This is a genomic window from Streptomyces sp. HUAS TT11 (genome assembly GCF_051553595.1).
Taxonomy (GTDB): Bacteria; Actinomycetota; Actinomycetes; order Streptomycetales; family Streptomycetaceae; genus Streptomyces.
On sequence record NZ_CP196185.1, the window covers coordinates 403701 to 461371 of the forward strand.

A 57671-nucleotide genomic window follows, 5' to 3' on the forward strand; every position below is an offset into this window, starting at 1 on the left:
ACTGGATCCCCGAGGTCCACCACCCGATCGGGAGCGGCGAGCCGTCATCCCCGACGCGCTCCTGTACTACCGAACCGGCCCCGACGGCGGCGACAACGGGTCGATGCTGCGGGCGTTCGTGGAAGTCGACTGGGCCACCATGGGCCCCGAACGCCTCGCCGCCAAACTGACCGCATACGAACGCCTTCACCGCTACGTGCCCGTGGCCCCGGGGCGCCGGCCGACCGTCCAGGAACCGGCGTTGGAGGAGTGGCAGCGGCGCTACCCGCTCTTCCCCCGCGTCCTGTTCGTCCTGGACGGCACCGGCCCGGCCGGTGTCGAGAACCGGATCCGCGCCCTACGCGCCGGTGCCGGACTGCTGGCGCCGTCCCGCTTCCTGCACGACGTCCCCGTCCTCGCGGCGCCGCTGGCCGACCTGCTCCAGCACAGTCCCTCCGCACCCGTGTGGCGGCCCGCCCACGACCCCGGCCGGCGAGTGCGCTGGACGGAGTCCGGGCATCGGCAGACCTGACGTGCGGCCGCCGCAGACGCGGCACGGGTCTGTCCTTCGCCCGCAGACTCTCCGTAGCGAAGTAGTCGGCCACCCGGCCAGCATGTACCCGCCCCTGAGCATCCAGGGACCGCGTCTGCTCTCCGATTTCTCCGCGCCAGGTGTGGAAGCCAAGGGCACCAAAGTTGCACATAGGGGAACGTGCCGCCTCGTCCGCGTCCAACCGTGCCCTCTGACAGCGCGAAGCGCCGGGCGAGGTGAGGGAGTTGGTCGATGAGAACCGGACGTAGCAGAGGCATCTGGCTGAAGCCGAGATCGCCACCGGTCCGCGTTAATGCGGGGCTGGGGCCTGCCGCAGCCTCCGCCGCCGTCACGCGCCGGTCCGGGCTGGCCGAAAGCGTGTGAACCCGCTGGAGGTGTCGCCCTCGATGTGTCTCCTGCTGAGAACGGCTTCGTTCAGGTCGTTCGGCTGTGCGGGGAAGGTGCTCGCGCCGCGGCGGACAAAGTACTCGGGCTTGTCGCGTGTGTCGGGTGTGGACAGCCCGTAGGGCGGGTGCATGCCCGGTGATACCTCAAGGACCAGGATCAGTTTGTCGTCGATCCTGTAGTCCCGGGCCTCCACATGGGGCATCGGAATCACGGTGCCCCGTACCAGGTCGACCAGGTGGTCGCGCAGCTTGGTGGGCGGATTGTCCTCGGTCACGCCGGTGACCGTGACCTCATCACGGTTGATCCCGAAGACCATGGTTCCGCCGTCCCCGTTGGCGAATGCCACGACGGTCTTCAGGGTCCGCCGGCTCTGCTTGGTCGGGAGGCACTCCTTGAATTCGACACAGGGTCCCTCGCCGGAAGCAATGAGGGCCTCGATGTGGGCCTGCGGCTCGACTGGCATCTCGATCTCCACCCCTGCCCGGTCCAGATCGCCTGTCCAGCCGGACCCGGGATCGATCGAGCGATAGTCGAGCCACGTGGTGTCTCGCTTCAGCCACAGCCACGCGTGTGCAGGCAGGCCGTGCGCGAGCGGGAAGGTGACCTCGCCCGGCGCTTCAAGCCGGCGGCTGCTGCGCTCGGACTCCCCGAACAGTTCGAGTTCCGCACCGTTCGCACTGCTGCCTTCCACGGCGACGACCAGTTGCGTCGGAGTCACGTGCACTCGGCCGAGCCAGGCGCCGCCCTCGGCGAAACGCAGCCGGGCCAGGTCGTCGGGCGGGCCCTGCGCGCCGATGAGCGAGTAGTCGCCCTCGAAGAAGGCGCGCCAAGCGCTGTTGGGTTCCGGGAATGACGGAACGCCCTCGCCCACCAGGATCGTCTGCGTCACGTTACGCGAGCCTCGGTCTGCCGGCGCGATCGTGACGTCCACTGCCGGGACCGGCAGCGGAGCACGTTCATGCCGGGCGTAGCTGGGGTGCCGGTTTTTGTATGCGGGGCCAGTCGCTGCAGGAACCGATACGGTAAGAGGCCCGAGAGCGAGAGCCGAGCCCGCTTCCGGTGAGCACAGGACCGCCAGCACCGCCGCGGGCACACGACACGCAACGAAAGCATGATCCTGGTATTGCCATAGGGTTTCCGACCACTGGGGCGGCTCGGCCCCGATGAGCGCCCAGCAGTGATGGAGCCCCCATCCGGTGTCTGCCCGCACTGCCATCGCCCGGACGTACGCATCCTGCTCACTGGTCCCCAGGTCGCGGCGGAGGGTGTCGAGATCGATGCTTCGAGCGTTCATGCCGCGTGTCCCCTTGCCCACGTGCGAAGGCGAAACCGGCTCGACCTCGCCATTCGTGTGAAGAAATCTAGTGCGCAAGCCGCAGCCGACCAACCGAATACCCTCCGCTCGACAGCCGTCCGGCGCGCCGCGCAACCTGCTGGGCAGTGGCCCACCGACGCGCAACACCGGTGAGCGCATCCCGCCCATTACCCCGGGACGCCGCGCCGCCCAGGGCGCACGTCAAATGCAGCCGGAGGTCGCGGCGTTCATCGCCGCAGCCGGGTCAGAGATCGAACTCCAGGTGCTCGATGTCGGTGAGGCGGACCTCCTCCAGCTGGCCGGCGCGGCGGCCGTTGTCCTGGAAGTAGACGTCCTTGAGTGCTTCGGCGGCGATCTGCTGGAGCTGCTGGTCGCTGGCGCCCTGCTCCTGGGCGTCGAAGAGACGGGCGGCGTAGCGGGGCGGCAGGGCGACGGTCAGGTGCCGGAGGCGGTCCTCGTCCGTCGTGCCGATCGGCGCGGTGTAGCCGATCCGAGCGCGGGTGTCGATGACGATGCCGTCGGTGGTCGCCGCCTTCTGCCGCGCCTCGGCCCGGATCTGTGGCTGCCAACGCTTCTTCACCTCGTTCTCCAGGCGAGCGGCGAGGTCTGGACGAGGTTTTTTGATCTGGTCTTTGACGTACCGCTCGACGGTGCGCTGGGAGATGCGCAGCATCTGGGCGACCGCCTTGGTACCCTTGAGCTGCTTGACCAGGTAGCGCATCTGCGCGGGCGCACTCTTGGGCACCGCGCGGGTGAACGCCTTCTGCACCGCGGCGTCGAGGCCGTTGCCGAACAAGCTCATCGCGCTCTACCTACTCCCCCGTGTCCTGGTCGGTGACGGCGCCGTCCTTGATGTACCGGGCAAGGTTGAGGTCCGGGGCGTTGAACCGCTCGCGTACGCCCTCGCCCCACAGCACGCTCTGGGTGCCCTCCCACTTCACCAGGCCCGGGTTCACCCCGAGCTTGAAGCCGCCCGGCAGCGGCTTGCCGTCCCGGTAGGGCAGGAAGTCCAGCGGCGACGGTCCGTCGGACGCGTAGACGGCGCAGTCCGACAGGACCGCGACCGGGTACTGGCCGGTGAAGGCGGCGTGCTTGACGATCTTGCGGTGCATGTTGATGCGGGTGCGGGAGATGACGGCGGCGCGGATGTCCGGGCGCCAGGTGGGCCGGGCAAGGGCCCGCCAGGGCTGCCCGGGCTTCCAACCCTCCCCGCGCGGGCGCTCGCGCAGCTTGCCGATGCCGCCCTTCACAGTCGCCTTGATCGCGGACACCACGACTGCCAGCTGCGGGTCACGCAGCCGGTAGCCGTCCATCGCCTTCAGGAACACCTCCGGTGGCATGTCTGCGTGCACGCCGAGGTCGGCCATCGTGACGAGGTAGGCATCGCGCAGCCGGTTGTACCAGCCGTCCAGATAGCGGCCGTTGTCGTTGCGGACGTACGCCTCGACCGGGCGGACGTCGTAGCCGAGCTCCACCGCGTACGCCACGGTCGGCGTCGCATACCAGGCCGGCCCTGTCGGGTGCTCGCCCTTCGGTGTGAACGGGCTGGGCAGCAGGGTGCCGTCCAGGTCCACCCACTTGTCCTTGGCGAGCTTCACGCGGGACAGGTCGACGTGACTGAGGTCGACCAGCCAGGAGCCGGGCAGTTTCGGATCGAAGACGGGGTTCTTACGAGTTGGTGCGTGATAGCGGGTGAGGTGTCTGCGCTGGTGGATGGCGTGATCATCGCGTGGCGATCATGGTCAAGCGGACGGTCCTTGCGCATCGGCTGTTTACGGGGCTCTCGCGACGCCATCTGAGCTGCCTCGTTCAGGAGTTGGCCATACCGTGGCAGGCCATGGTCGAAGGTCGCCGGCACGCTGCGCGCGGCGGGGCCAGGAGGGGGGGCGGCGGGTGCCGGTGCCAGGCATGAGCTGGTGTTCGTCGACCGTGTGGTGGCCACGCTGATCCATTTGCGGCACGACCTGCCGCACTCGGTGCTGGGACTGCTGTTCGGCGTCGACCGCTCCACCGTCACCCGCGCGATCGGAGAGGTACGCACGCTCCTGGCCGAACGCGGATGCGCGGTCCCGGACAGTCCTGGCCTGCGTCTTCGGACACTGGCGGATGTGTTCGCCTACGCCCAGGCCGAAGGCGTCGAGCTGCGCCTGGACGCCACCGAGATCCAGGTCCGCAGGCCACCGGCCGGCCGCGGCGGACGGCGGGCGTTCGTCTCCGGAAAGAAGAAGCAGAACACGATGAAGGCCACCGTGATCGCGGACTGGCGTGGCCGCACGTTATGGACCGATGCCCTACGGCCTGGGCGCATGCATGACGCCACAGCCGCCCGCAACGAGGGAATCGCCATCTGCTTCCAGCACTTCCCCGAGGTGGAGGTCCTCCTGGACGACGGCTATCTCGGCCTGAGCCGCGACTACCCCGGCCAGGCCATCACCCCGCCGAGAAAGCCGCGACCCGGAGCACTGCCTGGGCGCCTCGCGCAGTGGGAACGGGACCGTCACGGGCACTCGTCCGACCGCATCACGGTCGAACACGCCCTGGCTGACCACAAACGCTGGAAGCAACTAGCCCGCTGGACCCACCGACGCGACCGCCTGCCCGACACCTACCGCGCCATCGCCGGCCTCGTCTGCGACCGCACCGTCACCGCCTGACAACAGGCAACGACCAGGCCAGACACACCTCACCCGCTATCACGCACCAACTCGTTAGTAATTCACACCATCCGGAGTTGGTGGCACTCTCGGCGTACTCGTTCCGCGGAGTCGGATGAGCAACGCGCCAGAAGGGACATTTCGACCTTGTGACCTTCTGAAGTCCAGTCAGTTGCAGAGGACCATCCGCTTCGACAGGCGGAACGAGACACTGATCTTCGGGGACACGGTGAGGCGGTACCGCGATGGAGGCTTCACCCTCCATGCGTCGGAGCTGCCCTCGATCAGATCCACGGACTTCATGGCCGCCATGGCGAGCTATCTGGACGATTGGGACGACGGGACGACCGAGGTCTACGTCGTGGACGGCGACTACGACGAATTCGATGACGAGTACAGCACACCGGGCCCTGTGACCTTTGTCCAGCATCAGGGCAGGGCTTCGGCGTAGTCGCGTGATGCCCGGTTCGTGGCGAACTGCCGGCTCGGCGGCTCTCGGAACGTGACAGGCACGGCTTCCAAGATCATGGAGTTCTCTACGCCCCGTGATCCAAGTGGAAGACCGTGCCTGCCGACGCATCATCTCTGATCCCGCCTGCCCTTGACCAACTGCGCGAGAATCCGCAGGTCGGAACCGAGGAGGTTCCGGGCCTGCTGGAGCGGCTGGCCGAGGTGCGGACCCGCGTGATCCGCGCGGGGTGCGCCACCGTCTGGCCGTCGTGCTCGCACTCACCGCTTGCGCGGTGCTGGCCGGAGCGACCTCGCCGCTGGCGGTCGGTGAGTGGATCGCCGATGCCCCCGGCCGGTGTGCCCACCGCCGAGCCCCGGGCACCGTTGCGGCGGTGCTTGCACTGGAGCACCCAGCGTCGCCCGCGATCAGGCCCCTGACCCGCTGCGAATTGGGCGAGATCCCGGCCTCGAACGCCGACGGCGGCGGTGCGATGCCGCTCCCCGAACGGAAACCCTTGAACGGGCGCTTTTTCTCACGGAGTTGTCATAGGTATCCCGGCATTCTCATCTGTGTCGGAACAACCCACATCACGAAAGTGAGAGTGTCATGGACAAGAACACCGCTGTCGAGCTGCTCCGCGTCGACGAGGTTGTCGCCACCCTGCAGGAGCTGGACGCCACGGAGTACGGCACCGAGGCCCTCGCCATGGAGCAGGCCACCTTCTCCGACTACGGCATCTGATCTGCCGGTAAGGACCCCCGGTCGGCCGGTTCACGGGCCGTAGTAGGGAAGTCGGCTCCGTTCCTCGCCCCGCGTCGTGGTGATCACGCGATGGGGCGAGGAAGGGGGCCCGTCCCATATCCAGGGCGGCCCGGGCCGGCTCACGCGGCATGGTTTCGCACGACGAGAGCCGGTGCGGGAAACGCCCGACCCCGCGCCGAGCCAAGACTCACCTCTGAGAAGTCGGGCAGGTGCTGACTCACGAAGAGGGAAAAGTCCATGAAGGTGACGGAGATGCACCGCTGGGTGGGTGACGTCGAGGAATTCATGTCCACGCACTGGCGGCGAGAACCCGTGGTGTTCGACACCGCGCCGCCGACGCCCATGACCCTTGCGGACATCGACACCGCGCTGGCGGGCGGAATGCTCAGGTCACCCCATGTCGAGATGTGCCGGGCGGGCAAGGACATCGCGGTCAAGGAATACACGCAGGCGCGCGAGGTGCACTCCAAGTCGGCCTTCGGATTCGCCGACAGTGAGGCGATACTCGGCCTCATGGAGGCGGGAACGACCCTTCTCCTGCGGAACACGGAGCAGTGGCACCGCCCCACGGCCGAGCTTGTGGCTCGGCTCGCGGACGAGGTGGACCGGCGGGTGGAGGCCTTCTTCTTCGTCACACCGCCGGGAAGCCAAGGACTCCCCGTCCACCGGGACGACGCGGACGTGCTCCTCCTGCAGGTGGCCGGCAGCAAGAAGTGGACGGTACGGAGCGGCCCGACCGGCCACCATTGGCGGGCCGGTGGGGTCGCGGGAGATCCGGGCGCCGTGCTGCTGGACGCCACCGTGTCCACGGGGCAGGTGCTCTACATCCCGCGTGGCTACGCCCATTCCGCGGTGGGTGACCAGGGCCTGTCCGCCCATCTGTCCCTGACGATCCGGGAGATAGGCGCGGTCGATCTGGTGCGGTCCGTACCGAAACTGCTTCTCGACAAGGTCCAGCTGCCCGCTCTTCCCCTCGACGAGTCCGCTCTGCTGGACTCCGCGGCCACCCTGCTCGAAGCCGCGAACAAACAGCTGGCGACGCTGGAACCGCATGACGTGGTCCGCCACGCGCGTGCGCTGCAGCGGGATCAGCACCTCAACGACGCCGATCCGGCCGCGTCCCTGGTCGGATTCGGCGAACGGCTGGAGCATCCGAAGCCGTAAGACCGTCCCGCTGACGCCTGGCCGGCGACCCGGCCCCGTGTGTCCCACCCGTAGCCCCGGTCGGCATGTCGCCGCCGGGGCTCGCGGCGTTCCCGCCCGAGGCCGGTCTCGTGACGGCCCCGAGGCCGTCCACGACGAAGAGCAGTGCCACCGGACCGGAATGAAGAACCGCAAATCCTTGAACGGGCGCTTTTTCTCACGGAGTTGTCATAGGTGTCCCGGCATTCTCATCTGTGTCGGAACAACCCACATTACGAAAGTGAGAGTGTCATGGACAAGAACACCGCTGTCGAGCTGCTCCGCGTCGACGAGGTTGTCGCCACCCTGCAGGAGCTGGACGCCACGGAGTACGGCACCGAGGCCCTCGCCATGGAGCAGGCCACCTTCTCCGACTACGGCATCTGATCTCTGAAGCCGGATTCCGGCCGGACCGACCGGCCGGAATCCGGCGTCAGCCATTACTCCCAAGGAGGCAGTCCGGATGGGAAATCTGTCGGACCCGGAACCGGTACTGACCCGCTTTGCGCAGACACGCGAAGCAGTCACCGCGAAATATGGGTCGGATTCACAGGCAGTGACCTTCCTGTACTACGAAGAATTGATCTCCCTCCGGACACTGCTGACCCGTGACCGCGCCTCCACTGTTCTCCGCGGCCGGGTCGGGGAACTGGTCGATATCATCCAGACCCGCTTCCACGCCGGCGGGGCCCGAGAACCGGCCCGGACATTCCACCGCACGGTCGCCACCGACCCGGTGGTCATCGAATACGACCGCGCGCACTTCGAGCGGCAGTACCGACGTGCTCTCGAACTCCGTGCCCGCACTGCCGTACGCATCCGCCACCGTGCTCAGGCGATGTCTGTGATCGAACCCGGCGCTTCCTATCTCTACGCCGTGGACGACGACGGTTCCCTGCTGCTCTGGCCGGAGGCGTGCCGCCTGGCGGACCTGATGTTCGGTTGGGCCCCAGGACGGCCCGTCGATCCGGACCGGGTCGTACATCCCATGCTTGTCCCCGACCGGCTTCGGGTGCGAGCGGCCGGCGAGATGATACTGGTCGGTACGGAGGCCAGTCTGGCCGTCGTCGCCAACCTGCGCTCCGGGCACTTCCGGCCACCCGCGCCGTGCGCGGTGGAACTCCGCCGCGCGGCGGGTTCCGCCTTCGAGCTCGATGACCCCGCCGACGTGGATGTGTTCGTTATGCCGGAATCAGGCCGTCCGCCCTCCCCGAAAGGGAATGATGATGAGTCAGCTCACCGCGAGCCGGCTGGCAGTTCTGTCCACTGACGTCCACATCGGCACCGAGCACGAGTGCAAGTGGCAGATCCCGGCTTCGTGCTTCGCCGATCCGGAGTCCTTCGCCGTCAGGACGTTCGACGGGCTCATCGCACCTGCGGGCGGCACGCAGGACTACCTGGAGTCGGTGCTGTACTTCGACGACGCCGAGGGCAGTCTGGCGGCCGCCGGACACACCCTCAGCGTGGTGGTCAATAGCGGCAGCCCCACCAGCACGGCCGTGCTCTCCTTCAAGCAGTCCCTGCACCAACGGGGCTGGCGCGATGCCCTGGAGATGCGTCAGCGCGTGCCACGCGACGAGGTCGACACCCGGCTCCAGGACACCGCGACCCTGCCCGTCGGACACCTGCACGGACTCGGTCTGCTCGCCGGGCCGCTCCGCCCGTCCGGCGTCGCGGTGCAGAGGCGTTTCAAGCGCCACGGCGTCACACCCGGCGGTACCGAGATCTTCTGCAGCATGGACGACGTCCACTTCGGTGATCCCACCGTGCCGAAGGCCGAGCGGACGCGGTACTCCTGCCTGGAGATTGAGGTCAACGACTCCGGCCCGGACGCGTTGGCCGACCTCGCCCGGATCGCCGGCGAGCTGGACGACCGCCTCGGCGTACCGAGGGACCTCACGTCCAAGTCGCAGCGTGCGAGGACCCCCCTGGCGGAGGCAGCGTCATGACGTTCCGTCTGATCTGGCTGGGACGCTCGCTCTCCCTGCTCGGCGAGTACATCCAGTTCCTCGCGCTCCCGCTCTGGGTCCAGAGCGTCACCGGCTCGCCGGTCGCGGGTCTCGCGACATTCGCCGTCTTCTACCTTCCGCAACTGGTGTGCACTCCGTTCGCCGGAGTGGTCGCCGACCGCTTCGACCGGCGCCGTGTCGTCATCGCCGTCGATCTCGCCGCGTTCGCGGTGGCCGCCTCAATGGCGCTGACGACCGACGCGCACCGGATCGGCTCGGTCTACGCCCACCTGGTGGTGCTGCAGGCGCTCGGCGCGCTCGGCGTGCCGGCCTTCATGAGTCTCCTGCCGGACCTGGTGCCGGACGACCGGCTGCTGGCCGCCAATTCCCTGCTCAACGCTTCCGCCGGCGTCGCGATCACCGTCGGTCCGTTGATCGGGACGACCATGCTGGCGCACGGCTCGATCACCGCGGTGATCTGGGTCAACGCACTGACCTACCTGATCGGTGCCGCCGCCATGTGCTTCCAGCCGTCCGGGCGGAGCCCGCGACCGACGACCGGCCCGCAGCGAGGAGGCGGGCCGGGCCAGATGCGCGCCGGCCTCAAGGCGGTGCTCACCGACACGGTCCTGCGGACGACGATCGCGTCGGAGGCGACCTGGATGCTGTTCTGCGGCGCGGCGACGCAACTCGTCCTGATGCGGATCGGCGCCGGCGGCAGCGGCCGCGCAGGTCTGCTCGGCGTGGGCTCCGGCCTGGGCAGTCTGGTGATGACCACCGTGCTCGCCAGGACCCGGCGCGACGTGTCGCCCGCGGGTCTGTTCCTGCTGTCGGTGGCGACGACCGCGCCGCTCATGCTCGTCGTGGCGCTCCTGACCGGGGGCTCCGGCCCCGCCGTTCTCGCCGTCATCGCCGGACTGATCCTCGGTGTCCAGTCGTACCTGGTCATCATCGGGCCGACGATGCACTGCCAGCGCCGCCCCGAGCCCGGCCTGCGCGGTCGGGTGACCGCGGTCCGGCGCACGTCGAGGGCGCTGTGGCAGGTGACCGGCGTGGCCCTCGCGGCGCTGCTCACGCACTGGGTCTCGCCGCCGGCAATCCTGATTGTCGGCGGTCTACTCGCGACGGTGACCGCGACGCCGTGGGCCTGGCGGGCGTTCCGGGCGAGCGTCGCTCCGGCCCCCGGCTCCGAGGCCGCTGTCCAGGTCGGTGCGCGATGACCGGCCGTCCGGGCGGCGCGGTGATGATCGAGATCCCGGCGGGCCACCGCGACGACCCGCTGGGAAAGGCCGGACTCGCCGCCCTGCTCGCCGCCGTCCTCGGCGAACCGGCCTGCGGCGGGCTGCCGGTTCGCGCCGCGGCCGCCGGCTGGCGCTCACGGCACCGGCTCGACGAGCGGGCCTCGTCCTTCGCGTTCTGGTCGCGGCGCCCGGACGAACTGCGATGCGTCCTGGACGAGGCGCGGCGTACGGCGCTGCCCGAAGGAGCGGCGGGAGACAGGTTGCTGGACAAGCTGCGCCGACGTCAGGCCACCGCGCTCCGCGGCGCCGGAGCGACCCCGCTCACCCTGATCCGTCCGATGCTCGAACACGCCGCCGTGGGCACACCCGTCCATGCGGGGCTCGGGTCGGCCGAGACGATCGCGGCGGTGTCGGCGGCCGATCTGGCCGAGGCCGCCGAAGACCTGCTGCCCAGAGCCACGGTGTACGGGATGGGCGAGGCTCAGGACACGGACAGGGCACGCGTGGTGAGCGACTCGGCACCACCCTGGCGTGGCGGCCTGGACCTCATGACCCGGCCCGCCGCCGACGCCCAGGTCGGCGTCCGGCTCGCGCTGCGGGACACGCCGCCCGCCGTGCTTGAGCTGATGACCGAGGTGCTGGGCAACGGCCCCGACGCCCGTCTGCACCGTGCAGTACGCCACTGTCACCATCTCGCGTACGGGTTCACCGTCCAGCGCTGGCACCGGCCCGGCCCGGTGTCGATCGGTGCCACCGCCACCGTCCCGGCGGAGCACGCGGCCGACGCGGTCCGGGTGCTCACCGCCACCGTCCGGCGACTCGCCGACGGAGTGGATCGGCGGGAGACGGCCGTCGCTCATCTGCGGGCCCGGTCCCTGCTGCTCGGCGCGTGCGACGATCCGTACGCCGAGGTCGACGCGGAACGCGGCCGGGTCCACGGCAGGCCCGGGCCCACCGACCTGCTGTCCTGGATGGCGGACGTCCCGGAGCTGCCCGGTCTGGAGTTCATCCCGGTCCGGCCGGCTGTTGCCGTCGTCGGGCCGCTCGGAGAGGAGCATCGAGCCGACGTGGAACGCGCGTACGAGGAGGTCGCGGGATCATGACGACCGCGACGGCCGACTCGGTCACCCTGGTCGGCGCTTCGGGCCTGCGGGCCGAGGTGGAAGTACTGCCCTGGGCGCGCTCGTTCGCCGCCGTCCTCGTGGTGGGCTACGGCTCGCGTGACGACGCGCCCGGGAACGAGGGCGTCGCCCACTTCGCCGAGCACCTCATGGTCCTGTCCGATCCTGGCTCCCAGGACCCCGGTGTGCCGGTCTTCGCCGTGACGGAGATCGATCGCACCGTCTACCGGGCGGCGGGCGACCCCGCGAATCCCGGGCCTGTGCTGCGCCGCCTGCTCGACATCGCCGAGGGACGGCAGCACCGGTACGGCCCCGAGGTCTTCGAGGGCGAACGTCGAGCCGTCACCATCGAGACCCGGCGCATGGACCACCAGCCGATGCTGCGGCTCGGTCCGATGCTCGCAGCCGCCGCCGCGACCGAGTCCGGCCTCGACGCGATCGGGCGTACGTCCACGGCCTCCGTGGCGCGGATCGGTGCCGAGGACGTGGCCGATGCCGTACGCCGGGGATACACACCCGCGAACGCGCGCCTGTTCGTGGCGGGTCCGCCGGAGATCCTGTCCGCCGTGGCGGCGGACCTCGACCGCTGCCGGGCCGGCCGCGTCACTGGCCCCTCGGCGACCGGCCCCTTGGCGACCGGCCCGGCGGGCGCCGGTCCCGGCGGTCTGCGGCTGCCCGAGCTGGACGGCCTGGTCGCCGTGACCCTGCGCCGTCCCCGGTCGGCGGCGCAGTCGGAGCTCGACGCGCTGCTGGACCCCGGCGGGCCGGTCCTGGCGCTGGGGACGGCAACCGCTCTGCCGCCGGTTGGGCGGGTGCGGATCGCCGGGCGTGCTCAGCAGGTCGACGTCGTGGTCTGGCGGGGAGCGGAGGCCGCCGCCACGCTCGGGCGGCGCCTCGCGGCCCTGGAGCACGAGGACCGCGCGGAGCTGCTGCGGGAGCCGTTGCGGCGGCTGCGGACGAGGGCCGCCGTCGCCCGCGAGCAGCAGTCCGTCACCCCGGCGGGGCGGGCCGACGACTCGGCCGCCCGATTCGTCTTCCCCGGCGGCCCGTCCTGCGCCGAGGAGGTCTCCCTGTGGCAGATCACCGAGGGTGTCCCGGATCGCGTCGGCCGATACGCCCTCGGCGACTCGTGAGACCCGCCCGCGGGTTCGGGCGAGCCCTTCGGCAGGACATCCGCTCCCCGCGTCCCGCGCGGCCGGAGCGACACCCACGGAGAACACAACACACCAGGCCCCTGGGAGACAGCGATGGAATTTCCTCACGAGTTCGAGGCACACGGCGTCCGGCTGCGGCAGTACCGCGACCAGGACGCGGCTGGCATGGCCGCGGGGCTGAACGACCCGGAGACCCGGCGCTTCCAGCAGGGCAGCCCGCAGGAGATCACCGTCGAGCAGTGCCGGGCCTGGATCGAGGCGGTGCCCACCAGGTTCGGGCCCGAGAGCGATCGGGTGGTACACGCCGTCGGTGATCCCACCACGGGCGAACTGGTCGCGGGAACGATCATGATCGTCAACGCGTCGCGCTTGTCCGCCGAGCTGGGATTCTGGGTGTGCCCGGCCTTCCGGGGCCGTGGCACCGCGACGGCGACCGCGCGTGCCCTGACCGAGCTCTGTTTCGCGCAGGGGCTGCGGCGCATCGAGATGGTGATCCAGTGGGAGAACCTCGCCAGCCAGCGGGTCGCCCTGGCGGCGGGCTTTCACGCAGAGGGGGATCTGCGGCAGGTCGTCCCCGGCGCGGGCGCCGAACGGCACGACGCCCTCCTGTGGTCCCGGCTGCCGGACGACGCCGACCTGCCCTTCTCCCGGCCGCTGCCGGCCCTGCCGGACGGCACGCTCACCGACGGTGTGGTGCGCGTGCGCCCGGTCGGGCCCGGCGACCGCGCGCTGCTCCCTGAGCACCACTGCTCGCGAGCACCGGTCTGGTGGCTCCTCGGCGAGCAGGCGTGCGTGCTCGTCCTGGACGCGACGACCGGCGCGCCGCTGGGTGAGGTCCGGCTACGGCTCGGTGCCCCCGGTGCCGTCCTGTCGTGCACACCGCTGTCCGCCGAAACGCCGGCGCATCTCCTCCAGCGTGCCGTCCTGCTCGTGAAGACCTGGGCACGGGGCATCGACGTGGGTCCCGTCGCGACAATCGGCCAGGCTGAGGCGCCATCGGCCGGGGTCGTCCGCTGACCGGACGGCCTGCCGTGTGACGGATTCGGCTCCTCTCCCGCCGCGACGCGAGGCCCGTCCGCGATGCGGCGGGAGAAGCCTTGCCCCCGAGGCCGCCCGGCGCGCAGGACGGACGCCCGACCCCACTCGACGACCGGGAACCGGCCGCGTCGATGGCGGGAACCGTCCCCGGAGCATGATCCCTCGCGTGGCCCGCCCCTCCGGGTGGTGGGGCCGGGCTCTGTCGTCTGAGGGCGTCCAGCAGGCGCCGGACGGGACCCTTCCTTGTCACGCGCTCCCACCCGCCGTTGTCGTGCGCGGTGGGCTGCCTCCGACCGGCCTGCCCGGCGGTTCGCGGGCCGGCCCCCGGAGAGGTCCGGCTCCCGCCGAGCCGTCAGGAAGCGTGCGTGACACCCGCCTTGTGGTTCCAGTCGAGCCGGGCCACGTGGTGCACGGACACGGCGACGTCATGTTCCCGGCACCAGGCCGTCGCCACGGCCAGCGGGACACCGTGCGTGTTGCGCAGCCGCAGCAGGGCGCGGGCCCGATCGGACGGCTGATGAAAGCGTGTTACCGCGCTGGTCAGCAGAGCCGGTGCTCCGGCCAGCACACGTGCGAAACGCTCGTGCTCCTGGTGCACGGCCCCCAGCGTGTCGTCCGTGAGCGCGGGCAGACCCAGTCCGGCCCGCACGGTCCTGTCCGCCGCGACGACCAGCCCTTCGATCCGGTCCAGCGGCACGCCGCTCAGTACCAGTTCCGTCTCCGCCTGGCGCAGCAGACTGCGCACCACGTGCGCGCGTCCCCGGGGCCCCGGCATGAAACCCGATCCGAGCAGCAGAGCCGCGGTGAACGTCCGGTCGACGAGCAGACGGACGCGCTGGGCCTGTGCCGTCCGAGTGCCGTGTGCCCGTAGCACCGCACGGACGGCTTCCACCAGTTCGGCGAAGCGCCGGACCCCGAAGTGCTCCCGGGTGTCCTCAAGAGCGCACTGGAGGCCGCTCTCGAACACCTCGGTCCTCAGCAGGGGGCTTGTCCGGTACGAGGTCATGCAGTGGAACTGGGCGAGGACGAGGTAACGGCCGCAACGGCAGCCCGGCCCGCACAGTGAGCCGCAGGGGAGCCCGACGGGAAACTCCAGGCTCAGGTCCGGGCCGTTCCCCATGGTCGTCCGCCCCGCCGAGGCGAACTGCCGGTCGGACCCGATCCGCTGCGCCTCCACGCCGAGGCGGTCCAGCGCCCCACGGACGTCGTCGGAGACGGCTGGACTCGCCCGGACGACGAAGGCCAGCTCGCTCTCCCGCAGGCCGGTGCCGGCGACGGCCCGGGTGACCCCGCGCAGGGAGACGTGGAGCGGACGGTGCCCCGTCCAGGCGGCGCTCAGTACCCGTTGAGCCGTGGCCCGTACGGTCGGCACGGCGTGCAGTGAACGCGTTCCGATCGACCAGCGCAGGGTGTGGGCGCCGCCGTACGAGTACCGCAACGACGCCGTGAGCGGCTCGCTCCACGCCGGGTCGAGGTGACAGGGGAACAGGCCGACCCGGGCGGGCTCCGAGGGGGTAGGAGGTTGCCTGCGGTACCCCTGGGCAGCCAGGGCGTCTGACACATGCCCAATGTCCATTGGCGATTGTTTCACACCTCACCACCTACCGATTGTCCCGTATTGACTGCAATGTGGCAGTCAGTATTAACGTTGAAGTCTGGAAAATTGAACACTGCATGAGTGGGGATGAAAGGGTGCAAGGACGGGGATATCGAACCGTCATAACGCCTTGCATTGGACATATCGATCCTGTCATCAATTGTTGACTAAGACTGTCAAGTTCTGTCACGATTTCCGTGTCGGATTCGCCGATGAAAAGTAATGACGCGGGAAAGGTTTTGCCATGCGTGCTGCCCTTGCTCTCCTTTTGACGGCCGTCGCCCTGCTGGCCGGAGTGACCACTTCGGCGGGCAGAGTGCCGGTCGCCGGCGACGGGTTCGTGCGGGTCGTTCTCGCGGACGGGGAGCCGAAAAACGGCGACCTGCCGATGTGCTGCTGACCGCGCGCGCCGCCCGTCCGGCCCGACGCTGGAGGTGCCCGCCCAGAACGCTGCGGTTTCCCGGCGGGCACAAGGGTGACGGCGTTCCGGCTGTGCGGTCGGTTCCGCATCGATCGTCTTCAGGCTGAACCGTCAGGGCGGACAGGCCGTCGGCCTGTCCGCCCTGACGGTTGTGAGAGACACGGAGAGGGGTCGTGCCCCCGGTCGATTTCCGTTCATGTCAACGGTATGTGCCGACCGCGTTATCGATTTTCCGCCTCCGGCTTTTCCAGATGGCGGCCGGTGATCGTTATCGCCACCGACGCCGCGACGAACGTGATGGCCAGGGCCGCCAGACCCCATCCGCGATGGCCGATGAGCAGGGCCACCAGGGCCGGACCGACGATGCCGACCCCCGAGCTGCCGAGGCTGAACACCGAGAGGTAATCAGGTCGGCTGGCCTCGGGCGCATGGGTATAGGAGAGTTCCCAGCCGCCGGCCGCCTGCCACAGTTCGGCCGCGGTGATCAGGACCGTCGCGAGGACGAGCAGGGCCACAGCCGTACCGCTTCCGGTCAGGGACGCCGTGTAGAGGACCGGGCACAGTGCCGCGAGCGCCCAGCCGGCGTTGCGCAGCGCCCGGGCGCCGTCCCGGGAACCGGTGACGGTCTTGGCGAAGCGCACCTGGAGCGCGATGGCCAGCGCCGTGTTCAGCATCATGAGGATGCTGAACAGGCTCGGGGGAGCGGAGGTGGCCTCAAGCAACCACAGCGGCAGACCCACCGTGAGGATGACGGTGTGCAGGTAGAACACGCTGTTGATCACGGTCAGCGCCAGGTAACGGCGGTCGCGCCACACCGGGGACGCGTCACCCCGCCACATCGGTCGCTTGGCCACGGGGACGCCGGTCTCCACGTCCAGCAGCCCCAGCAGGAGGGCGGCGAAGAGGAAGGCCGCCGCGTTGACGAGCAGCAGCGAGCGGAACGCCCAGGTGCTGTCTGCCACGAGCAACGGAGCCGCGGCCAGGGCGCCCAGGGAAACGCCCGCGTTGATCGTGGTCCGCATCACGGCGAGCGTACGGACACGGTCGGCGCCCCCGGCGATGGCACTCACGACCAGCTGGGTCATCGGAGTGGTGGGCACCTCCGCCACGGACAGCATCGCCACGCACAGGGTGAACGTGGTCAGGCTGTGCGAGAAACCCAGCGCGGTCAGCCACACCGCTCGCCAGGCGTGCAGCAGGCGCAGGGTGCCCAGAGCACCGAAACGGTGCGCCAGTCGCCCCACCGGCACGGTCATCAGGAAACCTATGAGTCCGGCGATGCTGAGGCCGGTGCCCACCTGCGTGGCGCTGAGACCGACACCCTTCACGAAGAAGACGGTGCCGCTGGTGAGGTACAGCCCTCTGCCGAAGCTGAACACGGCCACGGTCAGGGCGAAGATCCGGCCGTCGCGGGAAGGCAGGGCGTAGGGACTCAGCAGGCGTGCGAGCAGAGAGCGGGACCGGGAGCCGCCCGGCTTGTTGCCGCCGGAGGCCGTGCTCGAAGTCGTGGTCATGCCACCCTGCCTTCTCATGTACATCCCTTGAGTTGTGACTGTGCGGGTGCGGGTGTGGGGATCAGGCTCGCCGACGGCATCAGGCGGCCTTCCCGCCCTTCGGGGCGTGGGCTCCTGTGGCGGTCGCCAACGGTTCCGCCTCGTAGCGGACCAGCGCCTCCGCCCGGTCCAGCGTCTGCCGGCACTCCTCGGGGGTCGCACCGGTCACGACGAGCGCGGCCAGACGCGGCACAGCGCCGTTCGGCGGCAGCAGCAGCCGCCGGCCGGGCTCCGCCAGCCGCACGGCCCGGCTCACTCCCGGCACCTGGGCCGCGGCCGTCAGATCGAGCGAGCGCACGACACTGTCGACCGCCGGGTACAGGAAGCGGACCTCGGCACACCGGCCTCGGGTCGCCCGGGTGTCAGGGCTCCGGCCGAGCGCGACGTCGGCGGCGACGGTGGTCAGCTCGACGCCGGTGGCCAGATGGCCCAGATAGGGGATGAAGTCGCCGCCGAGCCGCCCGTTGAGTTCGATCAGGCGGGGACCGGCCGCGGTGAGACGCACCTCGGCATGGGTGACCCCGGTGGTGACGCCGAGGGCCCGGTGCGCGTCCGAGACGAGGGCGATCACTCCGTCGGCCCACGGCTCGTGCCGCCAGGGAGCCACCAGATGCCCGACCTCCTCGAAGAAGGGCGGGAAGCCCAGCCGTTTGCGCGCCACGCTCAGCGGCTCGACCGCACCGTCCCGGACGACGGAGTCCACGCTGATCTCCGGCCCCTCCAGGTACTCCTCCAGGAGCACGCCCTCCAACTGGTCGAGACCGGGGAAGGCGGCGCCCGCGGCGACGTCGTAGGCGGTTCGCAGTTCCTCCCGGTCGTGGGCGACGACCACGCCGACACTGCCCGCCAGCGAACGGGGTTTGACCACCACGGGGTAACCGATGCCGGTCGCCTCGCGCAGCGCCTCGTCCACGTCGTGCACATGCGCGTGGCGGACGGCGGGCAGACCTGCGGCCCGGAGGAGGCCGCGGGTCGTCAGCTTGTCCCGGCAGGCACGGGCGGCCGCGGGGGACATGTGCGGCAGTCGGAGTCGGTCGGCGGTCCGTGCCGTGGCCTCCAGGAGAACCTCGTTCCAGGTCATGACACCGACCCGGCCGCCGGTGGAGGCGGCCGCCGCGGCGACCGCCGCGCTCAGGGCGTCGGCGTCGCCGGGCTCGACGACGCTGTGGTCCGTGGTGTAGGCCGCCTGCCAGCTCGGCGCGGACTCGCTGACCAGGTGCACGCGTGTGTGCTCGGCGAGCGAGGCGAAGGCGTACTCACGGTAGGCACGGTCACCGTTGCCGACCAGGACCAGCAGGTCGGGGTCGGCCGGGTCCACCGAGGCGCAGCGGTAGTCGAAAGCGGCGGACGTACGACGGACGGCCGCCTCCACCTCGGACGTGCTCGCCCCGCGGAACCGGAAGCGGGCGCCGGAATGCTCGTACCCGGCCAGCACGGGCAGCGTCTCACCCGGCACCGGCACACGAGCGGCGTAGGGCCCGCCCTCCTCGGGCGTGGGGTGTCCGCCCGCCGAGGTCACCCGGCAGGGCCGGGCGGCCGGGGTCGGGACCAGGAGCCAGCCGCCGCGCTCGGCACCGGAGGCCGACGGCGGGGCCACGGCTTCGGGCGGCAGCGGCCTTCCGGTCTGAACGGCGAACGCGGCGGCCATCAGGTCGACGCCGTGCACCTCCTGCCAGACGAACGGCACTTCCGCGCCGCCGGGCCTGGCGCCGACCTCCAGTACCTGCAGCCGGGGGACGCCGTCGGCGCTGGAGAGGAACAGCTCGATGTGGAACACCCACGGCCGCTCGGAGAAGGCGGTCACGACACGGGTGGTGAACTCCTCGATCACCCGCAGGAGTCCGGGGTCGTCCAGTTCCACCGAACCCAGCGCCGTGCCGCTGGTGTAGTCGAGGCAGGTACTGAGGTAACGGGAGGCCCGCCAGGCGCCCAGGCCGCTTCCGGTGGCTATGCCGTCGACGTGCAGTATCTCGTGCGGCAGGTAGGGCTGCACCAGCATGGGCACGTCGGGCTGGAAGTCGTAGGCGGCCAGTTGCTCGGGGGAGTCGATGGGCGTCACCCCGGCACTCGCCGTACCCCGCACCGGTTTGACCAGCACGGGCCAGCCGTATCGGTCGGCGAAGGCATGCACCGCCGCGTGGTCCGGAGCCGGCTCCGTGGCCGGTGTGGGCACGCCCGCCTCGACGAGCCGCCGGCTCATGGCCAGCTTGTCGCGGAACGGGCGGAGCTCGGCGAGGCGTTCGCCGGGAATCCCGAGTTCACCGCGCAACTCCGCGGCGATGTCGAGGTCGACCTCGTGCAGGGCCACGATCCGCGTAGGCCGTCCGAAGCGCCCGACGAGCGCCGAGACGGCCGTCCGGACCTCCTTGCCGTCCTCGGTACTGGACACGAGGGACACCGCGGCGGCCTCCGCGGGCAGGGAAGCGGCGCCCTGACTGGTCGTCACGTACGTGACGTCGTGCACCCGGTGGTCGAGATAGGCGGCGTAGTCGGCATAGCGGTCGGTCCACCGGTGGATGACGAGGTAGTGGTGCGGCATGGTCCCTCCATGGGGCGGGGCGTGGGTGGGAGTCACTGCTGGGCCGAGGCGAGCAGGCCGTGCACGTCGGTGACGATCCGGGCGGCGAGGTCCCGTGGGATCCCTTTGGTGCGCAGGCGCAGCGCGAGCGAGACACCGGCCTCGTCGGCGGCGCGGAGATAGCAGCCGTGGCCGATCGTCGAGAAGGGCTCCTCCCACACGAGCGCGCCGTCGGCGTCCCCCGGTCCGCAAGGGTGGTCGAGACGGAGGAAGTTGAAGGCGCAGGTGGGCTCGTGACCGGGAGAGAGCGCCCGCATCCGTGCGATCCGGTCGACATCGACCATGCCGTGCCGGTAGGCGGACATCGACATACGGTGGGTACGGCGCATGTGCTCGTCGAGGTCGTCCACCACGGGGTGACGGGCCGCGGTCCACTGGTTCATGGACGTGACGACGTCGCGCCAGCGCGGGTGGAAGCGGTTGGCGCTCATCATCTGCACCACCGGGGCGTCCTCGCCGGCGGCCCGTGCGACGGCCAGGGTGTACGCGCCCAGCACCACGGCGGACAGTCCGGTGCCGCTGCGTTCCGCGAGGGCCTGGGCTCCGCGGAGGGCTCGGTGCGAGCGGACGGTGGCCTGCAGGACCGGCCTGCCGGACGGGTCGGTGCCCGGGAAGCCGGAGGAGCCGGAGGCGATTACGTCCTGCCAGTGCGCGACGGCCGCGGCCCGGGACCGCTCCCGTCCGGGGGCGAGCTGCCATTCCGCGAGTTCGGCCGGGCCCACCGCGGGAGGCTCGGCGCGGTCCCCGGCGAGCAGCGCAAGGAAGTCCTCGCGCAGTACGCGGTCGCACCAGCCGTCGGCCGTCATGTGGTGCTTGACGAGCAGCACCTCACGGACCGGTCCGGTCCCGGTCCCCGTGGTCACCAGATGTGCCCGCCAGCCGGGTTCGCCGGTCAGGTTGAACGGACGGGCCAGGAGGCCGGCCAGCACCTCGTCGACCTCGCCGGGGCCGGCCTCGGAAGCGGTGGTCTCCGTGTCGCCGACGAGGTCGGGCCGTACCGACTGCCGGGGCGCGTCCGGGTCGGTCAGGTCGTAGACGGTGTGCAGGGAGGGGTGGCGGGCGCCCAGCGCGCGCAGGGCCCGGCGGACCTCGGGCACGCCGGTGTCGCCGGGAACCTGCCAGCGTGCCCATGTGTTGGCCTCGTGCCGACGCTCCTCGGGCAGTCCCTCGATGTCCCGCCAGACGGAGAGCTGACCGTAGGAGAGGGGAGCGGGGAGCCGGACCGGTGCGGGGCGGACACCCTGTGCGGGGGGCGTCATCAGTACAGCGTCCTTTCGTAGTCCGGCCCGTAGCGCCGCTGGAGTTCCTCCAGTGAGCGGCCCCGCCACTCGGTGGCGCGCGCGATGTGCGCGCGGGAGGGTACGCGCTCGGGCTGCCAGGTGGCCGGTTCCCAGAGGCGCGCGCGCAGGAAGGAGCGGGCGCAGTGGAAGTACGTCTCCTCGACGCTCACTTCGAGCGCGAGTGGCGGGCGTTTGCCCCGGACCGCCATGCGGTCGAAGTAGGGAGCGTCGCGGAGCAGCCGTCCTGTGCCGTTGATCCGCAGTGTGTCGCCACGCCCGGGGACGACGAAGATCAGCGCCACACGCGGGTTGGCGAGGACATTGCGCCAGCTGTCCAGCCGTCGGTTGCCCGGCCGGTCGGGCAGCGCGAGCGTGCGGTCGTCGAGGACGAGGGCGAAACCGGGCGGGTCACCGCGGGGCGACACGTCACAGGTGCCGTCCGCTCCGGCGGTGGCGAGCAGACAGAACGGCGCGTTCTCCAGCCAGCGTCGCTCGAACTCGCCCAGGACCGTGGCGGCCTTGTCGAACACGACGGGGTTGGCCGACCCCATGACGTCACGTAGTTCCGCCTCGCTGGTGATCTCCATCCGGGATCACGCGGCTCGCTTGGCCGACCACATGCGGAACATGTACCGGTTCACGTCCTGCGGCCGGTCGGTCCACATGTCGATCTCCCGCGGAGTGAAGGCGTCGCAGAAGGCGGTGCGGGTGTGCAGGAACCGGTCGTCGGCGGAGACGAGGATCTGCCCGGGCTCCAGCCGGACCCGGTATTGTACCGCCGACTGGTCCAGGACCGCGTCGAAGAGGTCGAGCGCGGCGCGCTGTTCGGCTGTGACCGGTTGGCCGACCTTCTCGTGGGCGACCTCGATGTAGGGGCGGAAGTAGCGCACCAGTGGCTCACCGGCCGCGGTGTAGCGGATGATCGGCGAGCGGAAGAACTCCGGCTCGGTGCCGCTCGACATGCCACGCTTCTCGAACCAGAAGTCCTGGGTCAGTATCCGCAGTACGTCGGGGTGGGCCCGCAGGACGTCGTGCACCGGAGCGGCGTCGACCAGGACGCTCTCGCCGCCGACGAGAGCGTCCTGCCCGCAGGACAGCAGCAGGTAGTCGATCGGGTCGACGTCGTTGACGGCGTCGTTGTGCATGTACGAGCCCTGCTTGGTCTGGTGGTAGCGGGCTCCCTCCTCGATCGTCTTCCGGGCCCCGCGGTCGTAGACCTCGACGAACCGCCAGCCGTCCGTGTTCTGCACCATGGGTGCACCCAGCGCATGTCCGAGGACCCAGGTGCACAGAGCCCGCTCGTACAGCGAGTCGACGCCCTCGATCCGGTCGTAGACCACGAAGTGAGCGGTGGAGTCGATGGTGCGGCGGCCGGCCTCGACCTCCGAGGTGAACCGCGGGACACGAGCGAGATCGATCTCCACGGCGTCGACACGGGTCCGCGGATGCTGCTGTCCGAGCTCGGCGACATAGGCGGCCACCTCCCGCTGCGCCTCTGAGGTGAAGACCTGGAACGCCTCGGGTGGCACCTCCAGGGTGCGGGACTGGGCTGGCGCGGCTGCCGTGCTCATGGGCGGGCTCTCCTCTCTGCCGGTCAGGGCGGGCAGGCGTCATTGGAGCACACGCCCGCCTTTATTGACAAGCAAAGTGACTACCTTGACTACATTCTTGACAGCGTTGGCGGTTGTGCTTAGTGTCCACGGCAAGCGAGAACGGCCCACCTCCCGAACCGCGGCTCCTCGCACCCTTCTCCCACCCACCCAGGAGTTCCGCTATGCAGCGACCCGTGCACTCCTCGTTCAAGTCCGTCCTTGCCGAAAACGAGATCGTCCGCGTGGCTGGGGCGAATCACGCCCTGGGCGGACTGCTCGCCCAGGAGGCGGGATTCCAGGCAGTGTGGTCGTCCAGCCTGGAGGTCTCGGCGTCACGGGGCCTGCCGGACGCGAGCCTCCTGAGCATGACCGAGTACCTGCAGGCCGCTGCCGACCTCCAGAAGGAGCTGACGATCCCGGTCGTGGCGGACTGCGACACCGGCTACGGCGGCAACCTCAACGCGGCGCACATGGTGCACGAGTTCGAGGCGGCGGGAATCACCGCGCTGTGCATCGAGGACAAACTCTTCCCTAAGATGAACAGCTTCGTCGGGGCCGGCCAGGCGCTCCTGGACACGTCCGCGTTCGCCCGCAAGATCCAGATCGCCAAGGAGGCCCAGTCCTCCTCCGACACCTACCTCATCGCCCGCACCGAGGCCCTGATCAGCGGTCTCGAGGTGGACGCCGCCCTGGAACGCTGCCGCGCCTACGCGGACGCCGGAGCCGACGCGGTCCTGGTCCACTCGAAGGCGAAGACCCACGACCAGATCTCCGCGTTCCTCGACGGCTGGGACTTTCGGGTGCCGGTGGTCATCGTGCCCACGACTTATCCCGACTGGAACATCGAGGACATCCGCAAGGCCGGTGTCTCCGTCGTCATCTACGCCAACCACGGCCTGCGCGCCACGGTCAGAGCGCTCCGCGACACCTACCAGGCCATCCTGGTGGACGGCGACACCACCGGTCTTGAGCACTCCATCGCCTCCGTGCAGGACATCTTCACCCTGCAGAAGCTGGATTCCTGGCGGAAGCTCGACGCTTAATGTCCACCGCCTCAGGCTTCAACAGACCGATTCGGACGACGCATCCCGGGTCCGTTATCTCCACAGCTGACGAACTGGTCGACAACGACATCTACATCGACCTCGACGCGACACTCGGCATTCCGCTCTACCTCAAGTGCGAGGGATTCAACTTCGCCGGATCGGTGAAACTCCGAGTGGCCGCCGCGATGGTGTCCGCCGGCATGAGAGACGGCGTGATCACCCAGGAATCCGTCCTGGTCGAGTCCTCCTCGGGAAACCTGGGAGTCGCGCTCAGCGTGGTGGCCGCGGCCAAGGGCCTGCCGTTCATCTGCGTGACCGACCCCAAATGCAACCCCACCACGGTCAAACTGATGCGCGCCTTCGGCAGCGAGGTCCAGGTCGTCGACGCACCGGACCCCGACGGCAGTTACCTGAGCGCCCGCAAGCAGCGTGTCCGCTCACTATGCGCCTCCGATCCCCGGCTCGTCTGGCTCAACCAGTACGAGAACCCCGCCAACTGGATCGCGCACTACGAGCACACCGCTCCGCTCATCGCCAAACGGTTCCCCGCCCTCGACGTCCTCTTCGTCGGGACCGGCACCGGGGGCACACTGGGCGGCTGTGCACGGTACTTCCGTGAGAACCGTGCCGACGTGCGCATCGTGGCCGTCGACAGTGTGGGCTCCGTCAATTTCGGGATGCCCTCCGGGCCGCGTCATCTTCCCGGCCTCGGCGCCAGCGAACCCATGCCGCTGGTGGACGCGCGACTGGTCGACGACATTGTCCGGGTCGAGGAGCGCGACACTCTGACGACATGCCGGCGGCTCGCCCGGCACGGGTTCCTGACCGGCGGCTCGACCGGCACCGTCATCAGCGGCGCCGAGCACTGGCTCCGTCTCCACGACCCGGACGGAAAGCGCACTTCCGTAGCCATCTCGCCTGACCTCGGCGAGCGCTACATCGAGACGGTCTACGACGACTGCTGGGTCGAGGCCCGCTACGGCGCCTTGGACGGAATCTCCCGCGGCGCCGAGGAAACCCAGCCCGGAAAGAGAGCGCAATGACTGATCAGCAGGCACTTCCCCCCGTCTTCACGGTGGTTCCCGGTGCTGCCGTGAGCCGTGCCCTGGCCGGGCAGCGATCCGCTGTCATCGCCCTCGTCGAAGAGACGTACCGGCTGCACGGCAGCGGCCGCACGGTCAACCCGCCCTCCCACTTCCTTCGCTTCCCCGATCGGCCGACCGCCCGCATCATCGCCCTGCCGGCCTCGATCGGCGGCGAGCACGCCGTCGACGGAATCAAGTGGATCTCCAGTTTTCCGGACAATCTCCGCCTCGACGTTCCTCGTGCCTCCGCCGTCCTCCTGCTCAACGACCCACGCACCGGCTATCCGTACGCCTGCCTGGAGAGCTCCCTGATCAGCGCGACGCGGACTGCGGCCTCCGCCGCGGCTGCGGCCCGTCGACTGTCCGCCCAACGCGGCACCACACCCCGCCGGATCGGCTACTTCGGTGCCGGTCTCATCGCCCGCCACGTCCACGACCACCTGACCGAACTCGGCTGGGGCATCGAGGAATACGGCGTCCACGACCTCGACCCCGGCTACGCGACGTCGTTCGCCGAGAAGGTGCTGGCCCCCACGGGCCGACCGGTCCGAATCCACGACAAGGCCGAGGACCTCGTCCGCTCCAGCGACCTGATCGTGTTCGCGACCACCGCGGCCACCCCGCACGTCACCGATACCGCGTGGTTCGGACACCATCCGCTCGTCCTGCACCTGTCGCTGCGCGACCTGGGCACCGAGGTCGTCCTCGACAGCGTCAACGTCGTCGACGACGTCGAACACGTCCTCAAGGCCGACACATCCGTCCACCTGGCCGAACAGGCCACTGGTCACCGTGACTTCCTGCACGCCACCCTGGACGACGCGCTGACCGGCGCGTTCACGGCGCCCTCGGACCGGACCGTCGTCTTCTCACCCTTCGGCCTGGGCGTCCTCGACCTGGCCGTCGGCCGCCATGTCCATGCGCGGGCCGCCGCCGCGGGCGATCTGCTCACCATCGACGGCTTCTTTCACGAAGTGAGCCGGCACGGCGGCGGAGGTGAGGCCGCGTGATCCGCCCGGATCTGCCTCCGCTCGCTCTGGCCCCCGACACGGCACAGAGGGCCGCCGAACTCGCCCTTGCGCGCACCGGCGGCCCGAGGACGGGTCTCGGATCAGCGGTACTCGATCATGTCACCCGCTTCGCGCAGGAGCAGCCGGAGCGGACCGCGGTCGTCGACGCCGACCGTGCACTCGACTACGCCGGGCTGCTCGCCAGGGCCGCCGAGATCGGCGGAGCCCTGCGCGCGGCAGGATGCACCACCGGCTCCGTTGTCGCCGTCGTCGGCGACCGAAGCGCCGACAGCATCGCCGTGTTCCTCGCCCTCGAGGGCCTCGGAGCGGTGTACCTGCCCGTCGATCCCGACTGGCCCGCCGTCCGTGTCGCCGACGTTCTCGGCACCAGCGCCGCCCTTCTCCTGCTTGACTGCGCCGGCGGACGCGGCGGGACAGCGGCGACGGCCGCCACCGCGGCCGGCGTCACGGTGATCGACGTGCCGGAAGGCGCCACGGCCACCGCCGAACCGTTCACCCCCGCGTACGACCGGTCACTCGAACCCCGTTACTGCATCTTCACGTCGGGGACCACGGGTCGGCCCAAGGGCGCCCTCGTCGAGCACCGCGGGATGATGAACCATCTGTGGGCCAAGGTCGAGGACCTGGCGCTGACCGGGGACGACCGGCTGGCGTTCACCGCCCCGCTCGTCTTCGACATCTCCATCTGGCAGATGCTCGCCCCCCTGCTGGTCGGCGGCACCGTCGTGGTCGTACCCCGGCAGGCGCTTGACTTCCCCCGGCGGCTCCTGCGGCTGCTGACGTCCACCGGGGTCACTGTCGTGGAACTCGTCCCCACCGTCCTCGGCTGGCTCGTCGACGAGGCGGCGCGCCACCCCGGAGGAATCCTGCCGGCTCTTCGCTGGCTGATCTCCACCGGCGAGGAGCTCCCCCCGGCCCTGGCCGCCCGCGCCCTGGCGGCCCTGCCCACGGCACGCCTGCTCAACGCCTACGGCCCCACCGAGTGCTCAGACGACGTCACCCACCACGAGGTGACCGCTTCCGACACCGGCCGTCAGCGGCTGCCGGTCGGCGGCCCCGTCACCGGCGCCCGGCTGTACCTGCTGGTGGCACAGGGGAGTGGCTGGCGGGCCGCAGAACCCGGCGAAGTGGGCGAGCTGTTCGTCGGCGGTGTGGTCACCGGCCTCGGGTACCTCAACGACCCCGAACGTACGGCCGCCGCGTTCTTCACCGATCCGCTGGACCCCGCCTCGCCCACCGGCCGGCTCTACGCCACCGGCGACCTGGCCCGCTTCCAGGACGGTGTCGCCCACTACCTCGGCCGCGTCGACCGCCAGGTCAAGGTGGCCGGTGTCCGCATGGAACTCGACGAGATCGAAGCCGTCCTGCGCCGTCACCCGGCCGTCGGCCAGTGCGCGGTCACCGTCGCCGAACCGGCGGGGCGCCAGGAACTCACCGCCCACTACACCGCACTCACCCCCGTCACCACGGACGAACTCCGCGGCCACCTGGCCGCCACCCTGCCCACGGCCCTGGTGCCACGGCACCTCGTCGAACTGGACGAGCTGCCACTGACCCCCAACGGCAAGACGGACCACCGCACGCTACAGCAGCTGGCGCAGACCGCCCGCACTCCCTCCTCGGCAAAGGTGTGACATGGCTCTTCCCTCCGTTCACGACCAGGGCGCCGCACCCGGTGACCACCTGGGCGGTCTCCCTCCCCACGCGCGACTGCTGCTCGCCTTCGCCCGGCTGCGGCTCACCCTCGACGACATCGCCGGCATCCGCGCGCTCGCGGACGACCCCGAGCTGTCCTGGGGTCACTTCCTCGAAGCCGCCGCCTGGCACAAGATGCTGCCGCTGATCGGACGGCACGTCGACCGCCACCGTCTGGACCGCGACACGGACGCAGGCAAGGGCTTCCCCTACCCGTGGGTGTTCATCGGCGCTTACCTCGCCAACCGGTCCCGCAACCAGGCACTGGCCGACGAGTTCGGACGCGTCTTCGCGGAACTGGGCGCGGCCGGCATCCGGTTCGCCGTGCGGAAGGGCTTCTCCCTGGGGGAAGGCACATACCACGACCCGGCACTGCGGCGCATCGCCGACCTCGACGTGCTGCTCGCTCGCGAGGACGCGCCCGCCGCGCACGAGGTGCTCACGCGGCTGGGCTACGTCCAGGGCAAGGTCGCCGACGACGGTGAACGCATCGAGCCGTACAGCCGCGACACCCAGATCTTCTGGCGGATGAACCTCAGCAACCAACTGCCCTACCGCAAGCCCGGCGGACGCCCCGACATCACCGACTTCAACGTCGACATCTGCCACGACATATTCCAGAGGAAGTCCGGCGTCACCGCCGACGCGGCCGAACTGCTGAGCCGGGCGACACCCACCGTGCTGTGCGGTACCCCCGCCTGGGTGCCCGAACCCGTGGACCGTCTCCTCGACCTCTGCTCCCACCTGCACAAGGAGGCGACGAGTCTCCACTTCATCGAGGACCGGCAGGACCTCCAGCTGAGCAAGTTCCTGGACGTCGCCCTGGTCGCCGCGGCGACCGACCCGCAGACCTGGAAGGCGTTCCAGGAGCGCGTTGCAGGGCTGGGTTCGCAGGCGATCGTCTACTACGCCCTGCACTTCACCGACATGCTCTTCCCCGGCGCGGTCCCGGTCACCGTCCTGGACGCACTCCGCCCGGACGACCTGGACTACCTGGACCAGTACGGCTCCCTCGACGGGCAGACCTCCCGCTGGGAGCAGGGCTTCACGGAACGGCTGTTCAACTCCGGCCGGCACACGGCCGGCACCGTCTCGAACGTGCCGCTCCGGTGAGCGCCGTCGACCTGCCGGACGTCCTCGCCGAGGCACCCGGAGACGCGGCGGCGGACACGGCACCGGCCCTGCTCGTCCTCAAGATCGGCGGCAGCCTGCTGTCCGACAAGCGGGACTCCGCGAGGATCGACCACGCGGCGTTCGACGACTATGCCCGACAGGTGGCCGACCTGGTGACGGCCCACCCCGGGCAGGTGGTCCTGGTCACCGGCGGAGGCGCCCTGTGCCACCCGGTCGGACTGCGGATCAACGCGAGCCACGACGACCCCTACGCGGCCGTCGCCCTGACCGAACCCGCGTTCCGGATGCGCTGGGAGTGGACCACCCGGTTGCGCGCACTCGGCGTACCCGCCGTCCCGCTCCAGATGACCCCGATTCTGGCGCCACGACGTGACGGCGTCCTCGACGCCCGCACCGACGTGGTCCGCCGCCTCCTGGACAGCGGCGCACTGCCCGTCCTGTCCAGCGACTGCGCGCTCACCGAAGAGGGCGCCCTGCGGATCGTGAGCAGCGACGAGGTACCCGACAGCCTCCTGGGAATCGTCTCCGGCCCCGTCCGAGTAGTCGCCCTGACCGACGTCGCGGGCATCCACACCGGTACCGGGACGGACAGCCCGGTCCTGCCCTGGCTCGACCCCGACGCCCCCCAGGCCGCCCGGCCCTGGTTCTGGACCGATGCGTGGGATGCCACCGGGGCCATGGAGGGCAAAGTGGCCGCCCTGGCGGCCCAGGCCCGCAGGGGCGCCGAATGCCTGATCACCCGGGGCGACCGCGCCGCCCCGACCCTGCGTCACCTGCTCGCCCCGCTCGCCGAGTGGCCGCGGGACACCCCCCACACCTTGATCGCCCGCCGACCGGCACCGCCCCGGCACACCACCGCCCCCGACCGCCTGGTCCTGCTCAACCCGGGACCCGTCAACGTCCACCCCGACGTCCGGGCGGCCATCGCGAGTCCCGACGAATGCCACCGTGAACCGGAGGCCCGCGACCTGCTCGCCCGGGTCGGCCGCAAGGTCACCGAGATCTGCGGCGGCACCGACGACCACACGACGGCCGTGTTCACCGGGTCGGGCACCGCCGCCCTGGAAGCCGTGATCAGCTCCGTCGTCCCTCCGGACGGCGGCCTGCTCGTGCTGGACAACGGGCACTACGGTGAACGCCTGCTGCGCATCGCCGCCGTCCACGGCATCGCCGCCCAACGCCTGGAGTTCGGCTGGGCCACCCCTCTCGACCCCGGCCGCGTCGAAGACGTCCTGGCCCGCGACACCGCACTCACCCACGTCGCCGTGGTCCACCACGAGACGAGCACGGGAATGCTCAACCCGGTGCGGGAGATCGGCGCGATCACTTCACGGCTCGGCCGGCGGCTGATCGTGGACGCCATCAGCAGCCTGGGCGCCGAGGAACTCGACATCGTCGCCGACCACGTCGACTGGTGCGTGGGCACCGCCAACAAGTGCCTCGAAGGACTGCCCGGCATCAGTTTCGTCTGCGGCCTGCGCGCCCGCTTCGAAGAACTGTCCGAGGTGCCCTCTCGTACCTACTACCTCGACCTGCACGCCACCTACCGGGCCCAGGCGATCAGCGGCTACCCGCAGTTCACCCCCGCCCTGCAGGTGCTGCACGCCCTGGAGACCGCCCTCGACCTGACCCTGGCCGAGACCGTTCCCACACGCGCCGCCCGCTACGCCCGACGGGCCGCCCGCATCCGGGCCGGTCTGGAGGAACGCGGCATCACCCTGCTCCTGCCGCCGCACCAGCGGTCCAACTCCATCACCAACGCCCACCTGTCCGACGGCATCACGTACGACGAGCTGCACGACGGCCTCAAGAAGCACGGCTACGTCATCTACGCCACGCAGGCGGCCTCCGCCGGCACCTTCCGGGTGGCGAACATGGGCCAGCTCACGGAGACCGACATCGAAGGCCTGCTGACCGCGGTCGACGCGGTCCTCGCGGCACACAGCACCTTCGCGGCGGCCCGGCCGTGACCGCGCGCACGACTCCGCGGCAGACTCCCCGACCCGCCCGGAGCAGACCCGGGCAGAGAGGAAACGGTGAACCGGTGACCGCGCACTCGACCGCCACACCCGGTACGCAGCCCGAGCCCATCCGCCTCGCCATCGTCGGCGGCGGCCCCACCTGCACCTACGTACTGGAGCGCCTGGCCGCCCTGGTGCGCGCCCGCACCACGCCCACCCCGCTGGACATCGTCATCTTCGACCTCTCCGGCGAGTTCGGTCCCGGCCAGGTCCACACCCCCGGCCAGACAAAGACCAGCTACCTCAACCGCATCGTCGGCCAAGTCGCCTTCGCCGCCGACGAGTCCGTCGTCGACGCGGGACCGCTGCTGCCCAGCGAGGAACGGCCCACCCTCCTCCAGTGGTGCCGCGCCCAGTTCGAGGAGACCCGCGACCCCGTCTTCGACATGACCGCCGAGGACTGGCCCAAGCGCTGGGTGCACGGCCTCGCGCTGAAGGACCAGTTCACCCGGTACGTGGAGATCCTCCGGGCAGCCGAAGGCACCACCGTGACGCTGCGCCGGGCCGAAGTCGTCGACCTGGAGGAACGCGGTCGCCGATTCGCCGTGCTGACCGCCGACGGCGCCGCACCGTACGAAGCCGACTACGTGCTGATGCTCACCGGCCACTCCTCCAACCGCCCCGAGCTGGACCCCTGCCAGGCCCCGCTCGCCGCGTTTGCCTCCCGGCACCGCACGCACCTGATCCCCTCCGCCTATCCGCTCGAACGCAGCCTGCCGCCGCGGACCACCGGACCCGGGACCGTCGTGGGTTGCCTCGGCATGGGCCTGACCGGCATCGACGTCCTGCTGTATCTGACCGAGGGGCGCGGAGGCACCTTCGAACGCGACGAGGACGGCCGGCTCCACTACCACCGCTCCGGTGCCGAACCGGACGCGATCGTCCCGTTCAGCCGGTCGGGCCTGTTCACCTTCGCCCGTCCCTACAACGAGAAGGAACGCGACATCGCGTCCCTTGAATACAAGGGCCCCTTCCTGACGGTCGCCGCAGTGGACGCCCTGCGCGAGAGCGTGGGCCGTCCCAACACCGTCGGTGGTGTCACCAAGCGCCAGCTCGACTTCGAGGCCCACATCCTCCCCCTCGTGCTGCTGGAGATGGCGCTCATCTACTACAGCACTCTCTACGGACCGGGCTTCCGGGAGAACGCCGTCCAGGCCACTCGCCCGGCATACGAGAAGTTCCTGGCGGATGCCGACGCCTACGACAGCCACGAGGAAGCCGGCGCCCTCCTGATGGCGCCGGTCGAGGAACTGGCGACCCGCACGGCCGCCGCGGTCGACGCCGTTCTCGAGGGCGCCGGGCACGCGGCACAGCCCCTCCACGCCGAGTCCGTGCGCACCTTCCTGACTGTCGTCCACGGCCCCGAGAGGGCAGCGGATCTGCTCCGCCTCGCCGACGATCCGGAAGCGTTCACGGCGGCCGTGGCCGCCGCCGAGTCACCCTGGCGGCACGTCACCCACGCCCGTGACCACCGCTTCTCCTGGGCCCGGACCATCACCCCGGTCCGCCGCGAAGGCTACGCGGACAGGGACGACTATGTCCGCGGCTTCCTCGATTTCCTCGACCGCGACATCCGCTGGGCCCGGCAGGGCAACCTGAGCAATCCAGCCAAGGCTGCGGCCGACGCCGCCTGGCGCGATCTGAGGAGCGTGGTCATCGAGGCGGTCGACTTCGGCGGGCTGTCGGCCTCGTCTCACCGGCAGTTCCTCAGCTTCTACACCCCGCATCACAACCGGCTCTGCCAGGGCGCCTCAGTGGAGGCGATGGAGAAGGTCACGGCCCTCATCGAGTCCGGGATCGTCGACGTCTCGGCCGGGCCCGACGCCCACGTCGAGTGCGACGAGGAAGCCGGCCGGTTCCGTGTCACCGGTCCCGTCACCGGCACCCGGCATCTGGTCGACGCCCTGGTGGACGCGCGCGTCCACGCGTTCGACGCGGAGCGGGACATCATGCCGATCTACCGGAACCTCCTCGACAGAGGCATCGTCCGCAAGTGGGTCAACCCGGGTCTCGGCGAGCCGGACTTCGTGCCCGGCGGGCTGGACCTGACCCCTGAGTTCCACCCGGTACGCGCGGACGGCACGCCCGAACGGCGGATCACCTTCCTCGGCCCGCCCAGCGAGGGTGTCATGTACCACCAGATCGGCGCGCTGCGACCGAACAAGGACCACCACGTGATCCGCGACATCCTCTGCTGGATCAACGGGTTTATGCCGCACGAGACGCCGGCGGCCTGACCCGTCCGGCGGACCCGGCACATCGAAGGGAAGACGCACCATGAACCAGATCGACTACAAGGCCCCGGCCCACGGCGGCATCACCGTGGAGGAACGCCTCAAGGAGATCACCGCCGCACACGTACGGTTGCGCGCGGCCGCCGCCATGCCCGAACGGCAGGCGCGGGAGCCGATCGGGTTGCCGGGCTGGACCCGGGCCCATGTCCTCATCCATCTCGCCGACCTGTCCGGGGCGTTCGCCCGGCAGGCGCGCTACGCGGTCCAGGGGCGCACCATCGAGGTCTACGACGGCGGCCGCCCCACCCGTGACCGGCGCATCGAGGAACTCCACGATCGCCCCGTCGAATGGCTGCGCCACCAGCTCACCGAGGGGCTCGACGCTCTGGAACTGGCCTGGGCCGCTCTCGGTCCGGATGACTGGGCCCTGCCCTGCTCGTACCGCGACTCGCCCCTGTTCGCCACCCAGCTTGCCTGGTGGCGGGAGACCGAACTGCACGGCGTGGATTTGGCCGTGGGCAGCACTGCGGAGGAATGGAGCCTCCCCCTCGCCCGCCACGTGGTGACCTTCCTCCAGCCCCGGCTTCCCGAGAACGTCCGCATCGTCTCCGAGGACACCGGCGAGCAGTGGACGAGCGGACCGGGCACCGACACCACCGTGACGGCCGACCTGCGGACCCTGGCCGCCTGGATCTCGGGCCGCCCAGCGTCACGGCTTCCCGAGGGGGAGCTTCCGCAGCTCAAGTCCTGGCCGTGAGAGATCCCGAACCGCCCTGTCCGCCCTCCCTGAGCCCCGGACCGTCACGAGCGTCCGGGCTCGGCCCTCGTCCAGAAAGCGCCCCTCACAAGATGACCACTCTGCTCGCCGGGCCCAACGAGGCGACGGCCACCACGCCCGCCGGACAACTCGTACGGGCCTTCGCCGACGCCGGTTACCACCACTTCACGGGCGTGCCCTGCTCCCTGCTCAAGGGCGTCTTCCGTGAGCTGGAGTCCGGTGCCGTGGACTCCGTCACCTACTTTCCCGCGCCACGCGAGGACTCCGCTCTCGGCGTCGCGACGGGACTCCTCGCCGCCGGCACCAGAGCCGTGGTCCTGATGCAGAACTCGGGACTCGGCTACTGCCTGAACGTCCTCACCTCGCTCAACCTCATCTACGACCTGCACGTCCCGCTGATCGTCAGCTGGCGCGGGCACGACGGCAACGACGCCGTCGAACACGACGTCATCGGCCGCGAACTGCTCAACCTCCTCAACGTGTTCGGCCTGCGCCACACGGTGTTCGACCCCGACGACGCTCGCGGCTCGGTCCAGCGCGCCCTGGCGGCCTCGGACGACGGGCGCCACACCACCGTGCTGATCGTCAAGGAAGGCATCTGACCATGTTCGGCATCCAGGACGCGATCCTCGCGGTCACCCGGAAGTTCCCTTCCTCCCTCTATGTCTCCACCTGCGGGTTCATCACCCGCGATCTGTACAACACCCTGGACCGCCCGGGGAACCTCTACCTCGTCGGTTCCATGGGTATGGCCGCGCCGGTCGGCCTCGGCGTCGCCCTGGCCCGTCACGCCCGGCACGTCGTCGTGCTGGACGGGGACGGCTCGTTCGCGATGAATCTCAGCGTGCTGCCGATGATCGCCGAGAACGAACCGCACCTCACCCATGTGGTGCTCGACAACGGCGTGCACGAGAGCACCGGAGGCCAGCGCCCCGTCCGGGTCGACGCCCCCGCCGCACTGGCCCTCGCCGCCGGTTACGCCGCCGCCCACCGCGTGGACTCCGCCGAGGAACTGGCCGAGGCGGAAGTCGCGGACCGGGCGCCGACGCTGCTGCACGTGCGCTGCTCGCCGCGCGGCGCACACGCCGGCAAGCGCGTCGAGTGGACCCCGCAGCAACTGGTCGCGCGCTTCGCCGCAGCGGCCGCGGCCTGACACAGCGTCACAGAGAGAAGAGACCATGGACCTCACGCACACCGCGGACACAGGCTCCGCTCCGCGCATCCGGGCCATCGTGCTGTCCGTGCTAGGCCCCGCCGCCGACTTGGAACGCCTCGACACCGACACCGATCTGTGGCAAGCGGGCCTGGACTCGCTGGGCAGCGTGGCTCTGATGGTCGAGCTGGAGGAGGAGTTCGGCATCGAGTTCCCCGACGAACTGCTCACGCGCGAGACCTTCTCCACCCTGAACCGGATCGGCGCGTCGATAGACGGGCTGACCGGCCGATGACCGCGTCCACGACATCACCGCCCCGGAACCTGTCTCCCGGCTCCCTCCCGCTGCGCTCCTCGAAGGTGGTGGACCTGAACCTCCTCAAGGTCCGCGTGGCCACCAACCTGGAGGACTTCGCCGGCTACGGGTACTTCCCCCGGGAGGCGGCGGACACCACCCCCGCCGACTACGAGATCTACTGCATCGATCTCGACCGGGACGACTTCGACACCGACGACCTGGACCGCTGCCGTGACCGCACCCTGCGGGCCAAGCGGTTCCGGTCCGGCTATTACCTGAGCCACATCTTCGGCGATCCGGCCTACCTCGTCACCCGGGGCAACGCCTCGTTCGTCTTCGGGCGACGCCTGGAGCGCACGCTCTGGCCGTACTTCGTCAAGCGCGTCCTGACCGACTTCGCCCTCGACCACGGCTATCTGCACCTCAAGGCCGGAGGCTTCACCACCGCCGAGGGCGGGACGACGCTGCTCTTCGGCCCCAACGGAGGCGGGAAGACGGTCTTTCTCAGCCAGGCGTGCCGGCAGGACGGCGTCGACTTCCTCACCAACACCCACGTTCTGGTCCGCGACGGTGAGGCACACGGTGTCCCATCGGCCGTCCGGGTGCGCGCGGACCCCCGGCTGACGGAGATGACCGGTCAGGGTCGGCTCACCGCGCACCTGGAGGAGGGCGACCTCGTCGCGCCGCCCGAGCTGTTGTTCCCGCACACCACGGACCGGGGGAGGGTGCGCAACCTGGTCGTGTGCGACTACGACCCCGGCGGCCGTCAGTGCTTCGAGCCGATCACCGCGGAGCAGGCGGAGACATTCCTCGACCAGTTCGGCTTCGCTGTCACCACGTACGGCCTCAAGGACGACGTCCTGGCCCACTACGGCCGTGACTTCACGTCCTTCACCGCCGGAATGCGCGCCATGAAGGACCAGTTGGCGCAGCTGGTGCGAGGGGCGCGCTGCTACCGCGCCAACGTCGACATGCTCGATCCCGCCGTCCGGACCGAGGTCCTGCGCACGCTCGCCGCCGGGCCGGACGCATGACGGCGCTGGTGCTGGCGGCCGTACTGGCCGCCGCTGTCACCCACGCTGTGTGGAATGCTCTCACCCATCGCATCGACCATGAGCCGGCCTGCCTCACGCTGCTCGGTGTGGGCCGGGTCGTCTGCGGAGGGACGCTGGCTCTGCTCGCTCCCCTCCCGTCGGCTGCGGCCTGGCCGTATCTGCTGGCGTCGGTGGCTCTGCACGTCGGTTACCAGCTGGCGCTGATCCGGTCCTTCCGTCTGGGCGACTTCGGTCAGGTGTATCCGATCGCTCGCGGTGTCGCGCCGCTCGCCGTGACACTGTTCGCCGTTCTCGCCCTGCACGAGCGGCTCGACGGCTCGACCGCAGCAGGGGTGGCGGTGGCCGCTACGGGCCTGGTCGGCCTCGCCATCTGGGGTGCCCGCGGCCAGGCACGGAAACCGACCCTGCCACCGGTGCTCATGTCGGCGCTCACCGGTCTCGCCATCGCCGCGTACACCGTGACCGACGGTGTGGGGGTACGGAGCGCGGACACCACGGCCGGATACATCGGCTGGCTCATGCTGCTGGACGGCACGGTGATCCCCCTGTGGTCGGCAGCCGTGCTGCGGGGCCGTCTGCTGCCCCGGGTGCGGGAGGCCCTGTGGCCCGGACTGAGCGCCGGCGCGCTGTCGGTGCTGTCCTACGGGCTGGTGCTCTGGGCGCAGGCGCGGGCTCCCCTTGCACCGGTGGCCGTGCTCCGGGAGTCGAGCGTGATCGTCGGCGCCGCGATCGGGGCCTGGTCGCTGCGCGAACGCTTCGGCACACCCCGTCTCGTCGCGGCGGCACTGGTTCTCACCGGCATCGGTCTCATGCTGGCCGGTCCGTGACGAAGCAGGGAGAGGAGAAGACGATGGGTGTCGAGATCGAACGGAAGTTCCTGGTCCGCTCGGACGAGTGGCGCGCGTCGGCGAGGTCGAGCAGGACCCTGGTGCAGGGGTACCTGCACGCGGACGCCGGCCGCCAGGTCCGCGTCCGGCTCGCCGAGGACACGGCGTATCTCACGGTCAAGGGTCCCCGTTCGGGCCTGGCACGCGCGGAGTTCGAGTACCCGATCCCGTACGCGGACGCCTTGGCGATGCTGGAGCTGGCTGGTGGCGCGACCATCGTCAAGCGCCGGTACGACATCGCCGTCGAGGGACCGGGCGACTGGGTGGTCGACGTGTACCAGGGCGCCCACGCCGGCCTGGTCGTGGCGGAGGTCGAATGGCAGGCGGACGCCGCGGAGGAACCGGTGCCGCCTCCGTGGGTGGGCGCCGACGTCACCGGCGACTCGACGTACGCGAACACCTGCCTCGCGCGGGCGCGGGCACGCGCCACGAGCTCACCGGACGGCGCCCGGCCGCCGGTGTCCCCGGTTTGTGCAGGAGATTTTCCCGCCCGCGCGGTCGAAATCCCGGGAATTTCTCATGTCCTGAATATTGACCCGCCGCTACCGGCTCATATGCGATGAGGAAAGAAATGAGAGTCCTGAGTGTCGGAATGAGCGAGATTTTCACCAAGCGTCTCGCGGCAGAGCTGCGATCCTCCGGCGTTTTCCTGGACCGTGCCGCGGACATTTCCGAAGCCGGTCTGAAGCTGTCCCTGTGCCCTTATGACTGCCTCGTGATGAACAGAGCGCTGCCGGACGGTGACGGAGTCGCGCTCGTTCGAAGTCTGCGCGGTGAAGAGAACCCGGTACCGGTTCTGCTGGTGGCCAGGGGCAACAGCGCCGCCGAGCGGATCGAGGGACTCACCGCCGGCGCCGACGACTGCGTGAGCCTCCCGTTGGCAGTGGCGGAGGTCACCGTACGCGTACTGGCACTGTGCCGGCGCAAGGACAGCATCCTGCCCTCCCGGCTGCGACTGGGGGACCTCACCCTGGATCTGTCCGGGCGGCGTGCCACCAGGTCCGGGACGGCCGTCACCCTGTCGCCGCGGGAGTTCGCGGTGCTGGAACTGCTCGCCATCCGCGCGGGGCAGGTCGTCTCCCGCACGGACCTGATCGACTGCTGCTGGGACGAGATGGCCGATCCGCGCTCCAACGTGGTGGACGCCCTGATGGTCCGGCTGCGCAAGCGGCTGGGGACCCCCGCGATCATCGAATCCGTGTGGGGTGTGGGATTCCGGCTCGTTCCGTGCCCCGCCCAGGACGAGGCGGAATCCGTCGGCTCGACCCGTGGTGACTTCTTCTCGAGGTCGAAGAGCGCCTGATGCCGGCAGGCCGTACCCTCCCCGCCACGAACGACGGGTGGACCCTGCCCGGCATCGGGACGCACCCAGGCGGCGGGCGATGCCGGGCGGGGGCAGGAAGCGTTGAAATGCGGGATGATTGGTACCTTTTAAGGCGCTTCGTGCTGTACGGGGTGCGGCAGTATGACTCTGGAATGTTACAAGCATTTTCAGTATGCTTGACTTGGTCGATGAGGGCTCTATTCGTCTACCGGTGTGAAGCGTATTCCAATGCCCTGTCTGGCGGGGTAGAGGGTGATGCGTGCGGGCGGCGGACGAGGGCCGGGCTCGATGATCGGCCCGCGCAGTGCTCCATGACGCCATTTCAGAATCTGGTAGAGGAAGGAGTCGCAGTCATTTCGAACGACGGTCTCGGCTCACGTATCCGCCGGCTCCGCAAAGCGGCCGGCCTTTCGCAGGAGGCATTGGCAGCCCCTGATCTGTCCCCCAGCTACATCTCCCTCCTTGAGGCGGGCAAGCGCGTCCCGTCGGCGGACGTTCTCGCTCAGCTCGCCGAGCGTCTGGGCTGCGACCCGGCCGAGCTGAGCGGTGAGACCGCGGCGCCGGACCCGGCCGACATCGAGATCGAACTCCACTACGCGCAGGTCGCCATGCGGAACGGAGACTCACGGACCGCGCTGGAGACCTTCACCTCCGTGCAGTCCAGGCTGCCGGCCGACGGGCAGCCCGACCTCCATTTCGCGGCCAAGCTGGGTATCGCGCGGTGCCTGGAGCATCACGGGCAGCTGGAGAAGGCCGTCCACCACTTCGAGGCGCTGCTGCAGAATGCTGCGGCGCAGGGCCGCAGCATTCTGGACCGGCTCGACGTGGTGATGTCGCTCTGCCGGTGCTACCGGGAACTCGGTGACCTCTCCCACGCCATCGACGTGGCCGAGGCGGCTCTGTCCGAGGCCGACGCCGCCGGTCTGCCGTCCACCGTCGCCCAGTTGGAACTGCTGTCCACGCTGATCAGCGTGTACGTGGAGCGCGGCGACCTGCACCGAGCGGGCTTTCTGGCCGAGCAGGCGGTCAGCCGTGCCGAGATCATGTCCGACCGCAGGGCGCTCGGCGGTGCCTACTGGAACAGCGGCGTCGTCCTGCATCGGCGCGGCAGTTCGGTCGAGGCACTGGACCTGATCAGGAAGGCGGTCGCCATCTACGCCGAGGGCGACGACGAGCGGGCCCTGGCGCGGGTGCGCAACGCCCAGGCGACCGTGCTGCTGCAGTCCGAGAATCCCAACCCGGAAGCGGCCATGACCCTTCTCGAACAGAGCGCGAGCACTCTGCGGGTCCTGGGCAGCAGCGTGGACCTGGCGTACGTCGAGACGGCGCTCGCGCGTGCCGAGGTGATGCTGGAACGGCCCGAGGACGCGATCCAGCACGCGAGAACCGCCCTCGACCTGCTGGGACCCGAACACCGCCTGGAGGGCGCTCGTGTCCACCTCGTCCTTGCCGCCGCGCACCTCCTGCTGGAGGAGTACGGCGAGGTACAGGCAGCCTACGAGCGCAGCGCTCTGTTGCTCGAAGCCTCCGAGGCCGGGCGACAGGCCGCCTTCGCCTGGTCGGAGCTGGGCGAGATCCTGGAGAAGTGCGGTGAAAGCGAGCGCGCTGTCTGGGCCTACCAGCAGGGCATGAGACTGATGGGATACCGGGGCTCTCTCGTCTCCGGAGCACACCGGCGGGTCAAGCAGGACTGAGAGAGCGGCGACAGGCACCCTGCCGCACGGGGCGGAGTGCTGTCGGTGAATTCGGGCCGCGTCCGGCCACGTGAGGGGCACGCGTGCGCACGCCTGCGGCTACGCACCGAAGCCACTCGAGACGCCGACGCATCGCTGCCCGGCTGAACCACCTTCCAGGGTGCTCTCGTTCGCCACCGACGCCCCTCACCGGGTGCCGCCGAGAGCCGACGGGGACCGGATGGCCGTCCCCTATGGGTCCGTCCGGTTCCCGCCGCATTCATCGACGTCGCCGGCGAACTGTCCACCCGCACCTTCGTCTTCGCGGTCAGCACCGGCCAGCCGGACAGCATGTGCCGAAGCGGCCACCTCCCGCACCGACCTGATCCCCGGAATCAATCCGCTCCTCCACACCTACTACGCGGCCACCCCCGGCTGACCCTCACCAATCACCAGGGCCCGGCGACCTTCGGCCGCCGGGTCCTGACGGCCTAAGCAGGACCGAGCAGGTTGAGGATGGACGCCCAGGCAGCCTTGCCGAGCAAAGCATCGGCGTCCGCTGATCCTCCATATAGAAAGGCCTCCGAAGGCGCGGCCGGGCTCTCGCCGGGGAAACGCGGCTGGTGTCCGGCATCCTCACGACCACAACTCGGACCGGAGGCGGTCCGGGATCATGACGTGTTCGGCAAGCGGCCCCGGTTGTGGCGGAGTCACATCTGGGAGGCCGGCCATGTCCAGGCCCTGTCCACGGACACGGCCGCGTCCTTCTGGGTGGACATCTGATGTCCTTGTGGGCGGACAGCTGATCTCCCTCTGCGGTGTGACTTTTCGTCCCTCAGCCGGGTTAAGGGGACCTGTCCGGCCGATCGTGCGTGTCGTTAGGGTGGCCCGCGTGGAGGGGGCCCGGATGACTGCAGTGGAGATGAGCCGCGCGGAGGCGTCCGCGCTGGTGCAGCGGATCATGGATGCGGACTACGCCTCCGAGGAGGAGGTGGACGGCTGGCTGGGCAGGCTCGACGGAGCCCTGGCGTGTCCGTCCGGCCACGTCAGCGACTTGATCTTCTGGCCGCCGGAGCGAGAGCTCTCGGCCGAAGAGGTCGTCGATTTGGCCCTGTCGTATCGGCCGATCGCCCTGTGAAGCCGACGCTGTCCTAGTGCAGTGGCCTGACTCCCCGGCCTGTGGTTGCCTGGGTGAGCCGGAGGCTGGTGCCTTCGGTGAGGACGATGTGCGCGTGGTGCAGGAGCCGGTCGACCGCGGCCGTGGCGAGCGTCTTCGGCATGATCGTGTCGAAGCCTGACGGGTGAAGGTTCGAGGTCACGATCACCGAGCGGCGTTCGTAGGCAGCGTCGATGACGCGGTAGAAGGCTTCGGCGGCGGCCTGGCCGGACGGCAGCATCCCGATGTCGTCGAGGATGATCAGGTGGCTTCGGGTGATCTTCGCGATCGCCTTGGTGACGGTGTTGTCGACGGTGGCCCGGCCGACGTGGGCCGTGAGCGATTCCAGGCTGAACCAGGAGACTTGCATGCCCTGGTCGATGGCCGTTGTCGGCGTACATGCTGATCTGCAGAGCCGCGTACAGCCGGACGTACAGAGGCGGTCGTACGCCACAGCGGAGGGGCCGCCCGATAACCAGCCGATCCAGGGGTAGGTGGCGCAGTCAAGTGTGGCCCGCAGGGCCATCGCCTAGCGACGCCCGAAGGCGCCCTTGACGGCGGTTCCTACCCCGAACACTTCGAAGTCGGGCGGCCCCGGCCGCACTAACCAGTCCTGCCCTTCAGCTCTGCACATCAGCCCGTACGTGCCGCTGCACTACAGCTCGTACGCCGACAGCTACCAGCGCGTCTGCGCCTATCTGCACGAGAAGCGCGCCTCGCCGCGGCCGGTGGCCGCCCATCCACCCTCGCCCCGGACAGTCGCCGGCTGGATCCTCAGCCGCCCCGAAACCCTCACCGAGCCCGAACAGCTCCAGCTCAAGACCGTCCGCGCTCACTGTCCCGAACTCGATGCCCTCACCCGGCATGTCCGCTCCTTCGCGGTCATGCTCACGGAGCGCCAGGGCGAACGCCTGCCGCACTGGCTCGACGCCGTCCGGAAGGACGGCCTGCCCAGCCTCCACGCCCTCGCCGCAGGCATCGACCGCGACCTCGACGCCGTCATCGCCGGACTCACCCTGCCCTGGAACTCAGGCGCCGTCGAAGGACACGTGAATCGCATCAAGATGCTCAGACGCCAGATGTTCGGCCGCGCCGGATTCCATCTCCTACGAAAGCGCGTCCTGCTCTACACATGACACCCCGCGCCACACTGGCTGATAGACGCTATAGCCTCCGCCTGTGACCAACAGCCGCAGCCGGATCGAGAATCCTCGCTCCCACGAGCTACCCCACTACCAAGCGCTCCTGGACGGTACAGATTGGGCGTCGCTCGCCACCCCACGCGGGACGGGCGACGCCCTGCCGACGGCGCTGGCACGCATCCTCAGCCCCGACCCGGTCGTCAGGTCGGCCGCCACCGATGACGCGCTCAGGGAAGTGACCCACCAGAACACCATCTACGAAGCCACCGTGCCCGTAGCGCTCTACGTCGCGGCCATCCTCCACCACCCGGCCATCGCGGCAGTTGACTCCGGCCACGATGCTGACATGCCGCGGCACCGCCCGACCCTCGTAAGACTGCTTGAGTGGCTCAGCGCAACCGCCTACGACGCCGACGACGAGTGCGTCGCCCACGGCGAACGCCATTACGGCGAGGATTTTCTCAGCGAGTACGAGGCGATGCGCGCGTTCCGCGACCTGCGCCCGGCGATCTTCTCCGCTGTCCATTCTCACCTCGGCCACGACAATGCGGAGGTACGCGACGCGGCTTTCATCGCTGCGATCCCCCTCGCAGAGCACCCCGTGCTCACCGCGCACCGGACCGAGCTGGTCGGCCATGCCCGTCGTTTGCTGGCCACCAGCACCGACCGCTACAACCGAGACCGCGTCCTGGACGCGATGAAGGCATGGGGTCACGACACCAGCGACCTGGAGAACGCGGACGACATCGCAGCCCGCGAGCGTTACGCCCGTCTCAAGGCGGAACGTGATTCCTAGTGGGCGGCCGACGGGACGGGCGGCTACTCCGAAGACCCACCGTTCTGACTCAAGGACACGCAGTGTCCCCAGGCGTCCGCTGATCACCCAGCGTGGCCACACCACACAAGCTGAGCCAGAATCCGTTCTCGTGGACAAAGCCAAGGCTCGTCTGTGCCAGGTCATCGAAACCGGCTCTGGTGCTGGCTGGTCAGTCTCCGGCGCTGCCTCCGTCACCGCCCGCGCCGAAACCGCCCGCCCGAGGCTGTCGTGCGGCCTTCACCCAGTCAGTACGACGGCGTACTCGGATACCGGACAGCAACGACACGGCTGCCCCCAGACTTGGTAGAACCGCCCAGGCCGCAGCGATCCGCATGTCTCGCGGCTCGTGTCGCGGCCGGTAGCGCGCGCCAGGGAATCCGTGCCCCTCTTGCCATCCGAGGCTTGCCCGCCATTCGGCGGCACTCTGCCGTTCGGCGGCCGTCTTCCGGTCCGGGCACGCGTGACGTTTCGCCAGGGACACTCCGGCGTCGTACGGTTCCCCGCACTTACTGCACGTGAAGATGCTCACCGTTCGCCTTCCGCTCTGGCCTGTAAACGTATCGAGCGCTGATGCAGTCTCGAAAGAGGCTCTTCGCCCCGCTGTCGCGCACCCGTTGTCCGGCCGGCGGCCGGGCCGGGATGGAAGCTGCCGGTGTCCCGGCGCTGCCGTTCTGGGACTGCCCACCGGCTCGTGACGGTCCGGGGCGCCGGACTCGTAACCGGGGTCTCGTAGGAGAAAGGCGGGGCGATCGATTCCCCGATCGCCACGGAGGGCTCCGGCATCCGGGCCGGATCCGACGAGCGCCCCGAGGGACTGGACAATCACGCTCGACACCACGGAGGCCACACCAGCATAATTCCAGCCCGTTCCCGGGCTTCTCCGCGCATGCTCCGCGGACATGCGGTGTGGGGGGTATGAGTAGAGGCCCGGGGCCGGGCGGGGCTCGGGCCTCTACGGGGTCGCGGACAGGGCCGACTACGAGGATGCCGACCCGCGGCAGGGGCGCGTGTATGTGGAGTTGGTGGCCGGCCCCCTGGACGGTCTGCTCTTGGACGTCACGGACTGGTCTGCGCATGCCCGAGCCGAAGGTGTCGCCTTGCGCACGGAGGACGCCGCTACGGTCCCGATGGTCGGGCTCTGTACACCCCGAGGCCAGATAGTCGCCGGTTTGACCGGCACGAAGATGCCCCTGATGACCGTTGTCAGGCTGGCGCGGGCGACCTCGACCATAGACCCGACCACGGCGACGGGGCAGCTTGCTCGTGAACAAAGCCAAGGGATCATGCGGGGTGTCTCAGAGTCGGCAGAGCCGAAACAAGCCGAGGAGACGTCGTGATGCGCGGGGCGACCCGGCATAGTGGCACCGGCCCTCTTCTCCGATTGAAGCGGAGGAGGGGGCCGGTCGATGGTAGCGGGGACAGGATTTGAACCTGCGACCTCTGGGTTATGAGCCCAGCGAGCTACCGAGCTGCTCCACCCCGCGTCGGTGCCCCCACTCTACGGCACGCCCAGGGACCAGCATTGTCATTTACCGGCGGCTACGACTACGCCGACGCCATCCCGGATCCTGTTCACCACATCCTCTACGACAACGCCCTGCCGGACGACGGCCGCCACTGTCCCGAGTACCGTGACGATCTTGCGCGGCAGACACCAGGACTCCTCAAAACTCTCTTCAGCGGCTGCTCCCGGGATTTCCGTTGGACCAGGTGTGTGGAATGGGCTCTGACCCATGGGCCGAGAGCCGTTGCGTGGGGCAGCCTTGCCTTGGACACGTACGTTCGCGCGAGGGGGCAGCCTGATGGCCTTCATTGAGGAATCCAGCCGGCTGCCCCAATGCTCCCGCTGCCGCGGGAACCTGCTTATCAGTGCGGTGATGCCCCAGGACGACGACCAGGGATGGCCGATCCATCTGGAACTGTGCACGTCCTGCGACTCCGGTGATACGACGCGGCCCGCGGCCGGCATCCTCGTTCAGTTCTTCGCCGACGGCGGCGGCCATGACGAAAGCCGGTCGCAGGAAGCCGCGCAGCTGCTGACGGAGTGGACCAGGGAAGCCATGGCCGCTCACGGCTGGTACTGGCATGAGAAGCCGCCCGACCAGCTGTGAGCCCGCGGTTGTCGGGTGAGCTGTAGGACGATGCCCGCCGAAGGCGGCAGCCCTTCTGCTCATATGTGCCCCTTATGGGAAAGCTTGGCGGGACTGATGCACGCTGGATCGGCCGGGTACGTCAGGATCCGATCCCATCGGGGCTAGCAGTCGATCAGCCCCGAGGACCGGCGGTTGCGCTGGTATGCCTTCTCGGGGCTGTTGTCAGCTCAGATCGTTGGTGTGTTGTCGATGGTTTCCTTGTGCGGTTCGACGACGAACCTCCAGCCAGCGCTGGGCTCCATGAACCGCACTCGGGTGGGGTAGATGTCCAGCGCACGGCGGTCGCGGATCTGGTTGTTCGTGTTCTTCCGCCCGCGGGTCGGCTCTTCGAAGAGGTCGACCTTGACGTCCGGCACCGCGACGACTTCCTCGTTCCAGCGCTGAACGAGTCCCGCGCCGAATGCCTCTCTTGCGGCGGTGTAGAGCGATTCCAGAGATTCGTTGTCCCCGCCTGGCACGAAGAGGGCGAGGTTCAGGAGGACGCCAGCACTCTGGAGAACCTCGATTTCTTCCCCTGCCTCGTCGGCAACCCAGATCCCGCGCTCCTCGGCATTGTCTGGAAGAACGTGAACTTCCTTACCGAAGATTGTCCTTGCGGTGAAGGATCCTCCATCGAAATATTTACCCGGCTTTGTGAGGGAGGCCGGGGCGTAGCAATCGAGAGGAAGATCGTCCATCTCTGCCGAGACGAAGATGTCCTCTTGGAGGCCCAATTCTGAAACCTCCTCGATCGTAAGACGTCGGGCCGTAACCTTTTTGGTGTTCACGCTATTTCCCTTTCTTCGTAGGGCCACGGGAAGTTCAGAGAGCAGGCCGCTGCTCGTGCTAGGTCAACGGCGCATCAGCGGTCTAGTGGTGGACCCCGAGGCGAGTGCGCCGGCGGCTGGGTTGCGTCTTGAGGTCGCTGCCCCGCACAAGATCGCAGACGCGGGACCCGGGCGGCAAATCTTCGTGGGGAAAGGCGGAAGCGGCAGCATCGCGCCGGGGCGCCGTGGGCTTCCCCGACCCCCCTCTGCTCAGGCACCCGCCCGTGACCCCTTACGGGTACACGGGTTATGCAGGGGCGCTGGTACATGCTCGCTCCTGCCCTGCTCTCTGCGCTTATGTGGCGGGCCTTGGAGGGGGGAATCGGGGTTGAGTCCAGACCTCCTCAAGCTGTCTCTTGACGTATCCTCAGATTGTTTTCAGCAGTGGACGTTGGTGAGTGTGTGCCTCCGTGTTCTGGCATACGTCCACCGGCAGGAATCCGGAGTGCTTGCAGTACTCTTTCAACTGCTTCCATCTGGTGCGGCCGCAAGGTTACAGGGGCATGTGAACTCCTATCTAACTCTCCAGAATTTCTGTTTTCTGAGGGCGTTTTATGGGATATCCAGGCCCTGGGTGGGCCAGGTTTTCCGGGTAGGGCTTGGGCTACACCAAGGCATCTATGAGTGGGTCAGTCTGTCCAGCGGTACCCGATCTCTAGACGCCCGGATGCACGCCGGTACCTGGCAGCGGGCCCTGGGCTGTTCGCGGCCCGCTCCCACACTCGGGCAGCATGACCTCATGACGTCTTCTTCTTCCGCCCGAGAGCACCCGTCGGATGACGCAAGCCTGGAGGATGCTGCGGCGGCCGTGATCGCGGCGCAGGAGGTTCTTCATGCGGCCCGACGTGACCTGGCGGCGGCGATCAACACCGCCCGGCAGGCCGGAGAGCCGATCCAGCGCATCGCTCAGCGCACCGGTTTGGATGCGGTGACGGTGCGAAACATCCTGGGCGTGGCTCCGGCTCCGGCCCCGGCGCCGCACGCTCGTCCTCGCCGCTCACGGTAGGCGCGCCGCCGAGGTAGCGGTGTACGTGGTGGTAGGAGTGGAGGGAGTCGAACCCTCACGCCCGCAAGGGCACCGGGACTTGAATCCGGCGCGTCTGCCCATTCCGCCACACTCCCTGGCGCTTCACGCCCGGCCCAGGTGAACGACGGGGCCCGGGACTGGGACAGGCGAGCAGGGCCCTGCCCTCACGCAGGACGCAGCCCACCGTGCCGTGAAGCGATCATCACTTTAACCCTGGCGGGAGCCCGGTGGGCAATCGCCATACAGCGGCATCAACGCATCAACGCTTGCCGTGGCCTGGATGATGCGTGGGTGGACCAGGTCGTCGGCCTGGGCTCGCCGTCGTGCCCAGTACGAGTACGTCACCCATCAGTATGTCGGTGTCGGCCGTTAACCTGTCGGCATGTCAGAGCGTGTCACCCCGGGCCATAGCGGTGGCCTGATCACTTTGGGCACTGCGGACGCTCTGTGGGCCGGCTTGACGAACGGCAGCGCTGTGCCGACCGTTTCTGCGGCGTGCACCTGCTTCCCCGCCGATGTCCGGGCGGGGTATGTCCTGCTGGGCGGCCGTGTGGTGGCGACGGTGAAGGCAGGCGGCGGCCAGTGGGGTGTTCCGGAGATGGAGGTGCGTCGTGCGGCAGCGGAACTGAACGTGGTGAAGATGGACCACGGGGACCTGGTCCGCATCGGTCCGTTCGGTGGCGCGCCGAAGCAGAAGCAGAACGACACAGCACCGCTGCGATGGCGCCAGCGCATCGCCCGGGAGCTGCAGGAGTTGGGCGACGTCGAGCGGGCAGCGCCATCTGAGGGGCGGCTGCACCATTTGGCGGGGATCGACTGGCGGGTACTCGTGGAAGAAACCCGGGACCGCACGGTGCGGGCGTGGTGGCTGCCGCGTGCCGTGGTCAGGTTGCTGGACGCGGCCGAGCACGCCGAAACGCGGTGGCTGCAAGCCGCACGGACCCGTCAGAACAGCACAGCCGCCGCCGAGCCGCCGTCCCAGCGACGGCAGATCCGAGCTGCCGGCGGTCGGCAGACGACGAGCCCCCACAGCCCGACCACCGCGCCGCGCCCGTACAACGGCGAACTAAAGGAGCTCCTGTACTCGGCACTCAGCAGGAAGCACGGCATTTCCCGCAAGGTGGCTGAGTGGATGTGCGCCGTCTGCCGCACCACACCCGCCACCGTGCTCGACCACTGCCACGAACACGGCTACGTCCGCGCCCCTGTCTGCCAGTCCTGCAACACACAGGAACGGCCCGACCACCTGTACAGCAACGACATTCGCGTGGCCAGCCATTACACGCGCCTGTTCGACACCCACAACGTCGACTGGCTCCGGCATTGGCACCGGTGCCCCGGCTGCCGCACCCGCACCACCCTCCCACTGCCGCACCTCGCCGCATGGACCGCCTACATAGCCTGCCGATCACTGCGCCCGACCCACCGCGCCCCCCGCGGGCGCAAACCCTGCGGTGTGCTGCGCGTGTCCTGGACAGGCAGCCAGAACGCGCCCCGTTCCTGCCTGCTCACCGTCACCGTCGACTTCTGCCCTTCTGGCGAGCACCGCGTCCTGGCACAAATCCCCTACCGCGAAGCCGCCGAGCGGTTCGGCACCTGGCTGGCCGAGACCGCCCCTGCCGTTGCCGCCGCGGCCGGCCCCGACCGCCTGGACGGCCTCCCCACCCAGCCCCGGCCAGTCATCCCAGACACCAACAGTGACGGCCAAGCGCTGTTCTGAACAAACAGCGAGCACCTTCTCAAGCGTCTGGCCGCAGGGGACCACTCCCGCTGGGAGCACCGCCGAACGCCCTCCGCACGTTCATCGTCATGCTGCCCGGTCGGGCTCTCCTTTCCCGTTAGGCGCGGGTAGCGGACGGCTCAACCTGGGACACGCGGGAGCGTCGGTGCCTCTGCCACCTGGTCAGGAGACTCGTTGTGGTCAGCGAGAGAGCCAGCTGCTCCGCATTCTCTACATGCTGCTGCACGGGGCTGGCGGAGTGCGGTGAGTGCTTGTTCCCGATTGAGCATCTGGGCGCTGGGTGTGCAGCCGACGACATGGATGAGGATTGCGCCGGGGCGGTGGGGCAGGTGCTGGACTGTCCAGGCCTGCTGGCCTGTGCACGGCGGAGTACTGCCTATCTGGGACGCACGGCTGGTGGGCACGTGGTCGTAGGAAATGCCAGGGACGGGGCGCGCGTGTGCCGGGCTCACCCAGGCTGCGCACCAACAGCCTCCGACACCGCCACCTGGGACCATCCCCGCAGGTGCGGGGAGCAGGCGTCGACCTTGGCCTCGGTTCGGACCTGCTTGGGACCATCCCCGCAGGTGCGGGGGGCAGACGGTCGGAACGATCGAGAAGCGCGGTGGCAAGGGAACATCCCCGCGGGTGCGGGGATCAGGAGTCGGCGCACAGGTACAGGTCGGCGTCCGGGGGAAGTCCCCACGGGTGCCGGGAGCAGTTGGCCAGATCACCTACGGGCTCGAGAACGCCGAGACCATTCCCGCGGGTGCGGGGAGCAGATGTGTGCGGGATGGGTGGTTGGTGTATGGATCGTTTCCTGACCTGGTGTGTTGCTGATTCGTTGAGAGGCGGGGTGGGGGTGGGCGGGATGGGTGTGGGGTGATTGAGCTGGGGTTTCGTGTCCTGGCGGGGGTGTAGCGGTGTGGTCGGGGTGGGTGTCTGGTTGTAAAGGGCTGGTGTGTGTTTGGGCTGGTTGTCACATGGCTGGGTTTTACGGGTTGTCGGGGGTTTTTGTTGCAGTGGCTTGTGGTGTCTTCTCAGTGGACTGTGTCGTGTCTCAGTTGTTTTGAGGCTTGTGGTGCGTACCGGTGGTGTTGGGGTGACCGGCCACGTGCATCAGTTCTGCGACGAGCTGCTGTTGGCCGGGCTGGAGTGAGGTTCGGGTGTGCTGTTCGCGCAGCCAGGCCAGTGCTCCTCCCGTCCCGGGGACGTCCGGCCACCACCGTGTGCCGGCGGGCAGGCCGTTGAGGTGGTGGTGGGCGGCCCACCACATGGGCTGCCAGGACAGTGGCCAGGGCGGGTTCCACCAGGTATCGAGGGCGCTCAGGCGGGTTCCGAGTCGGGTGGGCCGGCCTGCGGTGCGTTGGCGGCGGCGTGCGTTGCTGAGCCGGGCGTCCAGGGCGATGTGGTCGACGATGGTGGCCCCGGTGACCGCGAGATGCCCATGCCGTGAGGTATAGGTGCGGGCCGCGGTGAGGCCGTCGTTGGGGTGACGGCGCCCGTGCGGGCCAGGCCCGGAACCGTTCGACCTCGCCGGCGGTGAGGCCGAGTTCGGCCAGTAGGTCCCGCTGGGCGGGGTGCAGGTTCTCGTAGAGCTGGATTTGACGGCGCAGCCACTTCTGCAGCCCTCCGGTCAGCCCGTCCAGGTTGTCCCCGCCGTGCAAGGCCCGTGCCCCTCGACATGTTGCCAGACCTGATGCCACAGGCGCTGCCAGCCCACCGGTCACGGCGGCTTCCACCACGGATCCAACTGTTCCAGCTGCGCGGTCAGACAGACGGCCTCCGCACGCCGCCTGGCCAGCCAGCGCCCCAGACCGAACCCGTTCACCACCCCGTTGCCGGTATGCGCCACAGCCAGATGCCCGAACCGCTCCACATGCCGCCGGGCACGCTCCACCCCATCGGCGAAAAGCTCCGCCTCCCGCTGCCGGCGCGTGAGCGCGCATTCCAGCGTGGACTGGCCGCCGCACGAGCCTTCCGTGAAAGAGAAGGTCACCTCCGGGTGCCTCAGCGGCACATAGAGGAGATCGACGGCGAACGGGTGCGCCTGGGGCAGTGGCTGAGCAACCTGAACCGGCGCCGCTCCGGCCTCAGCCCGCAGCGCCAGGCTCTGACTGAGCTGGGTCTTTGACCGGGCAGACCTCCCGGTTGCTTGACCGATTCCCGTCGTTGGCCTGCTGTCGATGGCCAGTTCATGCGCACGGCTCTTCACCGGCAGATGTGTTCGCGTCAACTCGTGCGACCGGGTCGACCCTTCGGCCTTATGCGACCTGGGCGCACGCATCGTAGTCGCATTGAGTGACCATCCGATTCCAGTCGCATTCCTTTCGGTGCGTTATTTCCCGGGCTTCATGGATCAAGGAGCTACCTGTTCAGTCTTCACATCGACTCCACAGGTGGTGCATTGTGCGCTCACAAGCGCGAAGACTTGTCACTGCAGGCCTGGTGCTGGCCTTACTGGTGATCGGGGGTGTGGTCCCAGCTTGGGCCTTACCCATAGAAGGACCCACTTCCTTAGCCACTGCGGGCGTCGAGCAGTCTCGTGCCAGGACGGCTGCCGATCTACCCAAGCCTCCCAGGGCGATGACGCTGACGGAGCGTCGCGCGCAGGTGAAGCGGGAGCGAGACGAGCTGTCTCCCATGCGTGAGTTCGTGGATCCGCCCGCCAAGAAGCCGTCCGGCAAACCGCACGCGCACCCCGAGAAACCCGCCAAGAAGGGACCTGCTGCGGAGACTAACGGTGCCACGAGCACACCGTTGGCGGCTGCCGCGGCCAGTGACCCGGCATGGGTGTCGGCGTACGCCACCGCGTACCCGGCGTACCTGTCCATCGGCGGCCAGTTGCAGTTCTCCTCGGGCACGGCTTCGTCGTACTCGGGCCTGTGGCTGTATGTCCTGGACGAGGCCGGGAACTTCGTCTACGACCAGGAGATCAGCAAGGCCACCGACGACCCTACGGGCAGGTTCCTGGAGAACGGCGCCTGGTGCTACGGCTGGTGGGCGGGCAACGCCTATCCCGCCAACCAGTGCTTCTGGTGGAGCTCCAACCAACTGGGCGGCAATCTCCAGGACGGCAAGAAGTACTACGCCTGGATCTTCCTCAAGGGCTCTGACGGCACCTGGAGCTCGAACGGAACCACCTCGCCTCTGGTCGAGGCTTTCTACACACCCGACATCCCCGGCGCGCAGGCGGGCATCTGCACCTGCTACGCGCAGGCGCACCGCGCCGACCCGGTCAACACGGCGACTGGGATGTTCTTCGAGCAGCTCACCGACGCCTCGCTGGTCGGCCCCGGCATGCCGCTCGAGGTTGAAAGGACCTATCGCTCGGACTCGAGTGCCGTGGGCCTGCTCGGCCGTGGCTGGGCGACCCCGTTCGATGCCCAACTGACGATCGGAACCGGGAAAATCACCTACCGGGCCGACGACGGGGCATCATCCGTCTTCACTCAGGCGAGCAGCGGAACCTTTACCACCCCCGCAGGCTCGTCCGCCAAGCTGGTCAAGGGCACGAGCGACTACGCCCTCACCATGCCGGACCACACCAAGCGGACCTTCAATAGCAGCGGTCAACTCACCTCCCTGGTCGACACCGCCGGCACGGGGCTGAGCCTGACCTATGAGTCCGGCAAGCTCGCTTCCGTCAAGGACGCTGCCGGCCGCACCACCACATTCACCGTGGGCACCGACGGGCTGCTGTCCAAGGTAAACCTGCCCGACGCCACATCCGTGGCCTACGGATACACCGGCGGCCTACTTACCTCGGTGACCGACCCGGCGGGCAGGACATCCTCGTACACCTACGGGACCGACAAGCGGCTCGCCTCCTACACCGACCCCGCAGGCGGTACGGTCTCCAACACCTACGATGCGAACGGCCGCATCAAGTCCCAGACCGACCAGAACAGCAAGACCACGACGTTCACCTGGGACGGCAGCCGCGAATCGCACACGACGGCCCCCGACGGCGGAGTGTGGACCGACGTGTACTCCGGCAACGTCCTGCTGGAGACCATCGACCCCTACGGCAAGAGCATCACCTACGACTACGACCGCAGCCTGCGGCCCGTCGACATCACCGACCAGCGCGGCAACACCACGTCGATGACCTACGACAGCGCCGGGCGGATGCTCACCCGCACCGCGCCATCAGGCCTCGGCTACGCGGAGAGCTGGACCTACGACACCGCCGGGAACATCACCAGCCACACCGACGGCCGCGGCAACAAGACGACGTACGCGTACAACACGTCCAACCAACTGACCACGACAACGGACCCGCAGGGCGGCAAGACCACCTACACCTACACCGCGCTGGGCTCCCTCGCGACCGTGACCACACCGCGCGGCAAGGCCACGACCTACAGCTACGACACGGCCGGCAACCGGACCTCGGTCACCACCCCGCTGGGCGAGAAGACGACATTCACGTACGACAAGGCCGGGCGAATCCTGTCCAAGACCGACCCGCGTGGCAACACCACAGGGGCCGACCCGACCGCGTACACGACGTCGTATGCCTACGACGGTCGCGGGCTGCTCGCTTCGGCAACCGATCCGCTCGGCCGCACCACGACCTACACGTACAACGGTGCCGAGCAGTTGACGTCCGCCAAGAACCCGGCCGGCAACACCGCCGCCTACGCCTACGACGACGCCGGACACCTGACCAAGACGATCGACGCCGCGGGCAAGTCCGTGACCCGCGCCTACGACGCGAGCGGGCGACTGACCTCCGAGACCGACGCCGTCGGCAACAAGACCACCTACACCTACGACAAGACCGGCCTGCTGCTCACCAGCGTCTCGCCCCGCGGCAACGCCACCGGAGCCGACCCGGCCGCCTACACCACCAGCTACACCTACGACGCCGTCGGTAACCGCACCAAGGCCACCGGCCCCACCAGCGCCTCCACCACGACCACCTACGACGCGATCAACCGGCCCCTGGTGGTCACCGACCCGCTGGGCCACACCACCGGTTACACCTACGACGCCAACGACAACGTCACCAAGGTCACCGACGCGGCTGGCAAGACGCTCACCTCCGTCTACGACAAGAACAACCAACTCACCAGCAGCACCAACCAGCTGGGCAAGACCACCACCTACGCCTACGACGCCGACGGCAACCTGCTCAGCCGCACCTCCCCGCTGGGCAACAAGGAGAGCTGGACCTACGACGGCGACGGCCGCCAGGCCACTGCGGTCGACCCGCGCGGCAACGCCACCGGCGCCGACGCCGCCCAGTACACGACCGCCTACGGCTACGACCCGGCCGGCAACCTGACCACCGTCACCGACCCGCTCGGCAGCATCACCCGCACCGCGGTCGACGCGGTCGGCAACGTCACCAAGCGCACCGACGCCGACCAGCGCGCCACCGCCTACGGCTACGACAAACTCGACCAGCTCACCACCGTCACCGCCCCCGGCGGCGCGGCCACCACCTACGCGTTCGACGCGGTCGGCAACGTCACCAAGCGCACCGACGCCAACGACCACACCACCGCCTACGGCTACGACGCGGCCCGCCGCCCGACCTCGGTCACCGACCCCCTGAACCGGACCGCAACGTACGGGTACGACGCCGACGGCAACCTCACCAAGACGACGACGCCCCGCGGCTCCACCAGCTACACCTACGACCCGCGCGGCCTGCTCACCAAGACCGACTACTCGGACGCGACGCCCGACGCGACCTTCGCCTACAACGCCGCCGGGCAGATGACGTCCCGCGCCAACTCCAAAATCTCCGAGGACTTCTTCTACGACACAGTCGGCAACCTCACCAAGACCCGCGGCTTCGCCTACACCTACGACGCCGCCGGCCAGATGCTCACCCGCAAGTACTCCGACGGCAACACCATCACCTACGCATACGACAACGACGGCCGCACGTCGTCCATGACCGCTGACGGCGTCACGACCAACTACACCTGGGACGCCTCCGACCACCTCATCAAGTCGGCACTGCCCAACACCGAAACCGAAGACCGCACCTACGACCGGGCCGGCCGCCTGACAGCGGTCACCTCGGCCAAAGCCGGCACCACCGTCACCAAGACCGACCTCACCCTCTCCGCGACCGGACTGCCCACCCACGTCGACATCACCCGAGCCGGCGTCGGCACCGGCGGCTACGACCAGACCTACGACCCCGCAGGCCGCCTCACGTCCGGCTGCTACCCCCAGCCCTGGGTCACCGGTTGCGCATCCAGCCGCACCACCTCCTACACCTACGACAAAGTCGGCAACCGCCTGACCTCTACCCTCGGCACCGCCAGCACCAGCTACACCTACGACGCCGCCGACCAGCTGACGTCCACCACCACCGGCTCCACGACCACCGCCTACGACTACGACGCCGAGGGCAACCAGACCAAGGCCGGCGCCGACACCTACACCTACGACCTGGCCGGACAGATCTCCGCCGCCACCATCGCAGGCGCCGGCTACACCTACGACCATGACGCCAGCGGCAACCAGGTCGTCGCCGCCAAGGACGGCACGACCACTAACCGCACGGAATGGGACCCCAACGCCCCGCTGCCCATCCTCGCCACCGAATACGACAGCGCCGGGGCGATCAAGCAGTCCTACCGCTATGACCCCCTCGGCCAGCCCACCGCCACCAAGACCGGCGCAGGCGCCCTCTTCTACTACCACCACGACACCCAAGGCTCCCCGGTCGACGTCACCAACAACACCGGCACCCTCTACCAGCGCTGGGCCTACGACCCCTACGGCACCCGCGTCCTGAACACCACCACCAGCGGCGCCCCCGCCAGCACCCCCTCCTACACCGGCGCCCGCTACGAGACCACCACCGGCAACCTCGACCTCCACGCCCGCCAGTACGACACCGCTACAGGCCGCTTCAACCGCCCCGACCCCGCCACCTCCGACAGCACCGCCCCCCACATCTCCACCTACGCCTACGCCGACAACACGCCCACCCTGTACACCGACCCCAGCGGTCTCACCCCGGACGACCCAGACGACCAGCACGTCCACAGCTTCGGAGAGGTCCTCAGCGGCTTCGGTGACGCCTTCGTCCAGGTCTTCAAATCACCCTTCGTGTTCCTCGGTGACACCCACGACGCCTTCACCGGAGAAAACGGCGGCGCGGGCGCCTTCCTGGACAAGTACCTGCCAGTTCGCCCCGCCTACCGGCTCTACCGGGCCGAATACATGCTCCGCCAGCAAGGCTGCGACGAACTCGCGGACCTCTACGGCGACGCTGCGGAAGAACTCGCCCAACAGATCGCCCTCGTGGGGATCGGTGGCCTCACCGGATGGCGGCGGGCAGCCGTGTCTCCTGAGGAAGCTGCGGCCTCGATCGGAAACCTGAGGTTCGGTGCAGGCGGTGGCGGGACGGTGCACTACCTCAGGGGCACACTCTCCTACAAGACGCCGATCACGCCGGAGCTGACGAGGCTGGTCAACCCTCAAAAGGGCGGAACCAACTGCCGTGCCTGCGCCGTCGCTGTCGACCGACTGCTGGCCGACGGTGCTCCGTCTTCTGCGCCGGCGAACCTCGGGCGGGGGTCCGACTCTGCGATCACGCGTCTATACGGCGGAAGGCCGTTCCGGTCCTACAATTCCCTGAGCGGCATCGTGCGTGACGTCCTGGCCGGTGGCGACGGCACCCGCGGTATCGTGTGGGGCTACGGACCCAAGGCGAACGACTCACATGTCTTCAACGTGGTGAACGTGAAGGGAGATGTGATCTTTCTCGACGGTCAGAGTGGGCATGCCACGCCCAAGGTCTATCGGAACTATGCATTCCTCAGGACTGACAAATGATCAGCCTCGATCGCGCAGCAGAGTTGGCCCAGAAATACGTGGACGAGGATCCGCTCAACTCTGAGGTGGACTTGGTACCAGTCGAGGGGTATGTGGCCGTAGTCGGTGAGGCCGCGTACTTCGGCTATCAGAACCGGGGTTACCTGGAGACCGGCGACCCGTCTCAGATGGCCATCGGCATCGGCCCCGTCCGCGTAGATCTGGTGACGGGCGAATGCCGGATGCTCGGCTCTGTCGAAGCCAGCGAAATGGATCTGTTCGACGTCGATGAGCTTTCCCTGCCGGGCCCAGGTGGCTGGAGGCTCGTCCCGCCCGAGCTGATGGACCACTGGCGGGCCGCGTTCGACACGGAGCCGAGCGCTGCCGACCTCTCGGCGGCCTGTCCCCAGTGCGGCGCGACAGACCTCCACCGCTGGTATCGGGTGGATGATCCGCTGGACGAGACGTTCGATGGGGTTCACGCAGTGGCCTACGGCTGGCTGACCGAGTGGTGCGCTTCGTGCCACCTCTGCTACCAGGACGGCGACACCTTCGTTCCTGACTTCTGGCACTCTCCATACGACGTGCCCGAGGCATACGAAGTCAAGTTTGCGCCGCGCTACATCGAGGCCGCTCGCCAGGCAAGGCTCAAAGCTCCCTCGGCTCGGAACGACTGAGACCAGCAATGGCGCCACCGTGCTTCCCGCTCCTCGATGAGCGGGAAGCACGGCGCCACCGACTGCCCCTCTTACCTGAGCAGCGAGTACCACTCGGCTACGACTTGCCCGCGCCGCGCCGCAGTGGCTGAAACCGGTGTCGGTGGCATCGGTTCGACAGG

46 protein-coding genes, 2 tRNA genes and 5 pseudogenes (1 of these 53 only partly in view) are annotated in these 57671 nt (G+C 69.2%); 38 read left to right on the plus strand and 15 right to left on the minus strand.

What is annotated here, in order from left to right; all coding sequences use genetic code 11:
• Positions 1-511 carry the 3' portion of a replication-relaxation family protein gene (locus ACSHXN_RS45600; RefSeq protein WP_438306824.1) on the plus strand. Its footprint begins 14 nt before the window's first position, so 511 of the gene's 525 nt are visible here — the last part of the coding sequence; its start codon lies beyond the left edge, outside the window; its stop codon occupies positions 509-511.
• A 349-nt stretch (positions 512-860) separates the two neighbouring features.
• Here ACSHXN_RS45600 and ACSHXN_RS45605 read toward each other — a convergent pair whose 3' ends face one another.
• From ACSHXN_RS45605 to ACSHXN_RS45615, 3 genes and pseudogenes are all read right to left on the minus strand, one after another.
• On the minus strand, positions 861-2213 hold the full coding sequence (locus ACSHXN_RS45605) for an AlbA family DNA-binding domain-containing protein (protein WP_438306825.1): 1353 nt from the start codon (positions 2211-2213) through the stop codon (positions 861-863).
• 265 nt (positions 2214-2478) lie between these two features.
• Positions 2479-3036 (minus strand): telomere-protecting terminal protein Tpg, encoded by a 558-nt coding sequence (gene tpg / locus ACSHXN_RS45610; protein WP_438306826.1) that lies wholly within the window; start codon positions 3034-3036, stop codon positions 2479-2481.
• A gap of 10 nt (positions 3037-3046) precedes the next feature.
• A pseudogene (locus ACSHXN_RS45615) lies at positions 3047-3916 on the minus strand (telomere-associated protein Tap); the annotation flags it as partial.
• A 56-nt stretch (positions 3917-3972) separates the two neighbouring features.
• On the opposite strand from ACSHXN_RS45615, the pseudogene ACSHXN_RS45620 reads away from it, so the two are divergent.
• The 11 genes and pseudogenes from ACSHXN_RS45620 to ACSHXN_RS45670 all read left to right on the plus strand — a co-directional run bounded on the left by ACSHXN_RS45620 (position 3973) and on the right by ACSHXN_RS45670 (position 13765).
• Positions 3973-4888: pseudogene (locus ACSHXN_RS45620) on the plus strand (transposase family protein).
• 172 nt (positions 4889-5060) lie between these two features.
• Complete coding sequence (locus tag ACSHXN_RS45625; protein ID WP_438306827.1) at positions 5061-5339, plus strand: hypothetical protein; 279 nt, start codon at positions 5061-5063, stop codon at positions 5337-5339.
• Positions 5340-5945: 606 nt separating this feature from the next.
• The gene (locus ACSHXN_RS45630) at positions 5946-6080 is read left to right on the plus strand and encodes a hypothetical protein (RefSeq protein WP_438306829.1); all 135 of its coding nucleotides are present in this window, start codon (positions 5946-5948) and stop codon (positions 6078-6080) included.
• A 258-nt stretch (positions 6081-6338) separates the two neighbouring features.
• On the plus strand, positions 6339-7265 hold the full coding sequence (locus tag ACSHXN_RS45635) for a JmjC domain-containing protein (protein ID WP_438306828.1): 927 nt from the start codon (positions 6339-6341) through the stop codon (positions 7263-7265).
• A gap of 270 nt (positions 7266-7535) precedes the next feature.
• Positions 7536-7670 carry a hypothetical protein gene (locus ACSHXN_RS45640; protein ID WP_438306829.1) on the plus strand — a complete coding sequence of 45 codons (135 nt, stop codon included), beginning with the start codon at positions 7536-7538 and terminating at the stop codon, positions 7668-7670.
• Positions 7671-7746: 76 nt separating this feature from the next.
• Positions 7747-8553, plus strand: coding sequence for a hypothetical protein (locus ACSHXN_RS45645; RefSeq protein ID WP_438306830.1), 807 nt, complete (start codon positions 7747-7749; stop codon positions 8551-8553).
• Complete coding sequence (locus tag ACSHXN_RS45650; protein WP_438306831.1) at positions 8510-9232, plus strand: hypothetical protein; 723 nt, start codon at positions 8510-8512, stop codon at positions 9230-9232. The genes ACSHXN_RS45645 and ACSHXN_RS45650 overlap by 44 nt, the downstream gene beginning before the upstream one ends.
• Positions 9229-10452, plus strand: coding sequence for an MFS transporter (locus ACSHXN_RS45655; RefSeq protein WP_438306832.1), 1224 nt, complete (start codon positions 9229-9231; stop codon positions 10450-10452). The genes ACSHXN_RS45650 and ACSHXN_RS45655 overlap by 4 nt, the downstream gene beginning before the upstream one ends.
• The gene (locus ACSHXN_RS45660; RefSeq protein WP_438306833.1) at positions 10449-11576 is read left to right on the plus strand and encodes an insulinase family protein; all 1128 of its coding nucleotides are present in this window, start codon (positions 10449-10451) and stop codon (positions 11574-11576) included. The genes ACSHXN_RS45655 and ACSHXN_RS45660 overlap by 4 nt, the downstream gene beginning before the upstream one ends.
• Complete coding sequence (locus tag ACSHXN_RS45665; protein ID WP_438306834.1) at positions 11573-12727, plus strand: insulinase family protein; 1155 nt, start codon at positions 11573-11575, stop codon at positions 12725-12727. The genes ACSHXN_RS45660 and ACSHXN_RS45665 overlap by 4 nt, the downstream gene beginning before the upstream one ends.
• Positions 12728-12841: 114 nt before the next feature.
• Entirely contained in the window at positions 12842-13765 is a 924-nt protein-coding gene (locus ACSHXN_RS45670; RefSeq protein ID WP_438306835.1) for a GNAT family N-acetyltransferase, read from the plus strand.
• Positions 13766-14138: 373 nt separating this feature from the next.
• Here ACSHXN_RS45670 and ACSHXN_RS45675 read toward each other — a convergent pair whose 3' ends face one another.
• On the minus strand, positions 14139-15347 hold the full coding sequence (locus ACSHXN_RS45675; protein WP_438306836.1) for an alanine--tRNA ligase-related protein: 1209 nt from the start codon (positions 15345-15347) through the stop codon (positions 14139-14141).
• A 280-nt stretch (positions 15348-15627) separates the two neighbouring features.
• Between ACSHXN_RS45675 and ACSHXN_RS45680 the strand changes: the two genes are divergently transcribed.
• A complete protein-coding gene (locus tag ACSHXN_RS45680) occupies positions 15628-15783 on the plus strand; it encodes a hypothetical protein (RefSeq protein ID WP_438306837.1) in 156 nt (51 codons plus the stop codon).
• Between the two features lie 242 nt (positions 15784-16025).
• Here ACSHXN_RS45680 and ACSHXN_RS45685 read toward each other — a convergent pair whose 3' ends face one another.
• The 5 genes from ACSHXN_RS45685 to ACSHXN_RS45705 form a co-directional block, all read right to left on the minus strand.
• On the minus strand, positions 16026-17318 hold the full coding sequence (locus tag ACSHXN_RS45685; protein WP_438306838.1) for an MFS transporter: 1293 nt from the start codon (positions 17316-17318) through the stop codon (positions 16026-16028).
• A 79-nt stretch (positions 17319-17397) separates the two neighbouring features.
• Entirely contained in the window at positions 17398-19896 is a 2499-nt protein-coding gene (locus ACSHXN_RS45690; RefSeq protein WP_438306839.1) for an ATP-grasp domain-containing protein, read from the minus strand.
• Between the two features lie 32 nt (positions 19897-19928).
• The gene (locus tag ACSHXN_RS45695) at positions 19929-21194 is read right to left on the minus strand and encodes a condensation domain-containing protein (RefSeq protein ID WP_438306840.1); all 1266 of its coding nucleotides are present in this window, start codon (positions 21192-21194) and stop codon (positions 19929-19931) included.
• Complete coding sequence (locus ACSHXN_RS45700; protein ID WP_438306841.1) at positions 21194-21802, minus strand: pyridoxamine 5'-phosphate oxidase family protein; 609 nt, start codon at positions 21800-21802, stop codon at positions 21194-21196. The genes ACSHXN_RS45695 and ACSHXN_RS45700 overlap by 1 nt, the downstream gene beginning before the upstream one ends.
• 6 nt (positions 21803-21808) lie before the next feature.
• Positions 21809-22786, minus strand: a complete 978-nt coding sequence (locus ACSHXN_RS45705) for a TauD/TfdA family dioxygenase (protein ID WP_438306842.1) — start codon at positions 22784-22786, stop codon at positions 21809-21811.
• Between the two features lie 203 nt (positions 22787-22989).
• On the opposite strand from ACSHXN_RS45705, the gene ACSHXN_RS45710 reads away from it, so the two are divergent.
• From ACSHXN_RS45710 to ACSHXN_RS45790, 17 genes are all read left to right on the plus strand, one after another.
• Complete coding sequence (locus ACSHXN_RS45710; RefSeq protein ID WP_438306843.1) at positions 22990-23850, plus strand: isocitrate lyase/phosphoenolpyruvate mutase family protein; 861 nt, start codon at positions 22990-22992, stop codon at positions 23848-23850.
• Complete coding sequence (sbnA, locus tag ACSHXN_RS45715) at positions 23850-24896, plus strand: 2,3-diaminopropionate biosynthesis protein SbnA (RefSeq protein ID WP_438306844.1); 1047 nt, start codon at positions 23850-23852, stop codon at positions 24894-24896. Before ACSHXN_RS45710 ends, sbnA begins: the two co-directional genes overlap by 1 nt.
• The gene (sbnB, locus tag ACSHXN_RS45720) at positions 24893-25948 is read left to right on the plus strand and encodes a 2,3-diaminopropionate biosynthesis protein SbnB (RefSeq protein WP_438306845.1); all 1056 of its coding nucleotides are present in this window, start codon (positions 24893-24895) and stop codon (positions 25946-25948) included. Before sbnA ends, sbnB begins: the two co-directional genes overlap by 4 nt.
• Entirely contained in the window at positions 25945-27603 is a 1659-nt protein-coding gene (locus ACSHXN_RS45725) for an amino acid adenylation domain-containing protein (protein WP_438306846.1), read from the plus strand. Before sbnB ends, ACSHXN_RS45725 begins: the two co-directional genes overlap by 4 nt.
• A gap of 1 nt (position 27604) precedes the next feature.
• The gene (locus tag ACSHXN_RS45730) at positions 27605-28777 is read left to right on the plus strand and encodes a nucleotidyltransferase domain-containing protein (RefSeq protein WP_438306847.1); all 1173 of its coding nucleotides are present in this window, start codon (positions 27605-27607) and stop codon (positions 28775-28777) included.
• Positions 28774-30768, plus strand: a complete 1995-nt coding sequence (locus ACSHXN_RS45735; RefSeq protein ID WP_438306848.1) for an aminotransferase class V-fold PLP-dependent enzyme — start codon at positions 28774-28776, stop codon at positions 30766-30768. Before ACSHXN_RS45730 ends, ACSHXN_RS45735 begins: the two co-directional genes overlap by 4 nt.
• 74 nt (positions 30769-30842) lie before the next feature.
• Positions 30843-33056, plus strand: coding sequence for an FAD/NAD(P)-binding protein (locus ACSHXN_RS45740; protein ID WP_438306849.1), 2214 nt, complete (start codon positions 30843-30845; stop codon positions 33054-33056).
• A 40-nt stretch (positions 33057-33096) separates the two neighbouring features.
• Positions 33097-33810 carry a maleylpyruvate isomerase family mycothiol-dependent enzyme gene (locus ACSHXN_RS45745; RefSeq protein WP_438306850.1) on the plus strand — a complete coding sequence of 238 codons (714 nt, stop codon included), beginning with the start codon at positions 33097-33099 and terminating at the stop codon, positions 33808-33810.
• Positions 33811-33902: 92 nt separating this feature from the next.
• Positions 33903-34433 (plus strand): thiamine pyrophosphate-binding protein, encoded by a 531-nt coding sequence (locus ACSHXN_RS45750; protein WP_438306851.1) that lies wholly within the window; start codon positions 33903-33905, stop codon positions 34431-34433.
• Between the two features lie 2 nt (positions 34434-34435).
• Positions 34436-34984, plus strand: a complete 549-nt coding sequence (locus tag ACSHXN_RS45755; protein WP_438306852.1) for a thiamine pyrophosphate-dependent enzyme — start codon at positions 34436-34438, stop codon at positions 34982-34984.
• A 25-nt stretch (positions 34985-35009) separates the two neighbouring features.
• A complete protein-coding gene (locus tag ACSHXN_RS45760; RefSeq protein ID WP_438306853.1) occupies positions 35010-35279 on the plus strand; it encodes a phosphopantetheine-binding protein in 270 nt (89 codons plus the stop codon).
• A complete protein-coding gene (locus ACSHXN_RS45765) occupies positions 35276-36316 on the plus strand; it encodes a FomB family phosphonate monophosphate kinase (RefSeq protein WP_438306854.1) in 1041 nt (346 codons plus the stop codon). The genes ACSHXN_RS45760 and ACSHXN_RS45765 overlap by 4 nt, the downstream gene beginning before the upstream one ends.
• Positions 36313-37164, plus strand: coding sequence for an EamA family transporter (locus ACSHXN_RS45770; RefSeq protein ID WP_438306855.1), 852 nt, complete (start codon positions 36313-36315; stop codon positions 37162-37164). The genes ACSHXN_RS45765 and ACSHXN_RS45770 overlap by 4 nt, the downstream gene beginning before the upstream one ends.
• Positions 37161-37787, plus strand: a complete 627-nt coding sequence (locus ACSHXN_RS45775) for a CYTH domain-containing protein (RefSeq protein ID WP_438306856.1) — start codon at positions 37161-37163, stop codon at positions 37785-37787. Before ACSHXN_RS45770 ends, ACSHXN_RS45775 begins: the two co-directional genes overlap by 4 nt.
• 29 nt (positions 37788-37816) lie before the next feature.
• Positions 37817-38527 carry a response regulator transcription factor gene (locus ACSHXN_RS45780; protein ID WP_438306857.1) on the plus strand — a complete coding sequence of 237 codons (711 nt, stop codon included), beginning with the start codon at positions 37817-37819 and terminating at the stop codon, positions 38525-38527.
• Between the two features lie 443 nt (positions 38528-38970).
• The gene (locus ACSHXN_RS45785) at positions 38971-40242 is read left to right on the plus strand and encodes a helix-turn-helix domain-containing protein (protein ID WP_438306858.1); all 1272 of its coding nucleotides are present in this window, start codon (positions 38971-38973) and stop codon (positions 40240-40242) included.
• Between the two features lie 886 nt (positions 40243-41128).
• Positions 41129-41359, plus strand: coding sequence for an e9imm peptide (locus ACSHXN_RS45790; RefSeq protein ID WP_438306859.1), 231 nt, complete (start codon positions 41129-41131; stop codon positions 41357-41359).
• A 13-nt stretch (positions 41360-41372) separates the two neighbouring features.
• On the opposite strand, the pseudogene ACSHXN_RS45795 reads toward ACSHXN_RS45790, so the two are convergent.
• Positions 41373-41759 (minus strand): annotated as a pseudogene (locus ACSHXN_RS45795) (ATP-binding protein); the annotation flags it as partial.
• A gap of 289 nt (positions 41760-42048) precedes the next feature.
• Between ACSHXN_RS45795 and ACSHXN_RS45800 the strand changes: the two are divergent.
• From ACSHXN_RS45800 to ACSHXN_RS45810, 3 genes and pseudogenes are all read left to right on the plus strand, one after another.
• Positions 42049-42513, plus strand: a pseudogene (locus tag ACSHXN_RS45800) (ISL3 family transposase); the annotation flags it as partial.
• Positions 42514-42556: 43 nt separating this feature from the next.
• Positions 42557-43315, plus strand: a complete 759-nt coding sequence (locus ACSHXN_RS45805; RefSeq protein WP_438306860.1) for a hypothetical protein — start codon at positions 42557-42559, stop codon at positions 43313-43315.
• A gap of 1028 nt (positions 43316-44343) precedes the next feature.
• Positions 44344-44528, plus strand: a pseudogene (locus ACSHXN_RS45810) (hypothetical protein); the annotation flags it as partial.
• Between the two features lie 215 nt (positions 44529-44743).
• Here the strand turns inward: ACSHXN_RS45810 and ACSHXN_RS45815 are convergent.
• A tRNA-Met gene (locus tag ACSHXN_RS45815) sits at positions 44744-44820 on the minus strand.
• A gap of 318 nt (positions 44821-45138) precedes the next feature.
• Between ACSHXN_RS45815 and ACSHXN_RS45820 the strand changes: the two genes are divergently transcribed.
• On the plus strand, positions 45139-45447 hold the full coding sequence (locus ACSHXN_RS45820) for a DUF6300 family protein (protein ID WP_438306861.1): 309 nt from the start codon (positions 45139-45141) through the stop codon (positions 45445-45447).
• A gap of 209 nt (positions 45448-45656) precedes the next feature.
• Here the strand turns inward: ACSHXN_RS45820 and ACSHXN_RS45825 are convergent, their stop codons facing one another.
• Together ACSHXN_RS45825 and ACSHXN_RS45830 are read right to left on the minus strand one after the other, a co-directional pair.
• The gene (locus tag ACSHXN_RS45825; RefSeq protein WP_355142448.1) at positions 45657-46256 is read right to left on the minus strand and encodes a hypothetical protein; all 600 of its coding nucleotides are present in this window, start codon (positions 46254-46256) and stop codon (positions 45657-45659) included.
• Positions 46257-47330: 1074 nt separating this feature from the next.
• Positions 47331-47417: transfer RNA gene (locus tag ACSHXN_RS45830), tRNA-Leu, on the minus strand.
• A gap of 287 nt (positions 47418-47704) precedes the next feature.
• Between ACSHXN_RS45830 and ACSHXN_RS45835 the strand changes: the two genes are divergently transcribed.
• Complete coding sequence (locus ACSHXN_RS45835) at positions 47705-49042, plus strand: endonuclease domain-containing protein (protein ID WP_438306862.1); 1338 nt, start codon at positions 47705-47707, stop codon at positions 49040-49042.
• A 140-nt stretch (positions 49043-49182) separates the two neighbouring features.
• Here ACSHXN_RS45835 and ACSHXN_RS45840 read toward each other — a convergent pair whose 3' ends face one another.
• Positions 49183-49560, minus strand: a complete 378-nt coding sequence (locus ACSHXN_RS45840; RefSeq protein ID WP_438306863.1) for a DUF6233 domain-containing protein — start codon at positions 49558-49560, stop codon at positions 49183-49185.
• 542 nt (positions 49561-50102) lie between these two features.
• The gene (locus ACSHXN_RS45845; RefSeq protein WP_438306864.1) at positions 50103-50318 is read right to left on the minus strand and encodes a hypothetical protein; all 216 of its coding nucleotides are present in this window, start codon (positions 50316-50318) and stop codon (positions 50103-50105) included.
• Positions 50319-50921: 603 nt separating this feature from the next.
• Between ACSHXN_RS45845 and ACSHXN_RS45850 the strand changes: the two genes are divergently transcribed.
• The 3 genes from ACSHXN_RS45850 to ACSHXN_RS45860 all read left to right on the plus strand — a co-directional run bounded on the left by ACSHXN_RS45850 (position 50922) and on the right by ACSHXN_RS45860 (position 57510).
• A complete protein-coding gene (locus ACSHXN_RS45850; protein WP_438306900.1) occupies positions 50922-51176 on the plus strand; it encodes a helicase associated domain-containing protein in 255 nt (84 codons plus the stop codon).
• Positions 51177-51628: 452 nt separating this feature from the next.
• The gene (locus ACSHXN_RS45855) at positions 51629-56854 is read left to right on the plus strand and encodes a DUF6531 domain-containing protein (RefSeq protein ID WP_438306865.1); all 5226 of its coding nucleotides are present in this window, start codon (positions 51629-51631) and stop codon (positions 56852-56854) included.
• A complete protein-coding gene (locus tag ACSHXN_RS45860; protein ID WP_438306866.1) occupies positions 56851-57510 on the plus strand; it encodes a hypothetical protein in 660 nt (219 codons plus the stop codon). Before ACSHXN_RS45855 ends, ACSHXN_RS45860 begins: the two co-directional genes overlap by 4 nt.
• The last annotated feature ends 161 nt before the right edge of the window (positions 57511-57671 follow it).

Coding starts and splice junctions, on each gene's coding strand:
- ACSHXN_RS45750 (WP_438306851.1), top strand. CDS start 33,903: ATGACCACTCTGCTCGCCGGGCCCAACGAGGCGACGGCCACCACGCCC.
- ACSHXN_RS45630 (WP_438306829.1), top strand. CDS start 5,946: ATGGACAAGAACACCGCTGTCGAGCTGCTCCGCGTCGACGAGGTTGTC.
- ACSHXN_RS45860 (WP_438306866.1), top strand. CDS start 56,851: ATGATCAGCCTCGATCGCGCAGCAGAGTTGGCCCAGAAATACGTGGAC.
- ACSHXN_RS45845 (WP_438306864.1), bottom strand. CDS start 50,318: ATGTGGTGGGCCGCCCACCACCACCTCAACGGCCTGCCCGCCGGCACA.
- ACSHXN_RS45685 (WP_438306838.1), bottom strand. CDS start 17,318: ATGACCACGACTTCGAGCACGGCCTCCGGCGGCAACAAGCCGGGCGGC.
- sbnB (WP_438306845.1), top strand. CDS start 24,893: ATGACTGATCAGCAGGCACTTCCCCCCGTCTTCACGGTGGTTCCCGGT.
- ACSHXN_RS45635 (WP_438306828.1), top strand. CDS start 6,339: ATGAAGGTGACGGAGATGCACCGCTGGGTGGGTGACGTCGAGGAATTC.
- sbnA (WP_438306844.1), top strand. CDS start 23,850: ATGTCCACCGCCTCAGGCTTCAACAGACCGATTCGGACGACGCATCCC.
- ACSHXN_RS45695 (WP_438306840.1), bottom strand. CDS start 21,194: ATGACGCCCCCCGCACAGGGTGTCCGCCCCGCACCGGTCCGGCTCCCC.
- ACSHXN_RS45850 (WP_438306900.1), top strand. CDS start 50,922: ATGCCGCCGGGCACGCTCCACCCCATCGGCGAAAAGCTCCGCCTCCCG.
- ACSHXN_RS45640 (WP_438306829.1), top strand. CDS start 7,536: ATGGACAAGAACACCGCTGTCGAGCTGCTCCGCGTCGACGAGGTTGTC.
- ACSHXN_RS45700 (WP_438306841.1), bottom strand. CDS start 21,802: ATGGAGATCACCAGCGAGGCGGAACTACGTGACGTCATGGGGTCGGCC.
- ACSHXN_RS45820 (WP_438306861.1), top strand. CDS start 45,139: ATGGCCTTCATTGAGGAATCCAGCCGGCTGCCCCAATGCTCCCGCTGC.
- ACSHXN_RS45660 (WP_438306833.1), top strand. CDS start 10,449: ATGACCGGCCGTCCGGGCGGCGCGGTGATGATCGAGATCCCGGCGGGC.
- ACSHXN_RS45755 (WP_438306852.1), top strand. CDS start 34,436: ATGTTCGGCATCCAGGACGCGATCCTCGCGGTCACCCGGAAGTTCCCT.
- ACSHXN_RS45605 (WP_438306825.1), bottom strand. CDS start 2,213: ATGAACGCTCGAAGCATCGATCTCGACACCCTCCGCCGCGACCTGGGG.
- ACSHXN_RS45710 (WP_438306843.1), top strand. CDS start 22,990: ATGCAGCGACCCGTGCACTCCTCGTTCAAGTCCGTCCTTGCCGAAAAC.
- ACSHXN_RS45855 (WP_438306865.1), top strand. CDS start 51,629: ATGACGCTGACGGAGCGTCGCGCGCAGGTGAAGCGGGAGCGAGACGAG.
- ACSHXN_RS45645 (WP_438306830.1), top strand. CDS start 7,747: ATGGGAAATCTGTCGGACCCGGAACCGGTACTGACCCGCTTTGCGCAG.
- ACSHXN_RS45770 (WP_438306855.1), top strand. CDS start 36,313: ATGACGGCGCTGGTGCTGGCGGCCGTACTGGCCGCCGCTGTCACCCAC.
- ACSHXN_RS45790 (WP_438306859.1), top strand. CDS start 41,129: ATGACTGCAGTGGAGATGAGCCGCGCGGAGGCGTCCGCGCTGGTGCAG.
- ACSHXN_RS45780 (WP_438306857.1), top strand. CDS start 37,817: ATGAGCGAGATTTTCACCAAGCGTCTCGCGGCAGAGCTGCGATCCTCC.
- tpg (WP_438306826.1), bottom strand. CDS start 3,036: ATGAGCTTGTTCGGCAACGGCCTCGACGCCGCGGTGCAGAAGGCGTTC.
- ACSHXN_RS45680 (WP_438306837.1), top strand. CDS start 15,628: ATGCGTGCTGCCCTTGCTCTCCTTTTGACGGCCGTCGCCCTGCTGGCC.
- ACSHXN_RS45730 (WP_438306847.1), top strand. CDS start 27,605: ATGGCTCTTCCCTCCGTTCACGACCAGGGCGCCGCACCCGGTGACCAC.
- ACSHXN_RS45655 (WP_438306832.1), top strand. CDS start 9,229: ATGACGTTCCGTCTGATCTGGCTGGGACGCTCGCTCTCCCTGCTCGGC.
- ACSHXN_RS45760 (WP_438306853.1), top strand. CDS start 35,010: ATGGACCTCACGCACACCGCGGACACAGGCTCCGCTCCGCGCATCCGG.
- ACSHXN_RS45705 (WP_438306842.1), bottom strand. CDS start 22,786: ATGAGCACGGCAGCCGCGCCAGCCCAGTCCCGCACCCTGGAGGTGCCA.
- ACSHXN_RS45840 (WP_438306863.1), bottom strand. CDS start 49,560: ATGGTCCCAGGTGGCGGTGTCGGAGGCTGTTGGTGCGCAGCCTGGGTG.
- ACSHXN_RS45690 (WP_438306839.1), bottom strand. CDS start 19,896: ATGCCGCACCACTACCTCGTCATCCACCGGTGGACCGACCGCTATGCC.
- ACSHXN_RS45745 (WP_438306850.1), top strand. CDS start 33,097: ATGAACCAGATCGACTACAAGGCCCCGGCCCACGGCGGCATCACCGTG.
- ACSHXN_RS45670 (WP_438306835.1), top strand. CDS start 12,842: ATGGAATTTCCTCACGAGTTCGAGGCACACGGCGTCCGGCTGCGGCAG.
- ACSHXN_RS45765 (WP_438306854.1), top strand. CDS start 35,276: ATGACCGCGTCCACGACATCACCGCCCCGGAACCTGTCTCCCGGCTCC.
- ACSHXN_RS45665 (WP_438306834.1), top strand. CDS start 11,573: ATGACGACCGCGACGGCCGACTCGGTCACCCTGGTCGGCGCTTCGGGC.
- ACSHXN_RS45650 (WP_438306831.1), top strand. CDS start 8,510: ATGAGTCAGCTCACCGCGAGCCGGCTGGCAGTTCTGTCCACTGACGTC.
- ACSHXN_RS45835 (WP_438306862.1), top strand. CDS start 47,705: ATGTCAGAGCGTGTCACCCCGGGCCATAGCGGTGGCCTGATCACTTTG.